A 49,566-nucleotide genomic window follows, 5' to 3' on the forward strand; every position below is an offset into this window, starting at 1 on the left:
AAATTTGTAAAACCGCATGTTCAAATGTAACAGAATATATTAACGCATTTTAATCGTTTAGATATACAGGAAGTCGATGCATGGTAAATAAAAGTTTGGTTAAATTTACACATAAAGATGTGAAAATAAAACCTGTAATAAATCTCTATAAAGGTTTTTTTCAGGTGAACTTATATCAGTTCGAACACGCATTATTTGCAGGTGGAAAATCAAAAACTATTCGTCGCGAAATATTAGAGCGCGGTGATGCTATTGCTGTATTGCCGTACGACCCATTATCAGACACTCTCCTTTTAATTGAGCAAATACGTATTGGCGCTATTAAAAGCAAGGACTCGCCATGGCTGCTAGAATGTATTGCTGGCATGACCGATGGTAGTGATGATTATGAAGCTGTCGTTAAAAAAGAAGCATTTGAAGAGGCTGGGCTTGAGTTAGATGAGTTGGAGTTTATGCTTTCATACTTATCAAGCCCCGGTGGCACAACTGAACGCCTACATTTGTATTTAGCACGCGCTGATTTAAGCCAAATAGAGTCGGGTGTTTATGGGCTGGAAACGGAAGGTGAAGACATAAAAACCCATATATTAACGGTTGATGATGCCTTAATTCGCCTCAATAACGGTGAAATGGATAATGCAGCAACGGTTATCTGTATGCAATGGCTTGCACTTAATCGCGGAAAGATGGCAAGTAAATGGGCATAAATTCTTACTAATATTATGGTGGTACTTTGACAGCACGATTAGCAACAAAACGATATATTCAAAGCCTCCCAAAGTATTTAACGCTTTGCGAGCATAATTATGTGCGACTATTAAAATTACTGCCTAGCGAGCGCAATATAGGAAGCATTCGTGAAGTAAAACTTGGCAACAGTGAGTTTGCTACAAAAATTGATGGTAGTGCAAAATACACTATGGATATTTCAATTAAGCAGTTAACAGGAATGGTTAAAGGCATAGCACCGCTTTACTTAACGGTTAGATTGTATCATGACGCTAAAGTAGCTGAGATTATTCATCACGATTATCATCAAAGGATAAAGCCATCTTATGGGTATCCTAACCCTAAAATGCATCAAAAAGATGAAAAATACCAACTTAACGCTTTTTTATATGATTGGCTTGTTGCCTGTGTTGAACACGGACAAGCGACCCTTAATTGGGATGTAAATAATGGCTTGGTTTGATGATAAACATACATTTAATAAATCGGTGCTGCGCATAGCGCATGTAACCGATTGCCATTTATTTGCCGATAAAGACGGTGAGTACTTTGGAGTAAACACTGCATCGCATTTTGAACAAGCACTAGCACACATGGCTCAAAAACCACTTGATTGTGTGATATTTGGTGGTGATTTAACACAAGATCACAGCTTTGAGTCTTATCTATTGTTTAGTGAACTTATACATAAAAGTGCATTAACATGTCCCGTATTCTGGTTGCCAGGTAATCACGATGAGATAACAATGCTTAACCGTATAAGTGGTGGGCAAATAAATAGTGCCAAACACATAGCGGCAAGCGGCATTGAGTTACTGCTTATTAATTCGAAAGGTCCTACACCTGCTGGGTGGGTGACTGGCGCGCATTTAGATGAAACAACGGAGTGTTTGGTTCAATCAAGCAGTAAAAAGATCATATTTTGTCATCATAATCCGTTACCAATAAATGGCTACCTTGATAAGCACATGCTCGAAAATGGGCCTCAATTATTAAATGTACTGGTAAATAGTGGTAATATTATTGGGGTTTTCCATGGTCACGTTCATAATGAATATGAGCAAAGTTATAGAGAGTTAAGCGTGTTTGCAACACCGGCGAGTTCTACGCAGTTTAAAAAATACAGTGCGCAGTGGCAACAGCAAAACTGCGGCCCAGCTTATAGAATGCTTTATATAGATACAGAAAAAGATAAAATAGGCATGAAAACGGAAGTAGTATGGCTAAACGGGTAATTTATATTCATGGTTTTAATAGCTCACATAAGTCATATAAAGCTGTGCGCTTTGGCGAGCTTATGGCACACTATGACGTTGATTATTGTGTACCGTGCCTAAACCATGAGCCTATACAAGCTATCATTAAGCTTGAGCAATTACTAACACCTAATACAGTATTATTAGGGAGCTCGTTAGGTGGTTTTTTTGCCACATATTTATCGCAGCGTTATCAAATTCCTGCAGTGGTTATTAATCCAGCGGTAGCACCATACAATTTATTACAAGCGTTACTTGGGCCAAACTATAATCCTTACCAAGATTATCATTATGATTTAAATAGCAGTCATATAAATGCCTTAAAAATACTGTCTGTAGATAAGCTAAAATACCCTGAGTTGCTGTATTTATTACAGCAAACCGGCGATGAAGTGCTTAATTTTCAACATGCAGTAAACTATTATTCACAATGCAAACAACGGGTAGAGTTTGGTGGCGATCATAGCTATACAGGTTTTGATAACACCTTTACCAGTATTGTAGATTTTCTTAAAATCACGTAAAACTAGCTAAGCATAGCCTTAGCGCATATAAAGATAAAAACTATGAGTGATCAAAATTATAACGCCGAAGCCATTGAAGTACTTAATGGATTAGATCCGGTAAAAAGACGCCCAGGGATGTACACCGATACCGTACGCCCAAATCATTTAGGCCAAGAGGTTATCGATAACAGTGTCGATGAAGCTATGGCTGGTCATGCCACACGTATCGACGTAATACTCCACGAAGATAACTCACTTGAAGTGAGCGATGACGGTCGTGGTATGCCTATTGATATCCACCCTGAGGAAGGTATTCCTGGGGTTGAGTTAATTTTCACTAAATTACACGCAGGTGGTAAGTTTTCTAATAAAAACTACCAATTTTCGGGTGGTTTACATGGTGTGGGTATTTCTGTAGTGAATGCGCTATCTACGCGCGTAGAAGTAACTGTACGACGAGACGCCCAGCAATACAGAATGGCATTTGAAAATGGCGATAAAGTAGAAGACTTGAGTGTAATAGGCACCGTCGGTAAACGCAATACGGGTACTACAGTGCGTTTTTGGGCTGATGTTAGCTACTTTGATTCACCAAACTATTCAATTACTAAGCTTAATCATTTATTAAAAGCCAAAGCGGTTTTATGCCCAGGTCTGCGTATTAAGTTTGTTAATAAGCAAACGAAAGAAACTCAAGAATGGTTTTACGAAACGGGTTTAAAAGATTACCTAATTGAAGCCGTTAAAGGTTTTGAAACATTACCACAAGACCCGTTTGTAGGTGAGTTTAAAAGCTCTATTGAAGGCGCTGATTGGGCTGTTGTATGGCTACCTGAGGGTGGAGAATCAATAGCTGAAAGTTACGTAAACCTTATTCCTACCGCGCAAGGTGGTACACATGTAAATGGTCTGCGCCAAGGTTTACTTGAAGCAATGCGTGAATTTTGTGAGTTTAGAAACTTACTCCCGCGTGGTGTAAAGCTAACGCCTGATGACATTTGGGAACGTTGTAGTTATGTATTGTCAGTTAAAATGCAAGATCCACAATTTGCAGGGCAAACCAAAGAAAAACTTTCATCACGTTCATGTGCCGCATTTGTATCGGGTGTTGTAAAAGATTCGTTTAGTTTATGGCTAAATGAACATACCGATACCGCAGAATTATTAGCTGAACTATGTATTTCAAACGCACAAAGCCGTTTGCGTGCAGCTAAAAAAGTAGTACGTAAACGAGTTACTGCAGGCCCTGCATTACCAGGTAAACTAACCGATTGTAGTGCTGCCGATAACGATCGTACCGAATTGTTTTTAGTGGAAGGTGATTCTGCTGGTGGTTCTGCTAAACAAGCGCGAGACCGTGAGTTTCAGGCAATTATGCCGCTACGTGGTAAAATTTTGAATACGTGGGAAGTCGAATCAGGCCAAATATTAGCATCACAAGAAGTACACGATATTTCAGTGGCACTGGGAATTGATCCAGAATCAACCGATATGTCGGGACTGCGCTACAATAAAATTTGTATATTGGCCGATGCAGACTCGGATGGACTACACATTGCAACACTATTGTGTGCATTGTTTGTTCGCCATTTTCCAGAGTTAGTAAAAACAGGGCATGTGTATGTTGCAATGCCGCCATTATTTAGAATAGATATTGGTAAAGAAGTTTATTACGCACTAGATGAAGGCGAAAAAACCGCTATTTTAGCGCGTATAGAAGCAGAGAAGAAACGCGGAAAAGTAAACGTGCAACGATTCAAAGGTCTGGGTGAAATGAACCCACTGCAATTGCGCGAAACAACCATGGATCCAAATACACGACGTTTAGTACAGCTTACGCTTGATGAAGAAATAGAAACCATGGAAATGATGGATATGCTGCTTGCTAAAAAACGATCGCCGGATCGTCGTCAATGGTTAGAAGATCATGGTAACAAGGCGCAAGTTTGATCGCCTGTGTTTAATACTGGGAGATATGAATGAATAAACTACTAGGAAGTTTGCTATTACTTGGGCTAACTACTGCTCCTGCAATGGCTAAAAATATACTCGATAAGCTCACCGTAGCACCGGGATTTGAAATAAGTTTATTTGCAAATGATGTAGAAAATGCGCGTCAAATAGCTGTTTCAAAAAAAGGTATTGTGTATGTTGGCTCTCGTAAAGCGGGCAATGTATACGCGCTTATTGATCATAATAGCGATGGCGTAGCAGATAAAAAAATTGTTGTTGCTAAAGGCTTAAACATGCCCTCTGGCATAGCGATTAAAGATGGCGATTTATATGTAGGCGAAGTGCATCGTATTATTCGCTTTAAAAATATTGATACCCAATTAAAAGAGCCAAAGTTTGATGTGGTTTATGGCGCATTACCGAGTGAGCGTCATCATGGTTGGAAATTTTTACGTTTTGCACCAACGGGAGAATTAATCATTCCGGTGGGTGTACCGTGTAATATTTGTGCTGAAGATGAGCGTTTTGGCCGTATTTTTGCGCTTAATGTAGAAACAAAACAAATAAAAACAATAGCCAAGGGCGTTAGAAACACAGTGGGTTTTGATTTTCATCCAGCGACTCAAGCCTTATGGTTTAGTGATAACGGTCGCGACATGATGGGCGATGATATTCCACCTGATGAATTAAACCGCGCAACGCAAGAAGGTGAGCATTTTGGTTTTCCGTATGTTCATGCCGGTGCGATTATTGACCCTGAGTTTGGTGAAGGTAAAAACATTGCCGATTACACGTCGCCAGCACTTGCGCTTCCTGCGCATGTAGCGCCACTAGGTATTCATTTTTATAACGCTAAGCAATTTCCAGCAAGTTATAAGCACCAATTATTTGTTGCTGAACATGGCTCATGGAACCGTTCTAAAAAGGCAGGTTATAAAGTAGGGCTAGCAACAATTGAAGTAGGTCGCGTAACTAAATATACGCCATTTATTACTGGCTTTATGAAAGACGAAACAACATTTGGACGCCCTGTTGCATTTGCAGAATTAGGTGACGGCAGTCTGTTAGTAAGCGATGATTACGCCAATGTAATCTACCGTGTAAGCTATAAGAAAAACTAGGTAAGCTTTAATGAGTGATACAGATACCTTGCTAATGCAAGGAATTGAGCAACAAACAATGGGGCGTTTTACCGAAGACGCCTATTTAAATTATTCCATGTACGTGATCATGGACCGCGCCTTACCGCATGTAGGTGATGGTTTAAAACCAGTACAGCGTCGTATTATTTATGCGATGAGCGAACTGGGTTTGTCGGCTAATGCCAAGTACAAAAAATCAGCTCGTACCGTGGGTGATGTGCTCGGTAAGTACCATCCGCACGGCGACAGTGCCTGTTACGAAGCGATGGTATTAATGGCGCAGCCGTTTTCTTACCGCTACCCTTTGGTAGATGGACAAGGAAACTGGGGTGCGGCAGATGACCCTAAATCGTTTGCAGCAATGCGTTATACCGAAGCGCGTTTATCTAAGTTTTCAGAAGTACTGCTTAAAGAGCTTGGTCAAGGTACAGTTGATTGGACGCCAAACTTTGATGGCACCATGGATGAACCAGTAGTATTGCCTTCTCGTTTACCGCATATTTTACTCAACGGTATAACGGGTATTGCCGTAGGTATGGCAACCGATATTCCGCCACATAACGTACGTGAAGTGGCTAGTGCATGTTGTTTATTACTTGATAAACCAAAAACAGAGCTTGAAGAATTACTTGAGCTTGTCCATGCACCAGATTACCCAACAGATGCTGAAATAATTACCCCAAAAGCCGATATTCATAAAATATATAAAACCGGTCGTGGGTCAATCAAAATGCGTGCGGTTTACACCGAAGAGCATGGCGATATCGTTATTACAGCGCTGCCGCATCAATGTTCTGGTGGTAAAGTACTTGAGCAAATTGCAGCGCAAATGAACGCTAAAAAATTACCAATGATTGCTGATTTACGTGACGAGTCAGATCACGAAAATCCAACACGCATTGTAATTATTCCACGCTCAAACCGCATTAAAGCTGAGCCATTGATGGCGCATTTATTTGCAACCACCGATCTTGAAAAAAATTACCGCGTAAACTTAAACATGCTAGGCCTAGATGGTCGCCCGCAAGTTAAAGACTTGCGCTGTATTTTAAGTGAGTGGCTAACATTTAGACGCGAAACAGTGCGCCGTCGTTTGCAGTATCGCTTAGATAAAGTATTAGCGCGTTTGCATATTTTAGAAGGTTTATTAGCCGCCTTTTTAAATATTGATGAAGTGATTGAAATCATCCGCAGTGAAGATAAACCAAAGCCTGTACTAATGGAGCGCTTTGATTTAACTGATACGCAAGCAGAAGCTATTTTAGAATTAAAACTTCGTCATTTAGCAAAACTTGAAGAGTTTAAAATTCGCGGTGAGCAAGATGAACTAGCCAAAGAGCGTGATAAATTAGCGCAAATACTTGGCTCAGAACGTCGTATGTCGACACTGCTTAAAAAAGAAATTCAAGAAGCCGCTGAAATGTACGGTGACGATCGTCGCTCGCCAGTGATTGAGCGCTCAGAAGCGAAAGCACTTAACGAAAAAGATTTAATTCCATCAGAGTCAGTCACTGTTGTGCTATCAGATAAAGGCTGGGCACGCGTTGGTAAAGGCCATGATTTAGATGTACAAGGCTTAAATTATCGTTCAGGTGATGGCTTTAGAGCCTCGGCTCGGGGTAAGAGCAATCAACCGGCTGTATTTTTAGATTCAGCAGGGCGGGCATTTGCAACCGATGCGCACAGTCTGCCTTCGGCGCGTAGCCAAGGCGAACCAATGACAGGTCGTTTTAACTTAACACCAGGTGCTAATTTTGAGCACGTGGTAATGAGTGAAGACGAGCAAGTCTTACTTATGGCGTCAGATGCAGGTTACGGCTTTATTACCGACTTTAAAGATTTAGTGAGTAAAAATAAAAATGGTAAAGCGCTGGTAAGTGTTCCTAAAGGTGGCATATTACTTTCTCCTATTAGAGTGAACGATGTTGCTAGCGATTACTGTATGGCTATTTCTAACGAAGGTCGAATGCTTTTATTCCCACTGCGAGACTTACCAAAATTAGGTAAGGGTAAAGGTAATAAGATCATTTCTATACCAGGTGCTAAAGTACAAGCCCGTGAAGAGTTTGTAAAAGTGCTAGCTGTTGTGCCATTAGGAAGCAGTGTTACGCTTCATGCTGGTAAGCGTAAACTAACACTTAAACCAAGTGATTTAGAGCATTATCATGGTGAGCGAGGTCGTCGTGGTAATAAGTTACCACGTGGCTTACAGCGTGTTGACGAAGCCGTTGTTGAGCTAACTCCTCAAGATGATGAGCCAATAGAAGCCATTAACGAAGAGTAATCAATTACTTTTTGTATAATTAGAAACGGTCTGCATTTGCAGGCCGTTTTTGTTTTAAAATAAAGCACTTAAAGTTTTTCAGCGTACACTTGTGCGCTATTGTCTCGTTTGTGTCACAAAATAACGCTATAATAGTTGTAACTGATTTTTGGAGAAGCCGATTTGCTCGCTGTTATACGTATTTTTATTATGCTGCTATTTATACTATTGAGTTGTTTTTTTGGCTTACTATTGTCATTAGTAAGGCCATTTCATCCCAATAACGTACACATTATAGCTGGCTGGTTTGGCTCAATGGCTAAAATGATTGGTGTTAAATTAGTTTTAACACGTCATAAAGATGCTGTTGATATTGGTCCTGCCGTTTATGTTGCTAATCATCAAAATAGCTACGATTTATTTACAGTGCCAGCAATGGTGCCCAAAAACTGCGTAAGTTTAGGCAAAAAGAGCTTAAAGTGGATTCCATTTTTTGGTCAGCTTTATTGGCTTTCGGGTAATATTTTAATTGATCGGGCAAATCGTTCAAAAGCAGCAGGTACAATCTCGAAAGCTGCTGAAAAAATAAAGAAAGATGGGTTGTCTGTTTGGGTATTTGCCGAAGGCACACGCAGTTATGGAAGAGGGTTGCTACCGTTCAAAACAGGGGCTTTTCATACTGCTATGAGTGCTGAAGTACCAATAGTCCCGGTGTGTATGAATACAACACATAAAACCATTAAGCTAAATCGTTGGGATAATGGTACAATCTACATTGAAATGTTAGCGCCTATATCACTTGATGAAAGTATTAGCGCGCGCGAGCACGCCCAAAATGTACACAATATTATGGCTGCTAAAATAACTGAATTAGATGCTCAAGTGAGAGATAAATAATGGAAAACTGGCGTGAAATAAGTGAAGACATTGTATCTTCATTACTCGAAGACGGATCTGATCCTGAAATACTTTATGAAGTAGAGCACCACTTTGTGTGTGAAGATTTCCCTAAATTGGAACAAGCAGCCCTTGCTGCGTTCAAATTGGGTTACGATGTTGAAGAGCCTGCAGAGCTTGAGCTTGAAGATGGCAGTAAAATTTGGAGTTTTGACATCGTTGTTGAAGCTGAACTTGATGTAGACGTGATAATGGAAGACGTTGATAAATTAGCGCAATTAGCCGTCGAATGTGAAGTAGAATATGACGGTTGGGGCACTTACTTTCAAGAGTAATTAGCTGCATAACCATAAATAAAAGGCGAGCATTATAGATGCTTGCCTTTTTTAATGTCTTTTGAAAGTGAGTATTATCGAGGTGTATGATACCAATCCGCAATAGTGCTTAATCAATTTGAGGGATTAAATCTGACGCTAATTGTGTTAAAAATATCTGATATACGACTACATGGTTACAGAAGGTAGAGTCATGTAAGAACAATTAGTTATAACAACTAAATAACTAATTTTTTGTTTGTTATCGACATGGTTTTTACCTAAAAAACAGGTCACTTAATTAAGTGAATTGGTATAAATTCAATGCAGTTAGCGCTGAAAATAACTGCTTGAGATAGATTTATTATCCAGAGTTCAAGGTGATTTAGTAAAAGCTCCAGCATTACCCTACTGTCTTACATCTACACAAAATGAGTAGAAGCCGAGCAAAGCTTCTGTGTCCAGAACATACACCTTAACTATAGTCATATAGACAAAAAACAAAGAGTCAATCGGCCTAGGGCGAACTCAAAGGGCTGATAATGTGTGGTATTTATGTTGTGTTATCGCCTATTTAGGGGAAATAATCACACACCATAGGCTCTGCCTAAAAAATACATTGCTGTATATTTAACCTCGAAAGATAAATAAGTTTTAATACCTCACTAAAATAGGTGAAATGTATGAAAGTGATAACTGAATTTTTTATTTTCTTAATAAACTTCATGTACAGGTTAAGGCTTGCTTAAGTGTATTAGTATCTATTTTTTAAAGCATTGACCGTTCGAGCCACATGAATAATTCACTTGCTGCGTTAACCCCCCATTTGAACCTGTATTTTTTACCTTGTTATTAAACCATTTACCCATTGCTTAATTTATTAATGCAACGGGTATGGAGTTTCATGTTTAGAGCATTTTCTATGTTGCCATTGTTAAGTGATTTTTTATCTTATATTTACTTTAAGTAAGTATGCTTAATTGGTCAACCAATGTTGGCGTTGTATTTATAAAAAAGACTAGACCAGTATTTTTGTTTATGCAAATTTTTAAATTGTATTTTTTTGGTATACCAATTTTTTGTGTTTTTAATGCTTATTCATTATTTTAAAAAATTTAAACTCCATCCTTTTTATATTTTAATTAATATTAGTTACTGTTTTAAATCATTTTTAGTGTGTATTTAATCTGAAATAGAAATGGTATTAATACTTATTACCTATTTAATTAATTATTGCAAATTTATTACAAGAGATATAACTTGTGTCTCGCCACACTGGCAATATCAATTGGTAATTTATTTTTGTAAGTCCAATTATTGGTTTTTATCTAAAATTAAATTACCAGTTACACAAACACAAGTTGAAACCTGTTTACAGGCGGTGATCTAGGTTCGGTGGAAATGCCACTAAACTAGGCAGTTAGATTATTTTCATGTGCAGGTTCGGAGAAATGAAGATAATGATTAATCAAAAATCCCTATTTATTTTTGCAATAATGACTACAAGCTCAAGTTTTTTGCAAGCAGCAACGATTAATAATGCTGGTTTTGAAGACGGCTGGAGTAATTGGAATGAAGTCGAACCAGCAGCTATTTCGGGAAGTGCTTACAAAGGATCCAAATCCTTAAAAATTCAAGGTAGCCCTGGTCGTGTACATCAAGTTGTTGATATAGAAAGAAACACTCAATACACATTAAGTGCGTACGTACTAGGCAAAGGTGAAATTGGAGTCAATGATCTGAATGGTTTGTTTAAAAGTGAGAAGTTTGATGTTTCTTCGTGGACTAAAGTATCTAAAACCTTTACTTCTGCGAATACGGATTCATTACAAGTTTTTGCTAAACATAATAATAGTTCGAATGATGTACGTTTTGATGATTTTACGTTAAGCAGTGGCGGCTCTGGTGGGGGTGATACTGGCGGCGGTGATACTGGTGGCGGAAGTAATATTCCAAGCAGTATTACAAGTGGTAGTATTTTTGATTTAGAGGGGGATAATCCTAATCCATTGGTTAACGATAGCACATTAGTATTTGTGCCATTAGAAGCGCAACATATTACGCCTAATGGAAATGGTTGGCGTCATGAGTATAAAGTTAAATCTAATTTACGTGTTGCGATGACTGACACTTACGAAGTATTTGAAGCTAATGTTAAAGTTGAAATGTCCGATGGTGGAAAAACTATTGTTGCCCAACACCATGCAAGTGATACAGGCACTATTATGAAAGTGTATGTGTCTGATTCGTCAGAGTCAGGTTTTGATGATAGTACTGCAAATAATGGTGTTTTTGACGTGTATGTACGTTTGCGTAACACCAGTGGTAATGAAGAAAAGTTTGCACTAGGTACTATAACCAGTGGTGGTTCATTTAATTTAAAAGTTGTGAATAATTACGGTGATGTTGATGTAACCGCACTTGGCAGTACTTTTGGTATTCCGGTCGAAGATGATTCCGAATCTTACTTCAAATTTGGTAACTACCTACAATCGCAAGACCCATATACATTAGATAATTGTGGTGAATCGGGTAATTCAAACTCCTTTAAAGAGTGCTTTAAAGATTTAGGTATTACTAAATCTAAAATCACAATGACAAATGTTAGCTATACTCGAGTAACTAAATAATTAAGTATTATTTATAAAGCCACTTTAATTCAAAGTAGAGTGGCTTTTATACTCGTTGATAGTATATGAATTTAATTTATAACCATTTTTTGTTTTTAAAGTAAATGCCAATACTGCCCGTTAATACGATTAAAAAAACCACAAATAACGTAAATGCATATGGACTCTCTGTGCCAGGTATGCCCCCTACGTTCACACCTAATAAGCCAGTTAAAAACCCCAGAGGTAAGAATAAAGCAGCGACAACCGACATGACGTACATGCGCTGATTTAATTGCTCAGACACTTGGTTTGTGATTGTTTGTTGAATAATTTGTGCCCGCTCTATGGCACTATCTAGCTCTTCTAGATAGCGAATAAGCAAATTTGTCGTTTCATTTAACTTTGCTTTATCGTCATCAAATAACCATGGATAGTGGTTGTTCACCATACTGCTTAATGCTTCTTTTTGCGGCCTTAAGTAGCGCTTTAAGGCGATTGTTTGGCGACGTAGTTGCGATAACCCTTGGTTATCAAAAGGTTTACTTGGTTCGTCTATTTCTTCTTCAAAATCATCTAATGTTTCATCAAGCGAATCAATGACGCTTTGCATTCGTGATGTCAATTTTTGTGCTATTGCGCATACTAATTCTGATATGTTGCATGGGCCGGTATTACTACTAAACGATGTTAAAATATCTTGAATTGATAATAATCGACGTTTACGTGTCGTAATTACAATATCTTCATTAATGAAAAAGCGAATTGATACCATATCTTCAGGGCTTTGCGCCGGATTTAAATTCACCCCGCGTAAAAATAGCATGTGACCATTTGTGGCAGATGTAATACGTGGGCGAGTCTCATCTGCGGTTAACGACTCTAGCTCGTAATCTGTTAAAAAATCACAATTTTTAAGCCATGTAACGACTTCTGTTTGACTGTAATCCATGTGTACCCAGAGCTTACCCTGTCCAGGTTTCCAATTATGTAGCTCATCAGTGTTTGAAATGGGGCGTGCACCACCTCGTTCGTCAAGAACTAGGGCGTGGAGTAAACCATTAATCATATTAGTTTCTCATAATAGTGTATTTTTAATACTGTTAACTATAGTGTATCTACTTAATCAAAATAGACTTATCTTTATTTTTAATAAGTTAGTTTTTAAATTAATAAAGCATAAATTTGGTGTGAATTAAATTGCTAGCAAACCAAGATAGTTAACTGTGCAGTAGAAAAATATAGTGAAGTTTGCGGTCGATATTTATCAATCAAATTCACTTGTCGACGGGATAAATTTATTTTGTTGGTGTTTTTTTACCTGTAGCGTATAAGTCACTTTTTTATTAAGGGCACATTTATGACGACAAAGATCACTATTGGTTGGCGTGAGTGGTTGAGCTTACCTGAACTGGGTATTGAGCGAATAAAAGCTAAAATTGATACAGGCGCTCGTACATCATGTATTCATGCTATTAACATTGAAGAGTACGAAGTTGATGGAGAAAAATGGGTTAAGTTTACAGCCCAGCCATTGCAAGATGATGAACAAACGAAAATCACTTGTAATGCAAAGGTTAAAAAAATAAAAAACGTAACAAGCTCAAGTGGACAAAAAGAATTACGTTATTTTATAGAAACAACATTGCATGCGGGTAAGCATAGCTGGCCTATAGAGATGACTTTAACCAGTCGAGCAACAATGAAGTTTAGAATGTTATTAGGGCGTACAGCCATGGAAAATCGTGTCATTGTTGACACGGCTTTATCTCATTTATTATAAAAGTATTGAATTTTATGTCTGAAAATCAGCCATAAATAATTAATGCATACAATTTAGTTAAGGTTTTAACTATGAAAATCGGTATTTTATCTCGTAACAAAAAATTATATTCAACACGTCGTTTAATCGAAGCGGCAGAAGCACGTGGCCATGAAGTTAAAGTAATCGACGCACTACGCTGCTATATGAATATAAATTCAGAGCAACCAGAAATTCACTATCGCGGTGAAAATTTAAAAGAATTTGACGCAATCGTCCCGCGTATTGGTGCATCGGTTACATTTTATGGTTGCTCGGTACTTCGTCAGTTTGAAATGATGGGTGTCTACCCTGTAAACGAATCCGTGGCTATTTCTCGTTCGCGCGACAAATTGCGCTCGCTTCAGTTACTTTCGCGCAAAGGCGTTGGTATGCCAGTAACAGGTTTTGCTAGCAAACCAGATGATGTAAAAGACTTACTAGAAATGGTAGGCGGTGCACCTGTTGTAATTAAATTACTTGAAGGTACACAGGGCATTGGTGTTGTACTTGCTGAGACGCGTAAAGCGGCTGAAAGTGTTATTGAAGCATTTATGGGCTTAAAAGCTAATATTATGGTTCAGGAATATATTAAAGAGGCAGGTGGTGCAGATATTCGTTGTTTCGTATTGGGCGATAAAGTAATTGCAGCAATGAAGCGCCAAGCACAAGAAGGTGAGTTCCGTTCTAATCTTCACCGTGGTGGTAGCGCGACATTAGTACGTATTACTCCTGAGGAGCGTAAAACAGCAGTTGCAGCCGCTAAATCAATGGGCTTAAATGTGGCTGGTGTCGATTTACTTCGCTCATCTCGTGGGCCACTTGTGATGGAAGTAAACTCATCACCTGGTCTTGAGGGTATTGAGATCGCAACAGGTAAAGATATTGCAGGTATGGTGATTGACTTCATCGAAAAGAATGCTTCAAGTAAAGGAACAGCAACACGTGGCAAAGGTTAAAATTAACCGTCCTTTTACCTTATTAGGTGAACAGATTGGCGTAGGCGAGCGTAAAACGCTTGCCTTAGAAGCCGCAAAGCTTTACACCCATTCACCACTTAATATTCCTATAGAAGTGGTGAATGGTGTAATGGAAGGACCTGTGCTAATGGTCTGTGCTGCTATTCATGGTGATGAATTAAATGGCGTAGAAGTTGTACGCCAGTTACTTGCTAAAATAGATCCTAGTCAGTTACGTGGCACGTTAATCGCTGTGCCTATTGTGAATGTGTTTGGCTTTATTCATAAATCGCGTTACTTACCAGATCGACGTGATATGAACCGCAGTTTTCCAGGCTCTGAACGTGGCTCGTTAGCAGGACGTATGGCTTATATGTTTTTTAATCAAGTAGCAGTACATTGTACGCATATCATTGATTTACATACGGGGGCTATTCACCGGACTAATTTGCCACAAATTCGTGCTAATTTAGCAGATGAAGCAACAGCTGAAATGGCTAAAGCATTTGGCACGCCAGCGGTTATAGATGCATCACTGCGTAATGGCTCTCTTCGCAGCGAAGCGGCTAACTTAGGCATACCTGTTATAACCTATGAAGCAGGTGAAGCACTACGATTTGATCCTATTGCAATTGCAGCCGGTGTGCAGGGCGTTGATTATGTTATGCGTCATTTAAAAATGATTCGTGGCAAACGCCCGAAAAAATTACCAGATCCGATTATTGCAGGTTCTACAAGTTGGATACGCGCAGAAGTTGATGGCATTGTTCGTGCTCAAGTATCATTGGGCGAACGTGTAATTAAGGGCCAAATACTTGCTTATATTAGTAGTCCGTTGGGTGACTCTGAACTTGAGCTTTTAGCACCTAAAGGTGGGATTGTTATTGGCCAACAAACGATGCCATTAGTAAATGAGGGCGATGCAGTCTTTCATCTAGCTTACTTTGCGAGTGACAATGGTTTAGTTGAGCAGCAGCTAGAGAGCTTTATAGACGAAATAAATGATTTAGATGACGAACTTAAAACTGCGGAACTAAATAATTAATCGTTAACTTAAATTCTGTTTAGTTAAGCATTAAAAAAGCCGCAGAAGGTAATTACCTTCTGCGGCTTTTTTGTGACTATTATTTTTTAACTATGTTTTTTTAGGGCCAATAATACGCTTTATAACAGGCGTTTTTGTTGGTTTTGGTTCTTTATTTAAAACCATGACAGGGCGCGTCACAAATAAATTGTTAGGATAAATAACACGATGGCCATCAATGTGTTCAAGTACTACATTCATCAAACCCATTTCGACAATGCGACCTTCAACATGATTCGCGCCATCAATAATTCGTACCCAATAACCAACGCGGCAGTCGTTTTGAATAAACATTAATAAGAATGCAGTTAAGTTACTTAATAACGACCATGCGGCAAAAAGTGCAACACCTAGCATGGCAAATAATGAGGAGCCAAGTACAAGTAAGCCACGTAATTCAATGCCCCAAAATACCAGTACTAAGCATATCATTACACAGGCAAGTATTATTTTAAGCAGTAGTTCTGCGCGCGATTTGTGATGTAAATCTACTTTACCCTTAATGGTTTTTTCGAGAAGCTTTTTAGTCAGCTTTAATAGCAACGGATAAAGTAGTAAGGCGATCAGGGTCACAATCAGTTTATATTGTGTACCAAAAAAATCTAAAATCTCTAACGGTTCCAAAATACATTCTCATATGGGGAGTAAGTAATAATTAAGTAATTAGTTTAACGTTTTAAGATGATGCGAAATAGTTATTTAAAAAGATTTTTTCACATTAACTAACCATTGTACTGAGTCTACATCGTCATAACTATCAAGCGGTGCGGCGATGTCAATGTGGATCATAGTACCTGCGTTAGCTCTGCTTGGGGCTAAGCGTAAACCTATGCCAACATTTTTAAGTACGTGATCGTTCTCGCCATTATCTTTGTCGTTAAACCACGCTCGGCCAACGTCAATAAACCCAGCGCCACCTACTTTAAATAGCTGAAGCAAATCGTACTCCCAATAATAGCGTTTTTCTAAACTAACTAAAAAACTGCGATCGCCGTGTTGATAATCCATAGGGTAGCCTCGTAAACCAGTTTCACCACCCAAAGTAAGTTGTTGGTCGGCAGTTAAGTTTTTAGCATATTGCAAACGCCCTTTTACATACCACGATTGATCAACACTGGTGTTTAAGTAGTATTGAATTTGACTAGTGGCCCTAAAGTTTTCTAATTGTTTGTGTTCTTTATTCCAATATCCTTCAATGTCAGTGTTAAAACGCCATAGAGTATTATCGCCAGAAAAATGTGCTTTTTTAAAATTTAATGAATAAATAGCACGACTATCATCATCACTCAAAGATTCATCAGAGTAACCAACAAGGGCTTTAACATTCCAGCCTAGGTTTAAATCTTCAGTGCGGTACATACTGTCGAAATTGCGTACTTTTATAAAGTTATCTTCAAACCAGTGGCCGCTTATAAATGGGTAACTTAAACTTCTGTCATCGGCAAGTGGTGCAAAGGTGGTGTCTATAGCTTCAAAGGTATGCTGCTCGTCGGTATAACCTAAGGTTAAGCGCTGGGTCCAGTTATTATTAAGCGCTTTAGAGTGCCCTATAAATGCACTGGTTAAATCGCTAGTTTGATCAAATTCGCTAAACTCTTCGCCGCGTTTATATAATGACTCTTCGCGCTGTTCTGAATAGCTTAAAATACCGTAACTAAGAGGGGTGTCAATTGCGTAAAATGGATAGGTTAACTCAAGTAAATGGCGCTTGCCATCGCTGTTATCGGCGTACTCTAGACGGCCGCGGTAGCGAGTAGATAAAATATTAGGATCGTCGTAAACAAATAAGTAACCACTGCGGTCGCTGTCAGTCGTGCGTGAAAACGATAGGCGTTTACCCCAACCAAAGAGGTTTGATTCTCTAAAGCCAATGCTTGATTTATTTTCACCACCGCTGCGGCTAAAGTTTATTTCAGGTAGAAGCGTCCATAAATCACGAGTCACTACCTTTACATCAATGTCACCATCGCAGTTCTCAGTTGCACTAATTTGGGCGTCATATAAGTAACTTTCTTTGCGTAGGAGGCGCTCTGATTCAGCTAATTTTTTAGCATCATATTTATCGCCGGTGGCAAACAGTAGGAGGTTATTAATTACATCCGGTTCGGTTTGAATATGTGCGCGGTTGGCAAAGCGAAATAATGCATTATTTTCTTCTTCGAGTTCGGTATTAAATACATTGAGTTGCTTAAGTGAAATAGTGGCAATTTTAGCATTGGGTTTAGCGCTTACAATGGAGATATCGTCGTTGAGTTGGCGGCGTAAGTTTTTATTATTAGAGTGGTCTAACTTTTCAACTTGGCAACGAGTATTATCATGAGTTTGTGCTAATGCGCTTTGCATGAATAAGGCTAAAATACTTAAGCTAATACAGTACTGTGTGATCCATTTCTTAGTTACCATTCAAACCCTTTACTGCTACGTAGCAAATTACTACCGTAATATCAGCTTACATCATAGTTACTAAAATGTAAGTTAAAAGTATTGAGTTTGAAAATTAAATATAACGACTTTGAACTAAAGCCGCTAACTTAAATAAAAGGTGAGTGCAGCAAGTAGATGATCGGCTTCAGTGCCTTCTCCATTTATCCAAATACTTTGGCTGTAGTGCTCATAGTTTAAATTAAAGGTCTGCTGCTGGTAGCTAAAGCGAACTTGATGACGGTCAGCACCAGCAGAATACTCGTTGAGCGTTATATCGTCTGAATGTAAAAATAATGTACTCCACAGCTCAAAGTCTTCATCATGCGGAGGCTCGATGGGCGTAATTACAATACATTTATGAGTATGGTCATATTCTATTTTTGTCATAATGCTCTTAATTTGTAGCTAAGTAATTACGAATTGCAGTTAAAAAGGCGCCGCCATATTTATTTAATTTAGTGAAACCAACTCCCGACACTTTTAAAAACTCACTGTCATTTGTTGGCATAAGCTGCGCCATTTCAGCCAAGGTTTTATCATTAAATACTACATACGGTGGTACATCGTCGGCATCAGCAAGTTCTTTACGCAGTGCTCTTAAGCGGGCAAAGAGCTTTTTATCATAATTAAATTGCGCTAATTTATCTTGGTACACGTGCTTAGCTTGCAGGCGAGGTTCAGCCAATTGCAAAGCATATTCACTTTTTAAAATTGCACGCGCGGCTTCTGTTAATCTAAGTGACGCACCTTGTGTTATATCTTGGCTTAGTAAACCCTGATGAATAAGTTGACGTAAAATACTAAGCCAAAATTCACTGCTTTTATCTTTACCGATACCGTAAGTACTTAACTCATGATGGTTGTTATCGCGTATGCGGCTCGTGTTTGCACCGCGAAGTAATTCTACAATATAACCTAGGCCAAAACGTTGCTCAGCTCTATACACGCACGAAAGCGCTTGCTGTGCGACTAACGTACCATCAAAGCTTTTAGGTGGGTTTAAGCAGATATCACAGTTGCCACAAGGTTCGCGCTGGTATTCACTAAAGTAGTTTAGCAATATTTGACGGCGACACGTTTGTGCTTCAGCAAAGCTAGCCATGGCGTTAAAGCGTTGTTCTTCTACACGGCGACGTTGTTCGTCATCAATGTCTTCAAAAAAGCGCCTTACACGGCCAATATCAGCCGGATCAAAATACATGATGGCTTCTGCGGCAAGGCCATCTCGCCCAGCTCGTCCTGTTTCTTGATAGTACGACTCTATACTTTTTGGAATATCGTAATGTAATACAAAGCGTACGTTAGGTTTATTAATCCCCATCCCAAAAGCAACAGTTGCTACTACAATTTGAATGTCGTCGCGGGCAAACCCAGTTTGCACAAATTGTCGTTGTTCGTTGCTCATACCTGCATGGTAAGCGGCAGCGTTTAGCCCTGCGTCTGCAAGTTTTTCAGCAATGTCGTCTACGCGCTTACGACTGGTGCAATAAATAATACCGCTTTGGTTTTTTTGCTCTTTTAAGTAGCGAAGCAGTTGCACCATAGGTTTAAATTTTTCTTCTATGGTGTAACGAATATTGGGACGATCGAAGCTACCAGTATGAATATAAGGCTGCTGTAGTTTTAGTTGCTCAACGATATCAAACCGGGTCGCTTTATCAGCCGTGGCGGTAAGCGCCATCATAGGAACATGTGCAAAACGTTGCTTTAATTCGTTTAAGCGAAAGTAATGAGGTCTAAAATCGTGACCCCAATGCGACACACAGTGCGCTTCGTCAATGGCAAATAAGCTCACATTTAAATGCGATAAACGTTCTAAAAAGTCACGCTGCAATACTTTTTCAGGCGCAACATATAATAGTTTAATTAAACCTTGGTGAAGTTGTTGATACACCAATTGCTGTTCTTCTCGCGCTAAGCTGTTATTAACGTAAGCGGCTTTAACGCCAAGTGCTTGGAGTTGCGTTACCTGATCTTGCATTAGTGATATAAGCGGAGATATAACAATGGTTACGCCTTCAAGCACTAAAGCGGGTATTTGATAACACACAGATTTCCCACCACCTGTGGGTAGCAATACAAGCGAGTCATGCCCATTTATAGCTGCATCAATAACTGCTTTTTGACCGTCGCGAAATTCGCTGTAGCCAAACACTTGTTTGAGGACAGTTTCTGGTTTACGCACAAGCGTACTAGAAGGTGGTGTTAATGTATTCATTGGCGGGTATTTTAGTGGTTTTTTAACGAGATGTCTTTAGCTGAGTTACTTGATGAATTATTTAAGTGGAGTCTCGTAGTTTTGCACTATGTATGTTTTACTCATCTTACCAGTTTTGGCATAGAGAATAATAATGAATAAAGAAATGTTAATTGAACAAGTTGGGGCGTTGTTTGTAAATGGCATGCCGTTTAATCAGTTTTTACAAATATCGGTAGAATCACTGAGTCCTGAACAAGCAAAAATTACCTTTCCTTGGCAGGATGTATTTATTGGTAATCCAGCGCAAAAAATATTACACGGAGGCGTTATTTCAGCCGTGCTTGATAATGTGGGAGGAATGCTTGCTGCAGCAAGTGTGATTGATAAATTAACAGACTTAGATATTGGTAGTGTGCAAACGAGGCTAGCTACGCTTGGAACCATCGATTTACGCACCGATTATTTACGTCCAGGCAAAGGCGAAGTGTTCACCGCGAGTGCAACGCTTATTCGTTCAGGCAACAAAGTGTGTGTATGTCGAATGGAGTTACATAATGAAAAAGCTATTCAAATTGCGTTTGGTACTGGTACGTATTTAGTTGGATAAACAATCCATGGAGAGTAAACTAGCGACCTTTTAGTATCACTAAGTGTTTTTATTATGTCGATTGATACAGAGCAGCGTAAAGGCGCTGTTTTTGCTTGCCTAGCATTTGTGATGTGGGGGTTAGCACCTATATACTTTAAATTTATCCAGCATGTGTCAGCTTTTGAAATATTAATGCATCGCGTTGTTTGGTCTGTCGTTTTTTTAGTACTTGTGGTAAGTATTCTTAAATATTGGCACAAAATAAAGCGTATTATTGTTCAGCCCAAACTAGTGTTAATGCTTGTTATTACTTCAGCGTTACTGGGATTTAATTGGGGACTTTTCATATGGGCGATAAATAATAACCATATGCTGGATGCAAGCTTGGGGTATTACATAAACCCATTGTTAAATGTATTGCTGGGTATGCTTTTTTTAGGCGAGCGTTTACGTAAGTTTCAGGGCGTTGCCGTTGCACTCGCGTTTTCGGGAGTATTATTGCAACTCGTTAGCTTTGGCTCGTTTCCGGTAGTTGCTTTTTCATTGGCAATATCATTTGCACTTTATGGCTTATTACGTAAAAAACTCCCCGTTGAAGCTCTGCCAGGGATATTGCTAGAGGCACTTATATTATTACCTGTAGCGCTTGTTTATTGGTGGTTAATGGCGCCTTCTGACACATCAAGCCTTCCCGCTAACGATTGGCATACTAATGCGTTACTAATTAGCGCGGGCATTATAACTACATTACCGTTATTGTGTTTTACTGGCGCAGCTAAACGTTTGCAATACACTACATTGGGCTTTTTTCAGTACATTGGGCCAAGCTTAATGTTTATGCTCGCAGTGGTGTTTTACGGTGAGGTATTTGATGCAGAAAGGTTAGTTACATTTGCATGTATTTGGAGTGCGCTTGCTATATTTAGTTGGGATTCTTACTATCAATCACGCAAACGAAAAAAAAGCGGCAGTGGCGACAGCACAAGTGGCTAGTTAACTATTTTAGCTAATAATTTTGTTACGGCCAGTTTCTTTTGCATCATAAAGTTTTAAGTCGGCCTGTTTTAATAGCTCATCAATTTGATAAACAGGCCCTGACGAAAAACCAATAGAAATAGTGAATCTAATGTTGGCTTTACTAAATTGTTGGCTATTAGCTTCTATAAAATACCTAAATCCTTCAAGTTTTTTGAGTGCTTCTTGTTTATCGGTATCGGCAAAATAAACAGCAAACTCTTCGCCCCCCAAGCGTGCTACTAAATACTTTTTAAAGTATTTGCTAAAACAAATAGATAAACCTTTTAATACTTCGTCGCCTGCATCGTGGCCATAGGTATCATTAATTGCTTTAAAGTGATCGATATCAAGCATAGCTAATGCGCCATTACCGTTATCAAGTTCAATTTTTTTAAGGGATTTTCTAGCCTCTTCAAAAAAGTAACGACGATTGGGGATTTTTGTGAGGTAGTCTGTATTAGCTTGGTTTTTTATGGTTGCTAAAAGCGTTAACATATCGACATTTTGGCTTAATCGACAATAAAACTCCTCACTATTGAAAGGTTTATGTAGGTAATCATTTGCCCCATTTTTTAAGAATAAGGTAGATAAATCTGAAGAGTCAGCGCCTGAAATGCCAATTATTGCTTTTTCATCGTTATCATATAAACGCCTGATTTCTGTGCATAGTTCATCGCCGTTCATATTAGGCATTTCATTATCAGTGATAATAACGGAGATATCAGGTGATGCTTCAAGCATAACAAGTGCTTGTTTACCATCTTCAGCTTGTAAAGTTTGATATTTATGACGGGTTAACAAGCTACATATATACTGTCGTGTGGATAAAGAGTCGTCAACAACGAGTACTTTTACATTTTCGTTTCGAGGTAGTCGTAATAGCTGTTTTTCGAGATACTGATACGCTTGTTTATTTTCTTTGATGATGTAGTCAATTATAGGGTATTTTTCTACTGTATCGCGTGTTTTTTTATCAATATTACCCGTCATTACAATCGTTGGAATTTCAGCAGCGATAGTACAAGGAATTGCTTCGCCATTAGGCGCATCAGGTAAAATAAAGTCAACTACAGCACAAAAGTAGCTATTTTTACTGATAAGTTCTTTTGTTTGAGTTAGAGATTCAGCTATATCTACTTCATAACCCGCTTTAAGCGCGATGTGTTTTTGCACCCGCGCTATTGTAGGCGTATCTTCAACTATTAGTATTCTTCGCGTCACGTCACAACCTTGTTTATATTTTTGCAAAAGTATTTGCTTATACAAGTTGTAACTGCTAAAACGCAAAAAAGCAAATAAGTGAAGAGCTTATAGGTTATCTGCTTCAGAATAATACTCTTGGCTTATAGGAGCTGGCCCTGATATTTTTGAGCGCCCAAATAGGGTATGAAACTTACTCTTACATGTTGTAAGTTTAAGGTATTTAATCCAAGCACGCTCAATCGGATTTGTTGGCTCTAAAGTCCCCATTGCTACGGCTAAAAATTGTTCTTGGTGTTCGTTTTGTGGCTCAATAGTTTTATTGTGTAAGCCTTTTAAAACAACGCCATGTTGGTCTAATATGCTTGCTTCTAATAAGGTGAAGTTTCCACTACGGCTAAAACCGCGTGGGAAGTTGTGATCATCATAAAACTGACGTTGGCTAACAAATGCTTGACGAAGTAGTGAAATATCATTGCTCATAGCTTTATCCTCATGCCTTAGTAATTAGCTGGAGTATGATGCAAGTTTGGCAATTTATTAAACAAGTTATTTTTATCGTGAGGATAAAAAATTGGATATAGATTTATTAAAAACATTTGTTGAAGTTGTGCGTACACGTCACTTTGGTAAAGCGGCCGAAAACCTTTATATCACCCAATCTGCGGTGAGCTTTAGGATTCGTCAGTTAGAGCAGGGACTTGGGGTTAATTTATTTATACGCCAGCGTAATAATATTCAACTTACAGCGCCGGGTGAACGTTTGTTGCCACATGCTCAAATGATTATTACGGGTATGCAACGCGCCAAAGTAGATGTTGCGCTTGCCGATAATATGCATAAGCAAATTAGCTTAGCAGGAACGCCTAATATTTGGGATGCTTTTTTACAGTTTGGTATAACAAATATTGTATCGGCGATGCCGGGCGTGTCATTAGTGGCAGAGGTTAAAGCACAACAAGAAAGCACTCGGTTGTTATTAGAGCGAACTCTCGATTTAGCCATTTTATTTGATCCACCGAAAGTAGATGAATTAGTAGTAGAGCGAATTTGTGAACTGCCTATTATTCCAGTGAGTGGCTATGATACTGCAACTAACGAAAACTTTTTTGATAACCAATATGTATATGTTGATTGGGGAACAACTTTTTCACTTTGGCATGCGCGTCAGTTTACAGGTAAAACGCCGCCTTACTTCAGAACAAGTACTGGTCGTATAGCACTTGATTTAATATTACAGTGCGGCGGGAGTGCGTTTATTCCTCAAGTACTTGTAGAGCATCATTTAAATAAAGGTGATTTATTTCATGTTAAAGATGTAAAAAATACGTCACGAGATGTATTTATTGCCTATCATAGAGATAATGAACAGAAAGAATTAATAGAAACGTTGGTAAATTTGTTATCACAAATGACACCTAGCTTGACGTTGGAGCCTAGTTTATAGGTACAAATGAGTTGCTGAGTATCGATGTTATTTTGATTTCATATTTAATGCACTTTTATTAATTTAAAATTACAGAAATATTTCGATTGTAATATTTCTGTAATTTTACAGTGACAAACTGCTGCTGTTTTAAAATTAGTCTTTTGTGATTATCCAAGGAAATAACATGAAATTTGTAAAATCGAGCTTATGTTTAGCGCTATTAAGTGGCTTATCTTTTAATGCTCTTGCTGATGTAGACGTGTACGGCAAAGCGAATGTAACTATTCAATCATCTGATGACGGTGAAGGGTCGTTCACTGAAATTAAAAGTAATAATTCTCGCTTTGGTCTTAAAGGTTCTGAAAAGATAACAGAGGGCTTAGAGGCTGTTTATAAATTTGAGTTTCAAGTTGACGTATCTGATGCGGACTCAAAGGGTGATAATGATGACAATATTTCTGCGCGTAACCAATATATAGGGTTAAAAGGTGCATTTGGCCAAGTTGTTGTTGGTCGACACGATACTGCACTTAAGTTATCTCAAGGTAAAGTTGATTTATTTAGCGACCTTGAAGGCGATATTAAAAGTATATTTAAAGGCGAAAATCGTTTAGGTGATTCTGTTACTTATTCATCAAATACTTACGAAGATTTTAGAGTACTTGCTACTTTTATTGCAGAAGATGATGAAGATGCAAAAAAATGGCTATTCACTAGGACTTACTTATGGCGATTCTTCACTTAAAAAGAGTAAAGTATATGCATCAATTGGTGTTGATAGTGAAGTAAATGGCTACGATGTAGTTCGTGCAACTGTTCAAGGTAAAATTGATGATTTTAAAGTAGGCGCAATGTACCAAACACAAGAAAAAGTAGACGGCAGCGCAGAGGCTGACGGGTACTTATTAAGTGCAGCTTACATAATGGGAAACAATACATTTAAAGTGCAATACCAAACTATGGATTTTGACGACAGCGATGATAAGTCAGCAATCTCAGTAGGTGTTGATCACAAGTTAAATAAAAATATTAAAGTATTTGGTTTTTACTCGGGCTTCGACATGGACAACAACGTTGACCAAGATTACTTAGGCTTAGGTATGGAATACAAGTTTTAACTATTCGCTAAATTAGTTAAAACACTCCCTTTTTAACCGCGCTCTTTTGAGTGCGGTTTTTTTTGCTTTAAATTATTTACTTAGCCGCCCATAATAGAGATTAATTTGGAATGAGGTGCGAGTCCTCGACTGTTCCCGCAACTGTAATTAGCGCAAAGCTTTAAGTCAGATACAAATGGTATAGTACCAATTTTATTAAAAGCATGATCTTTCTAGTGAATTAAATAACTTACTAACTTCGTTAAAAATTATTCATAGTCGACTGCATGGAGGTAGAGCAATGCAGGGAGCAATTAGTGATAACAACTATATGTCATAATTTCCGCCTTGTTATTAAACTATTTCTTTGTCGCTATAGTAAATCACTAATTTAATGCAATTGGTATAAATTTTTTTAACGAGCGGGTTTACTCATTTTTTCTTGTAGTGCCTTAGTATTTTTATCGCATATTTAGTGAGTTTAACCTAGGGTCTGTTGAACTTTGCGGATTAAAATTTGTTCAAACTAGGGGCTATTTAATCGCGGCGCGAGGTTTGTAACCTAGTGAGCTAAGTAAAAACCGAGCAACAAAGAGTAAATAGCCCCTAGGAAGAACCCTTTGGGCAGCGCCTGTTTGGCATTAATGCTACGTTATTGCCCATTTATGGGGAATAACTACACTACATAGGCTCTGCCTTGCCTAAATACCAAACAGACTGTTGCAAATTTAACCTTGAAAGATCAACAGACCCTATCTAGGACTGACTATTGCACACTCAAACGCCATTAAATACACCATTACTAAACGTTAAAAACGTATCGTGGGGTATTGGCAATAAAACGATTCTCAAAAAAATAGACCTTAAAATAACTACAGGTAAATTTGTTGGTTTGATTGGCCCCAATGGCGCAGGTAAATCGAGCTTATTGCGTTGTTTGTATCGTTTTAGTAAACCCAGTGATGGCGTTGTAGAGTTTAACAACACCGATATTTGGCAATTAAAAAGCGATGAGTACGCAAAAAAAGTAGCGGTTGTTTTACAAGAAACTCCGTCGCAATTTAACTTAAGTGTATTTGACGTTATTGCGCTTGGGCTAACGCCTCATAAATCGCTATTTAGCTCAGTAACTAACATTGATAAACAAAAAATTACCCAAGCTATCAACACTGTAGGGTTGGCAGATCATAGCGAACAAAGCTTTGAGTCACTTTCGGGTGGTGAAAAGCAACGTGCCTTGATAGCCCGTGCGATAGTCCAGCAACCTCAGCTGTTAATAATGGACGAACCAACTAGCCATTTAGATGTTAAATATCAAATACAGGTAATGGAGCTTGCTAAATCGTTGGGTGTAACGGTGTTTGCATCGTTTCACGATTTAAACTTAGCTTCTGCAATGTGCGATGAACTAGTGGTTATTAAAAACGGTGAAATTACACATACAGGCGCGCCAAGTGAGGTATTAACCGAAAACATGCTAGGCGACGTTTTTGGTGTCTGCGCCCAAGTAAATAACCACCCGCAATTATCGAAATCGGGAAATAGCATCCCTCATATTACTTACTTTTATGGCTACAAATAACATGAGCACTGTTAATACTCGCCAATCACTAGCGCTATTTGTAAGTGTTGCAGCTGCTTTATTTAGCTTATTTGCAGCACTTAGTTTTGGTGCAGCAGATACCTCACTTCAAGACGTACTTAATAGTTTTTTGCTCTCAAATGAGGCGTCTTTTAATACGCGTATTATTTTTGAACTAAGAATGCCACGCACATTACTCGCCTTTTTAGCTGGCTCTGGTTTAGCAATTTCGGGGCTTATTTTACAAACGGTAACGCGTAACCCTTTAGCCGATCCTTACTTGTTTGGTATATCGTCGGGTGCCTCATTTGGCGTGGTGTTACTTATGGCGCTAGCAGGTATTAGCGCAGGCTTTATGTTATCGGCAGCAGCATTGCTGGGCAGCTTACTCGCTATGAGTTTATTAATACTTATTGCAGGTAGGCAGCAAAGTGCACAGGTAGAATCAATGCTATTAGCTGGCGTTGCTCTGTCGTTTTTATTTAGTGCTTTTACTAGTTTGTTGCTTTATTGGAGCGATCCTCAGGCAGTAGCGGCTATTTTATTTTGGACGCTGGGCAGCTTTGCGCGTGCGCAGTGGCCTACGCTTTGGTTACCTTTATTGGTAATTACATTGTGTACGTTTGTAATGCTGAGCTTTAGAAGGCAACTCAATGCTATGTTACTTGGCGATGAAAGCGCAATTACATTAGGTGTGAGGGTTCAGCGCTTTAGAATACTTATGCTGGTTTTGAGCTCATTAATTACCGCTGTGCTGGTGGCTATGTGTGGCGGTATTGGGTTTGTAGGATTAATGATACCGCATATTGTGCGCTTTTTTATATCCCAAGGCACCATCGCTGGCTTACTGGTAACCAGCTTGGTGGGCGGTACATTTATGGTGTGGGTTGATGTACTTTCGCGCTCATTGCTTAAAAACCAAGAGCTGCCCGTAGGCGTTATTACTGCAGCTATTGGCAGCGTATTCTTTTTGAGTTTATTGTTTTTTAGAAAGCGAAAGGTGTAATTCCATGAAAACCTTAATGGTGCAAGGCACTACATCAGATGCTGGTAAAAGCACTTTAGTTGCTGCCCTTTGCAGGGTGTTTGCTAAGCGAGGGGTAAAGGTTGCGCCTTTTAAACCACAAAATATGGCACTTAATAGCGCAGTAACAAAAGATGGCGGCGAAATAGGTCGTGCGCAAGCTTTGCAAGCAATAGCAGCTAAAGTAGAGCCCGAAATAGACTTTAATCCTATTTTGCTTAAACCTAATAGCGACACGGGCGCACAAGTGATTATTCACGGAAAAGCCATTAGTAATATGGAAGCGGGCAAATATCACGACTATAAAAAAGTGGCGATGGATGCAGTAATTACCTCACATAACCGCTTAGCTAAATGCTTTGAATTACTCCTTGTTGAAGGAGCGGGTAGCCCTGCTGAAATAAACCTGCGTGAAAACGATATTGCCAATATGGGCTACGCCGAAGAGGTAGATTGCCCAGTAATTATAATTGCTGATATTGATAAAGGCGGCGTATTTGCACACTTGGTAGGTACGCTTGCGTTGTTAAGCGAGTCAGAGCAGGCGCGCGTAAAGGGCTTTGTTATAAACCGCTTTAGAGGCGATATAGGTTTGCTGCAAGGCGGGCTTGATTGGCTTGAAGAATACACAAACAAACCCGTACTTGGCGTATTACCTTATTTGCACGACCTCGCGCTTGATGCTGAGGACGCTGTCGCAATTGATAATAATGTAACCAACGCCACAATTAATATTGCAGTGCTGCTTGTGCCACACATTAGTAACCATACCGATTTTGATGCACTGCGTTTGCACCCAAACATTAATATAAATTATGTGCGCCATACGCAAACGATCCCAGACGTTGATCTGATAATTCTCCCAGGCAGTAAAAATGTGCTGGGTGATTTAAGTTTTTTGAAAAATGAAGGCTGGGACACTCAAATTAAGCGCCACTTACGCTATGGTGGCAAAGTACTTGGTATTTGTGGCGGCATGCAAATGCTGGGCAATACAATCAACGATCCCGAGGGTATTGAATCGTCATTAAAGCAAGTAAATGGACTTGCCCTGTGCGATTTTGAAACCACGCTGACAGCACAAAAAGTATTAACTAAAATAACCGCTACACTGCTTTTAAATAACCAATCAACACCCTGTAGTGGCTACGAAATACATGCAGGGATTAGCCAAGGTGCAGCGCTTAATAAGCCATTTTTAACCTTTGATGAAAGCCATCCACATGGTTTTACGTTTGATGGCTTTATTAGCGATGATAACGCCATTGCAGGCACTTATTTACATGGTTTATTTGATGAGGCCGATGCTACATCGCAAATTTTAAAATGGGTAAAACCAAGCGCCTCAATTAACCCAATAAGTATTGCCGCTCACCGCGAGCAGCAGTTAGAACGATTAGCAACCATGTGCGAAGCGCATTTAAATATACAGCAAATTATCTCGATTTATGAAGGGCACAATAATGACTGAACAAAACAACGATAAGCACAAGCAGCGCCAACAAAAAGTAAAAGAACAAGTGGATGCGCGCGTTGCCGCTGCGCAAGATGTAAAAGGTATCTTTCAGGTAATTACCGGTAACGGTAAAGGTAAATCAACCTCGGGCTTTGGCGTTGTAGCACGCTGCGTTGGGCATGGTAAAAAAGCCGCTGTTTGCCAATATATTAAAGGTACGTGGGAATGTGGCGAGCGTAATTTATTACAAGGTGCAGGCGTTGAGTTTGTTGTAATGAACACCGGTTTTACTTGGGATACGCAAAATAAAGAAGCCGATACTGCAGCCGCCCAAGCAACATGGCAAGAGTCAAAACGCATGCTTGCTGATAGCAGTATTGATTTAGTATTACTTGATGAGCTTACGTATATGGTGACCTACGGCTACGTTGATTTAGATGAAGTAGTAACAGCGCTTAATAACCGCCCACCAATGCAGTCAGTTATTATTACAGGGCGTGCAGCACACCGCACTTTAACCGACCTTGCCGACACCGTAAGTGAAGTGCGTAATGTAAAACATGCATTCGACTCAGGCATAAAAGCGCTCGAAGGGTTTGATTACTAATGTTTAAAGCGTTTTTTATTGGGCTACTGCTTTTTAGTGTGTCGGGCAGTGCACTTGCAGAGCAGGCAAATGATTCTAAAAAGCTACGGATAATCGCGCTTGCACCACATATAGTCGAAAACCTATTTGCCATAGGGGCGGGCGATAATATTGTGGGCACGGTTGATTACGCCGACTACCCAAGTGAAGCCCAAAGTATTGAGCGCATAGGGGGTTATTACGGCATCTCGCTTGAAAAAGTATTGGCGCTTAAACCTGACTTAGTTATTGCGTGGAAAAGCGGAAATCAAAGCGAAGATTTAGCCCAAATAGAGCGTTTAGGTATAAAAGTGTATTTGAGTAATCCCACCACAATCGCAGGTGTTGCCGACGAGTTACTGACTTTTGGTGAATTTACAGGGAATATTGAGCAAAGCCAGCAAGCGGCAAGCGCATTTAAACATAAGCTAAATGGTATTGTTAAAAGCCAGCAAGATAAAAAAAATATTACCGGGTTTTATCAGTTATGGGCTGAGCCCATGATGACAGTAAGTAAAAATACATGGATAAGCCAACTGATTGAAACATGCCATGTAAGTAATGTATTTGCACAGAGCGTTACAGATTACCCACAAATTAGTATCGAAAATGTCATTGTTACTAAGCCACAAGTTATTATTATCCCTGATGAAAAATCAAAAACACCACAGCCGGTTGTTAATTGGCAAAAGTGGCCAGAAGTGCCCGCTGTTAAAAATGATCAATTTATTAGCGTAAATGCCGATTTATTACATCGTTTTACTGTGCGCATGCTAGATGGACTCGCGGATATGTGTGATAAAATAGATGCATCACGTAAACAGATTAAGAGTACACAATGAGCGATTGGGCTACATTTTTAGAAAGTGAATTACAGCAACCTTACATGCAGCAAACGTTAGAGTATGTGGCTAATCGCCGCAATGAAGGTGTTGCTGTTTATCCGCCTGAACCTCAAGTATTTAGTGCTTTTGATGCCACAGCACTAAATGACATCCGCGTTGTAATTTTAGGACAAGACCCATACCACGGAGAAGGGCAAGCGCATGGCTTGTGTTTTTCGGTATTGCCTGATGTAAAAAAGCTGCCGCCGTCGCTTAAAAATATGTACAAAGAGTTAGCTACCGATATCAGCAGTTTTGCTGTTCCTGAACATGGGTACCTGCAAAGCTGGGCAGATCAGGGCGTGTTTTTACTCAATACAGTATTGACCGTTGAGCAAGGGCAAGCGCATTCTCATAAGCATTTAGGGTGGGAGCAATTTACCGATAATGTAATAGCGCATATTAATAAACACTGCGAAGGTGTGGTATTTATTTTATGGGGTGCACATGCACAAAAAAAAGGTAAAGGCATAGATAGCGCTCGCCATTATGTTTTAAAAGGGCCGCACCCATCACCGCTTTCGGCGCATAGAGGCTTTTTTGGCTGTCAGCATTTTTCAAAAACGAATGAGCTATTACAAGCCCAAGGTGAAAAACCGATTAACTGGCAGGTGTAAATAACCTGAGCTCTGAATCATAAATTTATCTCATGCAGCTATTTTCAGCGCATTAAAAAAGGCTTCCATATATCGGAAGCCTTTTTGTTTAGTTGGGGCGTATTGAATTAAAAGTCGAGCTCTTCAATTGCAATACTGTCTGTAAAGTAGTCTAGTTCTTGTAGTTCTTTGCGTAGGCGCTGTTTGTCTTTTATTGCTTCTATTTCACGCCACTTCCTTTTTTTTATTCTTTTGAGAGGTTTTTCTAGTTGTATCAGGACCTTCTAATATCTCTAATATATCGTTTAGGCTATCCATGAATTTCTCCTATTGATTTATGACCTCAAGAATACCTATACCACAGGCCTAGCTAAAATAGAACAAAAAAGTGACAGTTATGTTACGTAAGTGTGATTAATTGATGAAGGTTTATACGAGGATTATATGAAGTCGATATGAAGATTGTATAGAGAAATAGCGTATTTTAGGCATAAAAAAACGCCGCTATTGCGACGTTTTCTAAAACACGATTATAGCAAATTACATTGCTTTAAAACGCGCTTCTAGTTGTTCTTGTGCATCAGCAAAAGAGCGAATACCTTCAGCTAGTTTTTCAGTAGCCATAGCATCTTGGTTATGTAACCAACGGAACTGCGCTTCTGTAAGTGGCTCTGGTTTTGGCTCTTGTGGAACATCGCTTTGCAGCAAGTATTCTTGTGCGCCTTCAAGGTTGCCTAAATCTTCTAAAAGATTAGGGCTAATAGTTAGCTTGTCACAACCTGTAAGTGCAATAATTTCGCCTGTGTTACGGAAACTTGCACCCATCACAACTGTTTTGTAGTCATGGCGTTTGTAAAATTCAAAAATGCTGCGTACAGACTGAACACCTGGATCTTGTAGCGGATCGGTTGGTTTTTCCATACCGTTAGCAACGTGCCAATCTAAAATACGGCCAACAAATGGCGAAATTAGAAATACGTTTGCATCGGCACACGCGCGGGCTTGGGCATCGCTAAATAATAAAGTAAGGTTACATTTAGTGCCTTCTTTTTCTAGCTGCTCAGCGGCTTTAATACCTTCCCATGTAGACGCTACTTTAATTAAAATTTTGTCTTTGCTTACACCTTCTTTTTCGTAAAGGCTAAGTAGGGTATGTGCTTTATCAATCGTAGCTTGCGTATTAAACGAAAGGCGTGCATCTACTTCAGTAGAAATATAACCAGGTACAATAGCGCTAATTTCTTTACCAAGTAATACGGCAAAGTAATCACATGCTAATTCAAGTTGTTTAGCCGGCTCTTGCTCGGTTTCTTTTGCATAGCTCCAAGCTTTATCTAGGTAAGGCTTATATGCTTCAATCTCGCTCGCTTTTAATAAAAGCGACGGGTTTGTAGTTGCATCTTCTGGTTGATGCTTTTTAATAGCTTCAATATCACCAGTGTCGGCTACGATAGATGAATGTTGTTTTAGCCTTTGTAGAGCTGAAGTCATTTGCTTTCCTCATTCCAAGCAAGTTAAAAGAAAAATCTAATCACTCTTAATATATACAATCCATACTGCAACAGTGTGACAATGCTTGATAGGTCTTATGTCCTGATCAATAAAAAAACGGTAATGCATGGGTTATTAAGAGAGGATTTATTTAAACAAAACGTGCTTTTCGTTTCATTTAATGTTGAAATTGACACTAAATAAATTACAAGTCAATAGCTAACTATGATCACTGTTATTTCACCTGCAAAAAATCTTGATTACGAAACGCCACCCGCAACAGACAAGTTCACTCAGCCTGAATTACTAGAGCACAGCGAAGAGCTCATGAAAGTATGCCGTGAACTAACACCAGCGCAAATTGGCAGTTTAATGAAAATTAGCGATAAGCTATCTGGGCTTAACGCAGCACGCTTTAGTGAGTGGGCGCAGCCGTTTACGCAAAGTAATGCTAAACAAGCCGCACTTGCCTTTAATGGCGATGTATACGGCGGTTTAGATGCAAGCACGCTTAAAGCTAGCGAGCTTGATTACGCACAAAACCATTTACGTATCCTTTCTGGCTTATACGGTTTATTAAAACCACTTGATTTAATGCAAGCTTATCGCCTTGAAATGGGCACTAAGCTTGAAAACTCGCGTGGCAAAAACTTATACGAGTTTTGGGGCAGCGTAATAGCGAACAAACTAAACGAAGTATTAAAAGCGCAAGACGCACAATACTTAGTTAACCTTGCTTCAAACGAATATTTTAAAGCGGTAGATAAAAAAGCATTAAATGCACAAATTATTACCCCACACTTTAAAGACTGTAAAAACGGTCAATACAAGGTAATTAGCTTTTACGCTAAAAAAGCACGCGGCATGATGGCGCGCTACATTATCGAAAATAAAGTAACGCAATTAAGCCAACTTAAAGAGTTTACTGTAGCGGGTTATTACTTTAGCCCTGAGGCAACGGTTAAAGAGCTTGAGCCGGTATTTATGCGCGACGAACAAAATTAGGTCATAAGCTTAAATAAACAATTGAAAAGCCATGCATTGCATGGCTTTTTTGATGTTGGCGTTATATTTGCAACCTCATCTAATATTAATGAGAACACTAACTAAATAGGTGCAAATAAAATGATCAGCATTCCGTCAGTTGGCGAAGCCGAAAAACTAATAGAAGAAAAGCTCGGAGGGTGGTTTGATGTTGTAATAAGCCATATTCCTAATTTTATAGTGGCAATTGTTATTGCTATTGTTTTTTCAATTTTGGCGCGCTTTGCTGGCAAACTGGTGAAAAACGTACTGCGCCGCTCTCTCGACTCAACACAAATTGCCGATTTAATGGCATCAATTTTTAAAGTTATTGTGTTGTGCATAGGTTTATTTATAGCGCTCGATTTTGTTGGCCTAAAAGGCACCGTTACTTCGCTACTTGCTGGTGCGGGTATTGTGGGTTTGGCCATTGGTTTTGCGTTTCAAGACATGACCGAAAACCTAATTGCAGGTATAGCAATGGGTGTACGCAAGCCATTTAAAACAGGTGATGTAATAGAAACCGATGATGTGTTTGGTTCAATACATTCAATAAACTTACGTAACACGCTAATAGAGAGCTTTTACGGGCAACTAATACTTGTACCAAACAAAGTCTTATTTAGAAATGTACTCAAAAATTACACCACGCTAGGTATAAGACGTATAGAAGTACCCGTAGGTATTTCGTATGGCGACGACATAGAAAAAGCATCTCAAGTTATTACCGATAAAATAAATGAATTTAACTTTGTAATACGTAAAGACGAAACCGCCGTATACGCTGAAGGTTTTGGCGACAGCAGCATTAACTTACTGGTATGGTTTTGGATTAAATACCCAGGCGAGCCTGACTTTATGACGGTACGCCACAAAGGGGTTGTTGCCGTTAAGCAGGCACTCGACGAAGCTGATATTAGTATTCCTTTCCCAATTCGTACGCTCGACTTTGGCATTAAGGGCGGTGAGAAACTCGATGCCATGATAAGCGATAAAATAAGCCCGCAGTCATCAACTAAAAAGAGTAGCAACGGTGCTGACTCTAGCCAAAGTGAGTAATTTAGTTAAAACACATTAGCCAAAAGCATTGGGAAATAGTTACTTACCAACAGCGCATTTTTACAGAGTAAAATTGCGCTTTTTAGTACATGCTTTTAATAATTATTAAGCCTGAACAGGGTAAGCCAAATTTAATCGGTTTTTGTTTATTATGATAACCGTGTTATTTGCCATAACTGATAATGTGATTACAATATGACCATTATTAATTTAAATAGTTTATCAATGCGTAAAGTAGCATTACTACAGTTCATAACCCTTACTTTATTAAGCTTCATGCTTGGGTGTACATCAATAAGTAATAAGCAGAGTACGAGTGAAAAACATAATTTTAAGTATGGTTTGAGCTATAAATTAAATGTAGATGACAATACTGCTGAAATACTTTTTCTTAATAAGAATGATACCCCTATAAACGCACTTACCCTACCAAATAAAACGGTATACATTGTAAAAGAGCAGTTACGAGAATTTTGCAGATCGGATGGTATTTTATGCGCTAGAGAAAAGTCTGAAAGTAACTTTGTTAGTTGGTCTCCCGATGGTGAGTTTTTAGCCGTTTTTGCAGGTGACACTGAGGGTTTTTGGTTTTTACCAACAATTGAAATAACCAAGTCTGCATTTAATGAAAGTCATATACTCAAGGTTGGACTTCATCAAACAACTAACCAGTTTAATATCGGTTTGTTTCATCAAACCGGTGGATGGTTGAATAACGAACAATATATTTTTTCAGCTGGTTTGAGTGGCAATAATTTTATTTATAAGTTCAACACAAAAACAAAGGAGCTTAAGGGTTTTCCTTTTGAGCTAAATGAAGATTCTACAGTGAGCAATTTCGAAGAAGTATTTGTTGATAGTTATTCTTCGCAAAAAAGTAGTTTTAAAATAAGTGATGTGACTAAACAATTAGAAATATTAAAATAAAAAAGCGCAGCTTGTGTTGGAGTAACAAGCCGCGCTTACGAATTAGTTATATAAATAGGTTTATGTGGTACGTATTAAATAACGCTAATTTTATTACGAATGATTTTAACCCCATCCATATTTTCTAAAAATTTTTGAGCTAATGCGCGCTGAAAACCAGTTTGTGCTTCACCGTATAAATCTACTTCACCATTTTTTACCTGCACACGAATATCACTTAACGCTAGATTAGGGTTAGTTCGCAGGGTGTTGGTGATAGTTTGTTGTAGGTTAGGTTGAGTGGCTACACTGCTTACTACTGCCATGTTGGTTGCTGCACTTACCTTTGTAGCGCAAGCTAATAAAAATAAACAACAAAATGATACTAAAGCGATAGTTAACTTGAAGCGGTTCATAACTTAATCCTTACATTACGGTGAATAGTGCAGCCACAAAATGGAAATTCCATCGGCTAGGTTATCTTTGTAATTACAATTTCGGTGCCAATATTAACACTATGAAATATAAGGTAATTTTATTAAGTGGGAATTCAGGTGGGCAAAAATTACATTTAAATGGGTATGAGTTACATGCTTGGGTTACATATGTAATACCAATTCGCTTAATTAAGTGATTTATTTTGAGGTAAGAAAATCGTGTCGATAACAAGGCAAAAATTTCGTTATTTAGTTGTTCTATATTAGAATTTTTTAACGCAGTTAGCGTCAGATTTAATCCTTAAAATTGATTAAGTATTATTGCGGATTGGTATAATGGTACAAACACCAGAGCCTGTAAGGCTTGCATTAAAAAGCCGGCAAAAGCCGGCTTAGTATAAAAATGTTTTAGGTTACTTCTTCTTTTTAACCTTGGCCTTTTTCTTGGCTTTCATTTTTACTGGATCTTTACGCTTTTTAGCCGGTGGCTTAGCTTCTTTATGCTGTGGCTCAACACCTCTAATTACACGGCGTTTTAACTTTTGCTCAACGTAGCGCTCTACTTTATATAAAATGCCAATGTCATGTGCTTCAACTAACGATATTGCTATGCCTTTTTTACCAGCACGGCCAGTACGACCAATACGGTGTACATATACGTCGGCAGTGCGCGGCATATCAAAGTTAATAACGTGACTGATGTCAGATACGTCAATACCACGTGCAGCTACGTCGGTAGCAACTAATATGCTTGTTTTACCACTGTGGAAGTTTTCCATGGCTTTCATACGTTTGTCTTGTGGCATTTCGCCGCGTAACCACGCTGCTTTTACATCATTAGTTGTAAGTTCACCAATCAATGTTTCTAAGCGTTCGCGAGTTTTAACAAACACAATTGCTTTAGTCACGTCAGGATTTTTTAGCGTGTTAACTAACAATTCAAGCTTATGATGATAATCGTCGGCTAAATGTACCCACTGATGAATTTTTGCTTTTTCTTTACGTGACGATTCGGCTTCTAATAGAGCTGGGTCGTTTAATGTTTTTTCAGCAAACCTTTCTACGCTGTCACCTTCAAGTGTTGCTGAGAATAAAAAACATTGGCGACGATTTTTAGCTTCGTCACAAATACGGCTCATTTCTTTTTTGAAACCCATATCTAACATGCGATCTGCTTCATCAATAATAAGCATTTCTACGTGTTCAGCATGAAAGTTTTCGGTTTCTAGGTATTCCATTAATCGACCTGGTGTGGCGATTAAAATATCGTTATTTTTTTCAAAAATTTCTTTATGCGTACCGTAGTTAATACCGCCCGTTACTACACCAATTTTTAGGTGTGTGCGTTTAGCTAGTAGTTCACATTGTTCATGAATTTGATAAGCCAACTCACGAGTCGGGGTCATAACGAGGACGCGCGCAAAACCAGGGTCACGACGTGGGAAATCCAGTAAGTACTGAATAGCCGGAATTAAAAATGCCGCTGTTTTACCTGTACCAGTAGGCGCAGATGCTAAAATATCGCGCCCCTGTAGTGCTTCAGGAATAGCTTGTTGTTGAATGCTGGTTGGCGTCTCGTAGCCCATTTTATTAATGGCATCGAGTAGCTTGTTATCAAGATCAAATTCAGAAAATTGCATAGAGTGTCTAAAATAAGGGACAATTACCCTGATTATACGCGCTATGCTGCGCTTGGTGAATGAAAAGGTGAAAAAATGTCTGGTTTTGTATTTAAACAATTTAAAGTTGAACACGACCACTGTGCAATGAAAGTTTCTACCGATGGCATTTTGCTTGGTGCATGGGCTAATTTAAGCGGTGCAAGGTCGCTACTTGATATAGGCACAGGTACCGGCTTATTAGCGTTAATGTGTAAGCAACGTGGTCATGAGCTTGATATAACTGCGGTAGAAATTGACGAAAGCGCCCATAACCAAGCATTAAAAAATATAGCTAATAGCCCGTGGCCAACAATAAGTATTAAGCACCAAACTATTCAAAGCTTTAGTAGTGAAATTAAATTTGACGTGGTTATCTCTAATCCGCCGTATTTTAATCACAGTTTAAAAGGCGAGAATGCTGCGCGTAATACCGCGCGCCATACCGACGGCTTAAGTTTTGAAGAGTTAATAAATGCGTTTAAACGTTTAAGCCATAGTCGCTCTCGCTTTAACTTAATACTCCCAAGCGTTGAAGGCGCATTATTTATTGAGCTTGCTACTCAAAATGGGCTTTATTTAAATACTCACTGCCAAGTAAAAGCCACGCCCAATAAAGATATTAGCCGCAGTTTAATGACATTTAGCTACGTAAAAAGCGATTTAGAATCATCAACCCTGTGTATTAGAAACTTAGATAATACCTACACTGCTGATTATATAGCTTTGTGCAAAACATTTTATTTAAAAATGTAAGTTACTTAGTAATGAAGGTTATTTAGTAATAAAGGATAGTTTACCCGTTATGCATACGTATTCAGTTTTTATTTCATCGACTATAAGCCTAGTGTTAACCACTTGTAAATAAAATCGAGTAGTTGTTTTGCTCGCTCAACAATTGGATCACACACTATGAAACTCAATAAAATAATCACCACCGCAGGTTTAAGTCTAGGGTTGCTCTTACCGAGTATTGCCACAGCTACGCCCACCACATTTGTGCATTTGTTTGAATGGAATTGGCAAGATGTAGCGCAAGAATGTGAACAGTATTTAGGACCAAAAGGCTATGCTGCAGTGCAGGTATCGCCACCTAATGAACACATTACAGGAGGCCAATGGTGGACACGCTATCAGCCTGTAAGTTATGAACTGCAAAGTCGTGGCGGTAACCGTGCACAGTTTATTGATATGGTAAATCGCTGTAGTGCAGCTGGGGTTGATATTTATGTTGATACGCTTATTAACCATATGGCAGCAGGAAGTGGCACAGGCACAGCGGGTAATAGTTTTGGTAATAAAAGCTTTCCTATTTATAGCCCACAAGATTTTCATGAAAGTTGTACCATTAATAGCTCTGATTATGGCAACGATCGCTACCGAGTACAAAATTGTGAACTCGTTGGACTTGCCGATTTAGATACCGCTTCAAACTATGTGCAAAATACCATTGCAGCATATATTAACGACTTACAAGCTATTGGCGTAAAAGGCTTTCGGTTTGATGCTTCTAAACATGTTGCCGCAAGCGATATCCAAAATTTAATGGCCAAAGTAAATGGCTCGCCAGTGGTTTTTCAAGAAGTGATTGATCAAGGTGGAGAGGCTGTTGGCGCCTCTGAATATTTAAGCACTGGTTTAGTAACTGAATTTAAATATAGCACTGAGCTTGGTAATACTTTTAGAAACGGCTCGCTTGCATGGCTAAGTAATTTTGGCGAAGGGTGGGGCTTTATGCCTAGCTCTTCTGCGGTGGTTTTTGTAGATAATCACGATAATCAACGTGGTCATGGCGGCGCTGGTAATGTAATTACCTTTGAGGATGGCCGCTTATATGACTTAGCTAATGTATTTATGTTGGCTTATCCGTACGGTTATCCAAAAGTAATGTCGAGTTATGATTTTCATGGTGATACAGATGCTGGTGGGCCAAACGTACCGGTACATAATAATGGTAACTTAGAGTGTTTTGCTAGTAATTGGAAGTGTGAGCATCGCTGGTCATATATTTCAGGCGGGGTCGATTTTAGAAATAACACCGCCGACAATTGGGCAGTAACAAATTGGTGGGATAACACGAATAATCAAATATCATTTGGCCGAGGTAGCTCGGGTCATATGGCTATTAACAAAGAAGACTCAACACTCATTGCAACGGTGCAAACAGACATGGCGCCTGGGCAATACTGTAATGTGCTAAAAGGCGAGTTGTCGGCTGATGCTAAAAGTTGCAGTGGCGAGGTTATAACGGTTAATTCCGACGGTACTATTAATCTCAATATTGGTGCTTGGGATGCAATGGCAATTCATAAAAATGCCAAGTTAAATACAAGCTCTGTGCCAAATACAGGGAGTGACTGGCAACGCACGGTTATTTTTATTAATGCACAAACGCAAAGTGGACAAGATATGTTTTTGCGCGGTGGTGTAGATCACGCTTATGCAAACGCAAATCTGGGTCGAAATTGCCAAACAAGTAATTTTGAGTGTGCAATGCCTATTCGTCATAATAATTTAAAAAACGTGACAACAAGCCCTTGGAAAGCAAATGATAACTACCTTGATTGGTATGGCATAGAAAATGGGCAAAGTAGCGAAGCAGAAGGTTCTGCGACCGACTGGACAACGAATGTTTGGCCAGCAGGTTGGGGCGCTGAAAAAACGGTAAACACAGATGGTTTTGGTGTGACATCTTTAAATATATGGGGCGAACACTATTGGATGCTTGATGTAGATATGGATTGCAGTAAAGCGATTAATGGATGGTTTGAACTAAAAGCATTCATTAAAAACGGCCAAGGATGGGAGACTGCTATTGCTCAAAACAATACACCTTATACAAGCACTAATCATATGGCGCAATGCGGAAAAATTAATAAATTTGAGTTTAATAACTCAAGTGTAGCCATTCGTAGTTTTTAAAAAATAAATAAAAAGCCTATATTTGAACCTAAGCCTAAGCTAATGATTATTAGTTTAGGTTTTTTAGGTACTGTTCTTTCATAGTGTGTTTATAAATCACCTGTTATGATTCACTCATTAGTTACATTGAATTAAGACAACACAATGAAAAAATTAAATAAAATAATACTACTAAGTACATTCTCTGCGGTTGTTTTGGCAAGCCAAAGTGCACTGGCAGCCATGACCCCAGTTGGGCTTTGGAAAACGATTGACGAGGATACAAACCAAGCTAAGTCGTATGTACGTATTACCCAAACCAACGGTACTTTAAGCGGTAAAGTTGAAACTATTCTAGACCCTACAAAACAAAATGATATATGCAATAAATGTGATGATGAGCTAAAAGATCAGCCTATTTTAGGAATGACTATTATTACTGATGTAAAAGCTGAGGATGATGACGTTTGGGGAGATGGCGAAATACTTGACCCAACAAATGGTAAAACCTACACCTTACAGCTCACAGTGCAAGATGAAGGTCAAAAACTTGAAGTACGTGGTTACATTGGCTTTTTTTTCCGTAACCAATATTGGCTAAGGGTTGAGTAATTACTTTGTAGCGTAGCAATAATGGCTACGCAATTTTAGTTAAAGCGTTTCGCCGTATTCAGTCATTACTTGTTCAACCCAAGTCGCAATACGGTCATCACTTAGCTCGTATTGGCTGTCTTCGTCCAGTGCGAGCCCTACAAATTGTTTGCCATCGGGAGTTAGCGCTTTTGAAGCTTCAAACTCGTAACTACTGTCGTTGGACCAAAAACCAAGTTGGGTAAATGTTTGCGTATTTATTTCGTCGTGCAGCATCCCTAGCGCATCTTGAAACCACTGCCCGTAACCTTGCTGATCGCCCATGCCAAATAAAGCAATGGTTTTACCGCTTAGGTTTACGTCGGCTATGTCGTCCCATTTTGACTCCCAGTCTTCTTGTATTTCACCAAAATCCCATGTTGAAATACCAAAGATGATAAAGTCGTACTGCTGCGCATTTTTTAGTGGCTCGTCTTTAATATTGTGCAGGGTAACTATATCGGCACCAATAATGTCGCGAATCTTTTCTGCTGCCATTTCGGTGTAGCACGTAGTAGAACCAAAAAATAAACCAATTTGCATCGTATTTATCACTGTGTAATTGCCTGATATGATAGGCTCAAGTTTACCGTAAGGTATTTTTAATTGATACCTTAGCAAAGCATGAGAGCATAATGTGACAACGCTATCTGACGATTCTTTTGAAAATGACAGCAGTATGAGCAGTAATAGCGACTACCTAGAAACCTTTTTAGATAGCCTGTACTTAGAGCAAGGCGTAAGCGAAAACACATTAAGTGCTTATCGCAGCGATTTAGATAAGTTTTGCCTATTTTTAAAGGGCGAAAACTTAATGACGGTAACCGGGCTTGATATAGAGGGTTACTTAGCTCACAGAGTTGATTTAGGATTAAAACCACGTAGTACGGCACGCAGTATTAGTGCGCTAAAGCGTTTTTATCAGTACTTTGTACGCGAAAAAATAATTAGTGATTCGCCCATGCTAAATATTGCTCAACCAAAAGCAGGGCAGTCGTTACCTAAAACACTCTCAGAAGCTGAAGTTGAGGCATTGTTAAATGCGCCCAATACAGAAGAAGCGATGGGACTGCGCGATAAAGCGATGCTTGAACTACTTTATGCAACGGGTTTGCGTGTAAGTGAGCTTGTTGGGTTGCGTATGGAGCAAATTAATTTGCGTCAAGCTGTGGTGTTTGTAAAAGGTAAAGGTAATAAAGAGCGCTTAGTGCCACTTGGCGAGGAAGCCATGTACTGGCTTGAGCAATTTTTAAAGGTCGGGCGTGCGCAAATGATAAAACACGCCACCGATTTTGTGTTTCCGTCTAAGCGCGGTGTTGGCATGACGCGACAAACCTTTTGGCATAGAATTAAACACTATGCTATTTTGGCAGCAGTTGAGTCTCCAATATCGCCCCATACAATGCGCCATGCTTTTGCTACGCATTTATTAAACCATGGGGCAGATTTACGTGTGGTACAAATGATGTTGGGCCACAGTGATTTATCAACCACACAAATTTATACCCATGTTGCTAATGAACGTTTAAAATCGGTGCATGCGCAGCATCACCCGCGTGCTTAATTTGAAATTAAATAGCACTAAGCCGGTCAATTTATAAGTACTTTTGGAATAGAGAAAATTATGAAAAAATTAATGTTAGCAGGTGCCATGTTGTGCACAAGTATTAGTGCATTTGCAAATAGCGTTGCTGTAGCTCCTGATGCTAATGATCCTATAGTTACTAAATTTGCGACTTTAGGCGTAACGGTTAAGCAAATTAACCCAAGTCCAGTTGCAGGGTTAAAAGAGCTCATTACCAACAAAGGCGTGCTTTACGCAAGTCCAGATGGTCAATTTTTAATGCAAGGTACGTTAATCGATTTGAATAATCGTAATAACCTAACTGAGCAAGCATTAAACGGCGTGCGCGTTGAAGGCATTAAAGAATACGAAGATTCGATGATTGTGTATAAAGCACCAAACGAAAAGCACAGCATTACCGTATTTACTGATATTAGCTGTGGCTACTGTCGTAAGTTGCACCGTGAGCTAGATGATTTACTCGATGAAGGTATTACCGTTAAGTATCTTGCATTTCCGCGTGGTGGGCTACAAGGTTCCGGTTATGCTGATTTAATGAATGTGTGGTGTGCTAAAGATCAGCAAGAAGCACTGACTGAGGCTAAATCGGGCGCAGACACTAAAGTAATTGCAGGGTGTAATGCACCGGTTGCTGAGCATTACCAGCTAGGTCAAAGCTTTGGTATTAGCGGCACGCCGGCTATTGTTTTAGAAGATGGTACGATGATCCCAGGTTACCAGCCCGCAGCAGCATTAAAAGCAGCATTAGATGCTAACAAAGCGTCGTAATACGTTTTATAGTTAATAAAAAGGCCTTAATGGCCTTTTTTTGTCTTTTTAGTACGACTCAATAAGTTAAAACTCTGCATGAAAAAACTAATCATTGCGCGTGAAAACGTTAACGACTCGCATTTACCGAGTAATTTACACCCTGTAATTAAACAAATTTATGCTAACCGCAATGTATTCAATGCCGAAGAGCTAAATAACAGCGTAGCTACGCTTCACGACTTTAAATTGTTCAAAGACATAGATAAAGCCAGCGATTTATTAATAGACGCATTAAAGGCGCAAAGCCACATTTTAATAGTCGGCGATTTTGATGCCGATGGTGCAACGAGTACGGCCACTTTAATGCAAGGTCTTTCGATGTTTGGCTTTAAGCATTTAGATTACTTAATTCCGGATCGGTTTAGCTTAGGCTACGGTTTAAGCCCAGCCCTTGCAGAGCAAATAGTACAAATTAAGCCTGATTTAGTGATCACCGTAGATAACGGCATATCGTGTATTGCCGGTATTGATATTTTAAAATCGGTTGGCATAAAAGTGCTGGTAACAGATCACCACTTACAAGGTGAGCAACTACCAAATGCCGATGCAATAGTAAATCCAAATAGGCACGAATGTAACTTCCCGTCTAAATCTATTGCAGGCGTTGGCGTTGCTTTTTACTTATTAATAGCGCTAAGAAGCGTAATGCGAGACCTTGGTTATTTTGAGAAACAACCGCCGCCTAATTTAGCTAACTTGCTCGATATTGTAGCGCTTGGTACGGTTGCTGATGTTGTCGCACTTGATGCAAATAACCGCACCTTAGTACATCAAGGTTTAGCACGTATTCGCAGTGGTAAAACACGCCCAGGCATCACCGCGCTTATTGAAGTGGCTAACCGCAATGCAGCGCGCTTAAGCGCAAGCGACTTTGGCTTTTCACTTGCGCCGCGTTTAAATGCAGCAGGGCGATTAGACGACATGAGTTTAGGTATAGCGTGCTTGCTCAGCACCGACATAAACCAAGCGCGCAGTATAGCGAGCGAGCTCGATAGCTTAAACTTTGCAAGGCGCGAAATAGAACAAGGCATGCAAGTGGAGGCACAAGCTGTGCTTGATAGGCTCGCATTTAGCGACGATAGCATCCCTGATGCTATTTGTTTGTTTCAAGATGATTGGCATCAAGGTGTTATTGGTATTTTGGCTGGTCGCTTGAAAGAAAAATACCACCGTCCAACCGTTATATTTGCTGGTGGCGAAAACGGTGAAATTAAAGGCTCGTGCCGCTCTATTGAAGGGCTACACATGCGCGATTTACTCGAAGGACTCAATACAGCCGACCCACACTTAATTAATAAATTTGGTGGCCACGCAATGGCCGCTGGTTTAAGTATTAACGAGCAGCACTTTAACGACTTTAAAAAAGCGTTTGATGCCGCAGTTAGCGCGCAACTGAGTGAAGAAAGTAAGCGCTGCATTGTATTTACTGACGGTGAGCTGCCAAACGACTGCTTTACTATGGAGTTTGCTCAACTATTAAAGCAATCGGGCCCGTGGGGGCAGCAATTTCCTGAGCCAGTGTTTGAGCACACCTTTGAAGTAATACAGCAGCGCATAGTCGGCGAAAAGCATTTAAAGCTCGTTTTAAAGCATCAATCAGGGCGATTAGTAGACGCCATTGCCTTTGGTATTGATGTAAAAGAATGGCCAGACACAGAAGCGAAGTTTGTAAAAGTAGCGTACCACCTCGATATAAATGAGTTTAGAGGTAAATTTACACTGCAATTAATAGCCAGAGAACTTGAAAAAGTGCACTAAAAAATATGCACAAAGCATGCATAAAAGGCTAATAAAGCGCGCGGTTTTTTGTTAAAATCGGGCGTTTTTATCATTTGACGATAACTTACGCGGTATAAACGCGCGTAAATCAGCCATTTTGGAGTAATGACCATGTTTGAAGTGAATCCTGTGATTAACCAAATCAAGGAAATTCGCGAACGTACTGAGTTGCTTCGGGGGTACCTTTGACTACGCTCTTAAACAAGAACGCTTAGAAGAAGTTAACGCCGAACTTGAAGATTCAGCCGTATGGAATGAGCCTGAACGCGCACAAGCGCTTGGCCGTGAAAAATCAGCATTAGAAGCCGTTGTTGAAACAATCGACAACCTTGTAGCCGGTACTGACGACGTTGAAGGTTTACTTGAACTTGCTGTAGAAGCCGAAGATCAAGATACCTTTGATGAAGCACAAAGCGAGCTTGCCGATCTAAACGAGCAGTTAGAAGGTTTAGAGTTTCGTCGTATGTTTTCAGGTCCTCATGACTCAAACGATGCGTACCTTGATTTACAATCGGGTTCTGGCGGCACTGAAGCACAAGACTGGTGTAACATTCTACTTCGTATGTACTTACGTTGGGGCGAGGCTAAAGGCTTTAAAGTTGAGCTAGTTGAAGCAACCGACGGTGATGTTGCTGGTATTAAAGGTGCAACAGTTCGCTTTGTTGGCGAATACGCTTACGGTTGGTTACGTACAGAAACTGGTGTGCATCGCTTAGTACGTAAAAGTCCATTTGACTCAAGTGGTCGTCGTCATACTTCGTTTGCTTCTGCGTTTGTATACCCAGAAGTTGACGATAATATTGAAATTGATATGAATCCGTCAGACCTGCGTATAGACGTTTACCGTGCATCGGGCGCGGGTGGTCAGCACGTTAACACCACCGAATCGGCGGTTCGTATCACTCACGTACCAACAAATACCGTAGTGCAGTGTCAAAACGAGCGTTCGCAGCATAAAAATAAAGCCCAGGCGATGAAGCAGTTAAAAGCTAAATTATTTGAGCTTGAACTACAACAGCAAAATGCTGAAAAACAAACGCAAGAAGATGCTAAATCTGATATTGGTTGGGGTAGTCAAATTCGTTCATACGTACTTGATGACGCACGCATTAAAGATTTACGTACAGGCGTTGAAAACCGCAATACCCAATCGGTACTTGACGGTAACTTAGATAAATTTATTGAAGCCAGCCTTAAATCTGGCCTATAACCACCAAGCTAATAAAGAGCTAAAAAATGACTGATAAAATCCAAGACGAAAACAAGTTAATCGCTGAGCGTCGCGGCAAGTTAGACGCTATACGCGAAAATTGCCCAGCCAACGGTCATCCAAACCAATTCCGTCGTGAGCATTACACGGCTGATTTGCAAGCCCAGTTTGGTGATAAGAGCAAAGAAGAATTAGTAGAGATGCAAGAAGTTGTGTCTATCGCTGGCCGTATTTTAGCAAAGCGTGGACCGTTTTTTGTAATTCAAGACATGAAAGGCCGCGTACAAGCGTATGCATCTAAAGATGTTCAAAAAGATCTTAAAGAAAAATATGGTCAACTAGACACTGGCGATATTATTGGTGTTAAAGGCGCATTAAATAAATCAGGTAAAGGCGATTTATACGTAGAAATGACTGAGTATCAATTATTAACTAAGTCACTTCGTCCACTGCCTGAAAAATTCCATGGCTTATCGGATCAAGAAACTAAGTACCGCCAACGTTACGTTGATTTAATCACTAACGAAGCAACGCGCGAAACATTCCGCATTCGTTCACAAGTAGTTGAAGGCATTCGTCGCTTTTTAGCAGACCGTGACTTTATGGAAGTAGAAACACCAATGCTACAGGTTATACCTGGCGGTGCATCTGCGCGTCCGTTTGTAACTCACCATAACGCGCTTGATATCGACATGTACTTGCGTATAGCGCCTGAGCTTTACTTAAAGCGCTTAGTGGTAGGTGGTTTTGACCGTGTATTTGAAATTAACCGTAACTTCCGTAACGAAGGGTTATCTACGCGTCACAATCCAGAATTCACAATGATTGAATTTTATCAAGCATACGCTGATTACATCGACCTGATGAACATCACCGAAGACATGCTACGTACGGTTGCAGAAAACGTACTAGGTAGTGCAGTTGTAGTTAATACAACTAAAGATGAAAACGGCGAAGTTATCGACTCAGTTGAATACGACTTTGGCCAACCGTTTACACGTTTAAGCATGAGCGATGCAATATTAAAATATAACCCTGAGTTTGATGCTGCGGTATTTAACGACCCAGAAAACCACTTTGACGAATTAAAAGCGTACGCTAAACAAGTGCACGTTAAAATTCCTGAAAATTGTGTTTGGGGCCCAGGTAAGTTCTTGTGTGAAATATTTGAAGAAACAGCAGAGCACATGCTTATTCAACCTACGTTTATTACTGGCTACCCGTGGGAAGTATCACCACTTGCACGTCGTAACGACGAAAACTCATTTGTTACAGACCGTTTTGAGTTTTTTGTTGGCGGTCGTGAACTTGCAAATGGTTTCTCTGAGCTTAATGATGCACAAGACCAAGCTGAGCGCTTTACTCGCCAAGTTGAAGAGAAAGACGCAGGCGATGATGAAGCAATGCATTACGATGAAGACTACATACGCGCACTTGAGTACGGCTTACCGCCAACTGCAGGTGAAGGTATTGGTATTGACCGTTTAGTAATGTTGTTTACTGACTCATCTACAATTAAAGACGTTATTTTGTTCCCGCATATGCGTCCACAAGCTGACTAAGCTTTGGGTAAAACAAAGTAAGTTAATAAACGCCGCCTAATCGCGGCGTTTTTGTGTTTAAAGCCTAGACAATAAAGGTATGCTTTTAACAAGGTACTTCGTAAATAAAAAGATGTAATTTGTTAATTGTTTTTGATTAGGGTGGCGTTGTTTTTATAAACTTAAGTATTTGATATTGTTTATTTTGATTCTTTTAAACAAATTTGGTTAGTATTATAACTTTTTATTATGACTGTTTTTTAAACATTTTGTTGTATTTATGTAACTTTTTTAGCTACACTGTGGCGAAAATTTAAGCGGCCTAGGTTGTACGCTTTAACTAAGAATAATCAAACGGACTTATAGAATAATAAAATGAAAAATAAACGCGTTGAAGAGTCGTCAGAACTCTGTACGACAGAGCAAGAACGACAAGCCTACTATAGAGCCTGTATTGCTGAGTTTCAGCAATTGGGGTATCAAGAGCAGTACCTTGCAAACCTAACAGATGAGTTAGTACCAGTTGAAGGTATTAATCCTCACTCTGAAGACTCATAAGTCGCTTAATTTTCAAACTAATTACACTTTAAAACCAAGCATATGTGCAATCTATAACCATATAGTCGTTTTTGGTAGAAAAGTGTTTGACATATTTTCTGAAATCTTTATTATACGCCCCACAAGACGGAGAGGTGTCCGAGTGGCCGAAGGAGCTCCCCTGCTAAGGGAGTATAGAGTTTGTAGCTCTATCGAGGGTTCGAATCCCTCCCTCTCCACCATTTCTTTTAATGGCGTGTTTTGTAAAGTTTTAAAGTATGGGTGCATAGCTCAGCTGGATAGAGTACTCGGCTACGAACCGAGCGGTCGGAGGTTCGAATCCTCCTGCGCCCACCATACTTT

At 39.4% G+C, this 49,566-nt stretch carries 45 protein-coding genes, 2 tRNA genes, 2 pseudogenes and 1 riboswitch; of the genes and pseudogenes, 37 read left to right on the forward strand and 12 right to left on the reverse strand.

The features are described 5' to 3' along the window. The first annotated feature begins 80 nt into the window (after positions 1–80). The 10 genes from P20495_RS09940 to P20495_RS09895 all read left to right on the forward strand — a co-directional run bounded on the left by P20495_RS09940 (position 81) and on the right by P20495_RS09895 (position 11,690). Positions 81–707 carry an NUDIX domain-containing protein gene (locus P20495_RS09940; protein WP_008136369.1) on the forward strand — a complete coding sequence of 209 codons (627 nt, stop codon included), beginning with the start codon at positions 81–83 and terminating at the stop codon, positions 705–707. 26 nt (positions 708–733) lie between these two features. Then, positions 734–1,192: a DUF1249 domain-containing protein gene (locus tag P20495_RS09935; protein ID WP_007376510.1), complete on the forward strand. Its 459-nt coding sequence runs from the start codon at positions 734–736 to the stop codon at positions 1,190–1,192. Next, positions 1,179–1,964 (forward strand): metallophosphoesterase, encoded by a 786-nt coding sequence (locus P20495_RS09930; protein ID WP_008136370.1) that lies wholly within the window; start codon positions 1,179–1,181, stop codon positions 1,962–1,964. The genes P20495_RS09935 and P20495_RS09930 overlap by 14 nt, the downstream gene beginning before the upstream one ends. Next, positions 1,949–2,509 (forward strand): YqiA/YcfP family alpha/beta fold hydrolase, encoded by a 561-nt coding sequence (locus P20495_RS09925; RefSeq protein WP_008136371.1) that lies wholly within the window; start codon positions 1,949–1,951, stop codon positions 2,507–2,509. Before P20495_RS09930 ends, P20495_RS09925 begins: the two co-directional genes overlap by 16 nt. A gap of 42 nt (positions 2,510–2,551) precedes the next feature. Next, complete coding sequence (gene parE / locus P20495_RS09920; protein ID WP_008136372.1) at positions 2,552–4,441, forward strand: DNA topoisomerase IV subunit B; 1,890 nt, start codon at positions 2,552–2,554, stop codon at positions 4,439–4,441. A gap of 29 nt (positions 4,442–4,470) precedes the next feature. Next, positions 4,471–5,565 carry a sorbosone dehydrogenase family protein gene (locus P20495_RS09915; RefSeq protein ID WP_008136373.1) on the forward strand — a complete coding sequence of 365 codons (1,095 nt, stop codon included), beginning with the start codon at positions 4,471–4,473 and terminating at the stop codon, positions 5,563–5,565. A gap of 10 nt (positions 5,566–5,575) precedes the next feature. Continuing rightward, entirely contained in the window at positions 5,576–7,870 is a 2,295-nt protein-coding gene (parC, locus tag P20495_RS09910; RefSeq protein WP_007376505.1) for a DNA topoisomerase IV subunit A, read from the forward strand. 162 nt (positions 7,871–8,032) lie between these two features. Then, positions 8,033–8,746, forward strand: coding sequence for a 1-acylglycerol-3-phosphate O-acyltransferase (locus tag P20495_RS09905; protein ID WP_007376504.1), 714 nt, complete (start codon positions 8,033–8,035; stop codon positions 8,744–8,746). Beyond that, positions 8,746–9,081, forward strand: coding sequence for a ribonuclease E inhibitor RraB (rraB, locus tag P20495_RS09900; protein ID WP_007376503.1), 336 nt, complete (start codon positions 8,746–8,748; stop codon positions 9,079–9,081). The genes P20495_RS09905 and rraB overlap by 1 nt, the downstream gene beginning before the upstream one ends. 1,439 nt (positions 9,082–10,520) lie before the next feature. Next, a complete protein-coding gene (locus tag P20495_RS09895) occupies positions 10,521–11,690 on the forward strand; it encodes a polysaccharide lyase family 7 protein (protein WP_007376502.1) in 1,170 nt (389 codons plus the stop codon). Between the two features lie 76 nt (positions 11,691–11,766). Here P20495_RS09895 and P20495_RS09890 read toward each other — a convergent pair whose 3' ends face one another. Further along, the gene (locus P20495_RS09890; RefSeq protein ID WP_033015796.1) at positions 11,767–12,738 is read right to left on the reverse strand and encodes a zinc transporter ZntB; all 972 of its coding nucleotides are present in this window, start codon (positions 12,736–12,738) and stop codon (positions 11,767–11,769) included. Positions 12,739–13,029: 291 nt separating this feature from the next. Between P20495_RS09890 and P20495_RS09885 the strand changes: the two genes are divergently transcribed. The 3 genes from P20495_RS09885 (at position 13,030) to P20495_RS09875 (ending at position 15,474) form a co-directional block, all read left to right on the forward strand. Next, positions 13,030–13,452 carry an ATP-dependent zinc protease gene (locus tag P20495_RS09885; protein ID WP_007376500.1) on the forward strand — a complete coding sequence of 141 codons (423 nt, stop codon included), beginning with the start codon at positions 13,030–13,032 and terminating at the stop codon, positions 13,450–13,452. 71 nt (positions 13,453–13,523) lie between these two features. Continuing rightward, entirely contained in the window at positions 13,524–14,429 is a 906-nt protein-coding gene (rimK, locus tag P20495_RS09880) for a 30S ribosomal protein S6--L-glutamate ligase (RefSeq protein ID WP_007376499.1), read from the forward strand. Beyond that, a complete protein-coding gene (locus P20495_RS09875; RefSeq protein ID WP_007376498.1) occupies positions 14,416–15,474 on the forward strand; it encodes a succinylglutamate desuccinylase/aspartoacylase family protein in 1,059 nt (352 codons plus the stop codon). Before rimK ends, P20495_RS09875 begins: the two co-directional genes overlap by 14 nt. 90 nt (positions 15,475–15,564) lie before the next feature. On the opposite strand, the gene P20495_RS09870 is transcribed toward P20495_RS09875, so the two are convergent. From P20495_RS09870 to recQ, 4 genes are all read right to left on the reverse strand, one after another. Continuing rightward, a complete protein-coding gene (locus P20495_RS09870; RefSeq protein ID WP_007376497.1) occupies positions 15,565–16,137 on the reverse strand; it encodes a mechanosensitive ion channel domain-containing protein in 573 nt (190 codons plus the stop codon). A 75-nt stretch (positions 16,138–16,212) separates the two neighbouring features. Further along, positions 16,213–17,916 (reverse strand): BamA/TamA family outer membrane protein, encoded by a 1,704-nt coding sequence (locus P20495_RS09865; RefSeq protein WP_008136376.1) that lies wholly within the window; start codon positions 17,914–17,916, stop codon positions 16,213–16,215. Positions 17,917–18,039: 123 nt separating this feature from the next. After that, complete coding sequence (locus tag P20495_RS09860; protein WP_007376495.1) at positions 18,040–18,324, reverse strand: DUF3630 family protein; 285 nt, start codon at positions 18,322–18,324, stop codon at positions 18,040–18,042. 7 nt (positions 18,325–18,331) lie between these two features. Beyond that, entirely contained in the window at positions 18,332–20,155 is a 1,824-nt protein-coding gene (recQ, locus tag P20495_RS09855; protein WP_007376494.1) for a DNA helicase RecQ, read from the reverse strand. Positions 20,156–20,288: 133 nt separating this feature from the next. Here recQ and P20495_RS09850 point away from each other — a divergent pair, with 133 nt between their 5' ends. Together P20495_RS09850 and rarD are read left to right on the forward strand one after the other, a co-directional pair. Then, positions 20,289–20,744 (forward strand): thioesterase family protein, encoded by a 456-nt coding sequence (locus P20495_RS09850; RefSeq protein ID WP_008136377.1) that lies wholly within the window; start codon positions 20,289–20,291, stop codon positions 20,742–20,744. A 54-nt stretch (positions 20,745–20,798) separates the two neighbouring features. After that, entirely contained in the window at positions 20,799–21,719 is a 921-nt protein-coding gene (rarD, locus tag P20495_RS09845; RefSeq protein ID WP_008136378.1) for an EamA family transporter RarD, read from the forward strand. Positions 21,720–21,728: 9 nt separating this feature from the next. Here the strand turns inward: rarD and P20495_RS09840 are convergent, their stop codons facing one another. Next, positions 21,729–22,964, reverse strand: coding sequence for a response regulator (locus P20495_RS09840; protein ID WP_033015804.1), 1,236 nt, complete (start codon positions 22,962–22,964; stop codon positions 21,729–21,731). A gap of 87 nt (positions 22,965–23,051) precedes the next feature. Beyond that, positions 23,052–23,426, reverse strand: coding sequence for a DUF413 domain-containing protein (locus P20495_RS09835; RefSeq protein WP_008136380.1), 375 nt, complete (start codon positions 23,424–23,426; stop codon positions 23,052–23,054). 91 nt (positions 23,427–23,517) lie between these two features. Between P20495_RS09835 and P20495_RS09830 the strand changes: the two genes are divergently transcribed. The 8 genes and pseudogenes from P20495_RS09830 (at position 23,518) to ung (ending at position 31,657) form a co-directional block, all read left to right on the forward strand. Further along, positions 23,518–24,390: a LysR family transcriptional regulator gene (locus P20495_RS09830; protein ID WP_007376489.1), complete on the forward strand. Its 873-nt coding sequence runs from the start codon at positions 23,518–23,520 to the stop codon at positions 24,388–24,390. 166 nt (positions 24,391–24,556) lie between these two features. Continuing rightward, a pseudogene (locus tag P20495_RS20575) lies at positions 24,557–25,490 on the forward strand (porin). A 55-nt stretch (positions 25,491–25,545) separates the two neighbouring features. Beyond that, positions 25,546–25,686, forward strand: a riboswitch (cobalamin riboswitch). Positions 25,687–26,238: 552 nt separating this feature from the next. Continuing rightward, positions 26,239–27,051: an ABC transporter ATP-binding protein gene (locus P20495_RS09825; protein ID WP_008136383.1), complete on the forward strand. Its 813-nt coding sequence runs from the start codon at positions 26,239–26,241 to the stop codon at positions 27,049–27,051. A 1-nt stretch (position 27,052) separates the two neighbouring features. After that, a complete protein-coding gene (locus P20495_RS09820; protein WP_008136384.1) occupies positions 27,053–28,057 on the forward strand; it encodes an iron ABC transporter permease in 1,005 nt (334 codons plus the stop codon). 4 nt (positions 28,058–28,061) lie between these two features. Continuing rightward, entirely contained in the window at positions 28,062–29,546 is a 1,485-nt protein-coding gene (locus P20495_RS09815; RefSeq protein ID WP_008136385.1) for a cobyric acid synthase, read from the forward strand. Next, entirely contained in the window at positions 29,539–30,138 is a 600-nt protein-coding gene (gene cobO, locus P20495_RS09810; protein WP_007376484.1) for a cob(I)yrinic acid a,c-diamide adenosyltransferase, read from the forward strand. Before P20495_RS09815 ends, cobO begins: the two co-directional genes overlap by 8 nt. Further along, complete coding sequence (locus P20495_RS09805) at positions 30,138–30,998, forward strand: cobalamin-binding protein (protein ID WP_008136386.1); 861 nt, start codon at positions 30,138–30,140, stop codon at positions 30,996–30,998. The genes cobO and P20495_RS09805 overlap by 1 nt, the downstream gene beginning before the upstream one ends. Next, on the forward strand, positions 30,995–31,657 hold the full coding sequence (gene ung / locus P20495_RS09800) for a uracil-DNA glycosylase (RefSeq protein WP_008136387.1): 663 nt from the start codon (positions 30,995–30,997) through the stop codon (positions 31,655–31,657). Before P20495_RS09805 ends, ung begins: the two co-directional genes overlap by 4 nt. 107 nt (positions 31,658–31,764) lie before the next feature. On the opposite strand, the pseudogene P20495_RS20580 reads toward ung, so the two are convergent. Continuing rightward, a pseudogene (locus tag P20495_RS20580) lies at positions 31,765–31,954 on the reverse strand (DUF3545 family protein). Between the two features lie 222 nt (positions 31,955–32,176). Next, positions 32,177–33,127: a transaldolase gene (gene tal / locus P20495_RS09795; protein WP_008136388.1), complete on the reverse strand. Its 951-nt coding sequence runs from the start codon at positions 33,125–33,127 to the stop codon at positions 32,177–32,179. Between the two features lie 225 nt (positions 33,128–33,352). On the opposite strand from tal, the gene yaaA reads away from it, so the two are divergent. The 3 genes from yaaA to P20495_RS09780 all read left to right on the forward strand — a co-directional run bounded on the left by yaaA (position 33,353) and on the right by P20495_RS09780 (position 36,136). After that, the gene (gene yaaA, locus P20495_RS09790) at positions 33,353–34,132 is read left to right on the forward strand and encodes a peroxide stress protein YaaA (RefSeq protein WP_007376480.1); all 780 of its coding nucleotides are present in this window, start codon (positions 33,353–33,355) and stop codon (positions 34,130–34,132) included. 120 nt (positions 34,133–34,252) lie between these two features. After that, positions 34,253–35,209, forward strand: a complete 957-nt coding sequence (locus tag P20495_RS09785) for a mechanosensitive ion channel family protein (RefSeq protein WP_008136389.1) — start codon at positions 34,253–34,255, stop codon at positions 35,207–35,209. 195 nt (positions 35,210–35,404) lie between these two features. Continuing rightward, positions 35,405–36,136: a hypothetical protein gene (locus P20495_RS09780; protein ID WP_008136390.1), complete on the forward strand. Its 732-nt coding sequence runs from the start codon at positions 35,405–35,407 to the stop codon at positions 36,134–36,136. Between the two features lie 74 nt (positions 36,137–36,210). Here P20495_RS09780 and P20495_RS20585 read toward each other — a convergent pair whose 3' ends face one another. Both P20495_RS20585 and srmB read right to left on the reverse strand, forming a co-directional pair. Continuing rightward, positions 36,211–36,531, reverse strand: a complete 321-nt coding sequence (locus tag P20495_RS20585) for a BON domain-containing protein (RefSeq protein WP_033015799.1) — start codon at positions 36,529–36,531, stop codon at positions 36,211–36,213. 434 nt (positions 36,532–36,965) lie between these two features. Next, positions 36,966–38,192, reverse strand: coding sequence for an ATP-dependent RNA helicase SrmB (srmB, locus tag P20495_RS09775; protein ID WP_007376476.1), 1,227 nt, complete (start codon positions 38,190–38,192; stop codon positions 36,966–36,968). Between the two features lie 75 nt (positions 38,193–38,267). Here srmB and P20495_RS09770 point away from each other — a divergent pair, with 75 nt between their 5' ends. From P20495_RS09770 to P20495_RS09760, 3 genes are all read left to right on the forward strand, one after another. Continuing rightward, complete coding sequence (locus P20495_RS09770) at positions 38,268–38,966, forward strand: tRNA1(Val) (adenine(37)-N6)-methyltransferase (RefSeq protein WP_008136393.1); 699 nt, start codon at positions 38,268–38,270, stop codon at positions 38,964–38,966. A 156-nt stretch (positions 38,967–39,122) separates the two neighbouring features. Continuing rightward, entirely contained in the window at positions 39,123–41,132 is a 2,010-nt protein-coding gene (locus P20495_RS09765; RefSeq protein WP_008136394.1) for an alpha-amylase family protein, read from the forward strand. A gap of 144 nt (positions 41,133–41,276) precedes the next feature. Further along, positions 41,277–41,723 (forward strand): DUF2147 domain-containing protein, encoded by a 447-nt coding sequence (locus tag P20495_RS09760; protein WP_007376472.1) that lies wholly within the window; start codon positions 41,277–41,279, stop codon positions 41,721–41,723. Positions 41,724–41,762: 39 nt separating this feature from the next. On the opposite strand, the gene fldB is transcribed toward P20495_RS09760, so the two are convergent. Next, a complete protein-coding gene (fldB, locus tag P20495_RS09755) occupies positions 41,763–42,284 on the reverse strand; it encodes a flavodoxin FldB (RefSeq protein ID WP_008136395.1) in 522 nt (173 codons plus the stop codon). Positions 42,285–42,378: 94 nt separating this feature from the next. Between fldB and xerD the strand changes: the two genes are divergently transcribed. From xerD to P20495_RS09715, 8 genes are all read left to right on the forward strand, one after another. Continuing rightward, a complete protein-coding gene (xerD, locus tag P20495_RS09750; protein WP_008136396.1) occupies positions 42,379–43,305 on the forward strand; it encodes a site-specific tyrosine recombinase XerD in 927 nt (308 codons plus the stop codon). Between the two features lie 60 nt (positions 43,306–43,365). Next, entirely contained in the window at positions 43,366–44,094 is a 729-nt protein-coding gene (gene dsbC / locus P20495_RS09745) for a bifunctional protein-disulfide isomerase/oxidoreductase DsbC (RefSeq protein ID WP_008136397.1), read from the forward strand. A gap of 78 nt (positions 44,095–44,172) precedes the next feature. Further along, the gene (gene recJ, locus P20495_RS09740; RefSeq protein ID WP_008136398.1) at positions 44,173–45,894 is read left to right on the forward strand and encodes a single-stranded-DNA-specific exonuclease RecJ; all 1,722 of its coding nucleotides are present in this window, start codon (positions 44,173–44,175) and stop codon (positions 45,892–45,894) included. A gap of 132 nt (positions 45,895–46,026) precedes the next feature. Next, positions 46,027–47,125 (forward strand): peptide chain release factor 2 gene (gene prfB / locus P20495_RS09735; protein ID WP_138950671.1). Its coding sequence is split into 2 segments (ribosomal slippage): positions 46,027–46,101 and positions 46,103–47,125, totalling 1,098 coding nucleotides; the frame shifts between segments, so codons are not numbered across the junction. Between the two features lie 26 nt (positions 47,126–47,151). Next, positions 47,152–48,687 (forward strand): lysine--tRNA ligase, encoded by a 1,536-nt coding sequence (gene lysS, locus P20495_RS09730; RefSeq protein WP_008136401.1) that lies wholly within the window; start codon positions 47,152–47,154, stop codon positions 48,685–48,687. A gap of 354 nt (positions 48,688–49,041) precedes the next feature. Then, complete coding sequence (locus P20495_RS09725) at positions 49,042–49,224, forward strand: hypothetical protein (protein WP_007376465.1); 183 nt, start codon at positions 49,042–49,044, stop codon at positions 49,222–49,224. A 128-nt stretch (positions 49,225–49,352) separates the two neighbouring features. Beyond that, positions 49,353–49,445: transfer RNA gene (locus P20495_RS09720), tRNA-Ser, on the forward strand. A 38-nt stretch (positions 49,446–49,483) separates the two neighbouring features. Next, a tRNA-Arg gene (locus P20495_RS09715) sits at positions 49,484–49,560 on the forward strand. The last annotated feature ends 6 nt before the right edge of the window (positions 49,561–49,566 follow it).

The organism is Pseudoalteromonas sp. BSi20495 (genome assembly GCF_000241185.1).
GTDB lineage: Bacteria > Pseudomonadota > Gammaproteobacteria > Enterobacterales > Alteromonadaceae > Pseudoalteromonas > Pseudoalteromonas fuliginea.

Coding starts and splice junctions, on each gene's coding strand:
- P20495_RS09940 (WP_008136369.1), top strand. CDS start 81: ATGGTAAATAAAAGTTTGGTTAAATTTACACATAAAGATGTGAAAATA.
- P20495_RS09930 (WP_008136370.1), top strand. CDS start 1,179: ATGGCTTGGTTTGATGATAAACATACATTTAATAAATCGGTGCTGCGC.
- P20495_RS09925 (WP_008136371.1), top strand. CDS start 1,949: ATGGCTAAACGGGTAATTTATATTCATGGTTTTAATAGCTCACATAAG.
- parE (WP_008136372.1), top strand. CDS start 2,552: ATGAGTGATCAAAATTATAACGCCGAAGCCATTGAAGTACTTAATGGA.
- P20495_RS09915 (WP_008136373.1), top strand. CDS start 4,471: ATGAATAAACTACTAGGAAGTTTGCTATTACTTGGGCTAACTACTGCT.
- parC (WP_007376505.1), top strand. CDS start 5,576: ATGAGTGATACAGATACCTTGCTAATGCAAGGAATTGAGCAACAAACA.
- rraB (WP_007376503.1), top strand. CDS start 8,746: ATGGAAAACTGGCGTGAAATAAGTGAAGACATTGTATCTTCATTACTC.
- P20495_RS09895 (WP_007376502.1), top strand. CDS start 10,521: ATGATTAATCAAAAATCCCTATTTATTTTTGCAATAATGACTACAAGC.
- P20495_RS09890 (WP_033015796.1), bottom strand. CDS start 12,738: ATGATTAATGGTTTACTCCACGCCCTAGTTCTTGACGAACGAGGTGGT.
- P20495_RS09885 (WP_007376500.1), top strand. CDS start 13,030: ATGACGACAAAGATCACTATTGGTTGGCGTGAGTGGTTGAGCTTACCT.
- rimK (WP_007376499.1), top strand. CDS start 13,524: ATGAAAATCGGTATTTTATCTCGTAACAAAAAATTATATTCAACACGT.
- P20495_RS09865 (WP_008136376.1), bottom strand. CDS start 17,916: ATGGTAACTAAGAAATGGATCACACAGTACTGTATTAGCTTAAGTATT.
- P20495_RS09860 (WP_007376495.1), bottom strand. CDS start 18,324: ATGACAAAAATAGAATATGACCATACTCATAAATGTATTGTAATTACG.
- recQ (WP_007376494.1), bottom strand. CDS start 20,155: ATGAATACATTAACACCACCTTCTAGTACGCTTGTGCGTAAACCAGAA.
- P20495_RS09850 (WP_008136377.1), top strand. CDS start 20,289: ATGAATAAAGAAATGTTAATTGAACAAGTTGGGGCGTTGTTTGTAAAT.
- rarD (WP_008136378.1), top strand. CDS start 20,799: ATGTCGATTGATACAGAGCAGCGTAAAGGCGCTGTTTTTGCTTGCCTA.
- P20495_RS09835 (WP_008136380.1), bottom strand. CDS start 23,426: ATGAGCAATGATATTTCACTACTTCGTCAAGCATTTGTTAGCCAACGT.
- P20495_RS09820 (WP_008136384.1), top strand. CDS start 27,053: ATGAGCACTGTTAATACTCGCCAATCACTAGCGCTATTTGTAAGTGTT.
- P20495_RS09815 (WP_008136385.1), top strand. CDS start 28,062: ATGAAAACCTTAATGGTGCAAGGCACTACATCAGATGCTGGTAAAAGC.
- cobO (WP_007376484.1), top strand. CDS start 29,539: ATGACTGAACAAAACAACGATAAGCACAAGCAGCGCCAACAAAAAGTA.
- P20495_RS09805 (WP_008136386.1), top strand. CDS start 30,138: ATGTTTAAAGCGTTTTTTATTGGGCTACTGCTTTTTAGTGTGTCGGGC.
- ung (WP_008136387.1), top strand. CDS start 30,995: ATGAGCGATTGGGCTACATTTTTAGAAAGTGAATTACAGCAACCTTAC.
- tal (WP_008136388.1), bottom strand. CDS start 33,127: ATGACTTCAGCTCTACAAAGGCTAAAACAACATTCATCTATCGTAGCC.
- yaaA (WP_007376480.1), top strand. CDS start 33,353: ATGATCACTGTTATTTCACCTGCAAAAAATCTTGATTACGAAACGCCA.
- P20495_RS09785 (WP_008136389.1), top strand. CDS start 34,253: ATGATCAGCATTCCGTCAGTTGGCGAAGCCGAAAAACTAATAGAAGAA.
- P20495_RS09780 (WP_008136390.1), top strand. CDS start 35,405: ATGACCATTATTAATTTAAATAGTTTATCAATGCGTAAAGTAGCATTA.
- P20495_RS20585 (WP_033015799.1), bottom strand. CDS start 36,531: ATGAACCGCTTCAAGTTAACTATCGCTTTAGTATCATTTTGTTGTTTA.
- srmB (WP_007376476.1), bottom strand. CDS start 38,192: ATGCAATTTTCTGAATTTGATCTTGATAACAAGCTACTCGATGCCATT.
- P20495_RS09770 (WP_008136393.1), top strand. CDS start 38,268: ATGTCTGGTTTTGTATTTAAACAATTTAAAGTTGAACACGACCACTGT.
- P20495_RS09765 (WP_008136394.1), top strand. CDS start 39,123: ATGAAACTCAATAAAATAATCACCACCGCAGGTTTAAGTCTAGGGTTG.
- P20495_RS09760 (WP_007376472.1), top strand. CDS start 41,277: ATGAAAAAATTAAATAAAATAATACTACTAAGTACATTCTCTGCGGTT.
- fldB (WP_008136395.1), bottom strand. CDS start 42,284: ATGCAAATTGGTTTATTTTTTGGTTCTACTACGTGCTACACCGAAATG.
- dsbC (WP_008136397.1), top strand. CDS start 43,366: ATGAAAAAATTAATGTTAGCAGGTGCCATGTTGTGCACAAGTATTAGT.
- recJ (WP_008136398.1), top strand. CDS start 44,173: ATGAAAAAACTAATCATTGCGCGTGAAAACGTTAACGACTCGCATTTA.
- lysS (WP_008136401.1), top strand. CDS start 47,152: ATGACTGATAAAATCCAAGACGAAAACAAGTTAATCGCTGAGCGTCGC.
- P20495_RS09725 (WP_007376465.1), top strand. CDS start 49,042: ATGAAAAATAAACGCGTTGAAGAGTCGTCAGAACTCTGTACGACAGAG.